Below are 56,018 nucleotides of genomic sequence, written 5' to 3' on the forward strand. Positions count from 1 at the left end.
CTCATCTCCACTCCTTGGCGGTTACGATGAGCCAGAAACCCTCTCTTATCAAATAAACCTAAACTGTCCCATTGGCTCTGACGTCAGACACTTGCAAGTTGAGGGGCGGTCTCTTCGGCTTGTCCTTGCAATAGCAGCCAAGCATTTCGATCAATCGGCCCTTGTAACAACGCCTCAGTAACTATGACCAAGGGAATTCCGACTTCAGCAAGAAGTGAAGGATAGTCTAGGTACTCTGGCTTCCTATTTATGTGAGCACTGTGTTTGGCGTCCAAATATAACACACGCCCGTCTACAAGTTCGATTTCCAGATCTGGTGTATAGAGCTGAGGCCTGTACTGACGCCCTTCATTAGCCTCTAGCGCCGCTTCTTTGTTTGCGAATGCTCTTCCGGTTCCCATGTCGATTGTGCAAGGCTGTGGCTTAAGCGAGATCACACGAGGGTCGACCTGCATGCAACGAACCAGTGCTGCTTCCATTTGGCTTTCGAGCTGAATGACGCCTGGGAACTTGACACCAGACATTTTGCCAGCGCGTTTTTTCATTCCGCGCTTGTGAACGCGTCGGGCCGTCGGGGGTGCGTGTCGATCTATCCTCATGTGAGCTCTATACATGCATCCATTCGCATTGGCAATGGGCTCAATGCGAATAAAATGATTGCGACTGATGATGACTGAAGACGAATTTCAAGATTTGGCCAAAACCGAAAACTGGATTGCCCTCGGAGCGTGGCTGAATCGCGTTGTCCAAGACAGCCAAGCCTTTGGGTTCGCGTTTCCGGACGATGCACTCCAAAGCGTTGCCGCGATCAGAGGCACAAAGCCTGCAAGCCTTCGCAATCCGATGTCCGCGGCGAAATGGTTAGAACAAAACCGACCCGATCTTTTTGAATCAAAGCCCGACTGGCTGGCCATGATGCAAGTTATTTTGCTTTCAAGGATAGATCGGTATGACCCCAAGAAATCCAAAGAGATAGCTGATGCCGTCCTTTCAGGGGAGTTGTCTCAAGCGGATACAAAATCTATTCTTGATGAAGCTCGATTGGCGGAGAAGCCCGCGGTCGTGATTGCCAGAGGTGGTTTTGGCGGCCAGCGAAGAGCCCGAGACTTCGAAGTAAGCGCAAAAATGCTTTTCAAACAGAACACTAATGACATCTTCAATGTGGAAAATTTGACTGTTCGAGAAGGCAGAACGTTCGAGCCTCTTGCCACAGACTTAATCGTATACGAAGGCTCCGAGCCTTTTGCAGCGATTGAGATCAAAGGCCCAAGGAATAGAATTGACCCTGGCTACTTGATTGACCAACTGGCAAGAGCAGCACTTCTTTTGAGAAAGGTTCCTCAAGTACTATACGTTGTTCCTGAGCAATCTGAGTACAAACTGAATGAACTTGTGGCGATACGCGACAAACTCGAAATCGAAGGAATTAAATTTGGGACATTGCCGGAGAAAAGTCGGCTCGCACCAAAAGATCTAAAAGTTCTGGGATGATCCACTCTCTAATGTTGGGTGGTATGCCGTTCGCGAAGGTCTGCAATGCGCAGAAACCGGACTTTGCAAAGTCTCGCTACGGCATCAAAACGGACGCTTATAGCTGTCTCGGATGTTGCGGGATAGATTCCCAAAAGCGGTCATTGATCTTTTGTACGGCCTCCCAAGCCGCCTTCGCGTTTGGATCGCAGAACGACAGCGTCTTCTCAACTTGTAGAGTTCTAAGCCAGGCAGGTTCGATTTCTCTGTTGCCCTCCACCGCATCAAGGCTTGTATCGTGCGTACTCGAAGTCCATATACACAAGGCTTACGTTTTTCTTTTTCGACCTGCTGTCTCCCCAATTCGGCGTTCAGTCTTTCGATTCAGACCGACCACGCCGAGTCGCCGCAATAATGCGGGCGGCAAGTATTTGGAGATTTCCACCATGGCAAATGGCACAGTAAAATGGTTCAACTCGACTAAAGGTTTTGGCTTTATCGAGCCTGAAGATGGCAAGCGCGATGTGTTCGTACATATCTCAGCAATCGAACGTTCCGGCCTTAGTGAATTAAAAGACGGTCAGAAGGTTACTTTTGACGTCGAAGCTGGCCGTGACGGACGCGAAAGCGCCGCCAATCTGGCACTCGCCTGACCTTTTTAAAGGGCACCCTTTTCGGGTGCCCTATTGAACAATGGGCTACAATAAGCCATTGGAGAACAAGTAACTTGCAACCTAAAGACTGGACGCGGGTGCTCGCGCAATACCGTGTTGCCGATGCGAAGCGCAGTGTTTTTGAACTTGCGATCACAGTTGCTCCCTTATTTGCGCTATGGGCCCTAGCGTGGTTTGCGTTATCTTTTAGTGTCTGGATCGCAATACTACTGGCCATCCTGAATGCCGCGTTTCTGGTCCGTATCTTCATCATTATGCATGATTGCGGTCATGGATCTTTCTTTAGAAGTCGCACTGTTTGCAATTGGACCGGTCGGGTTCTAGGTGTTCTTGCCCTGACACCCTATGACGTTTGGCGGCAAAGCCATGCGATTCACCACGCTTCAACCGGTAACCTTGATCGGCGTGGTATGGGTGACATCCCTACATTGACCACTGAAGAATACCTGAAGCGGAAGTGGTTCGGGCGTGCCGCTTATCGTCTGACCCGGAACCCCGTCTTCCTGTTCGGTGTTGCGCCGATCTATACGTTCTTTATTCAAAACCGTTTACCTCTTGGTTTCATGCGTTCGGGCTGGCTGTACTGGGCAAGTGCGATGGGAACAAACGCTGCAATTGCAGGGATATTGGCCCTAGTTTTTTGGGCCGGAGGCATTGAGGTATTATCGTATGTTTTCCTACCAACCATGATTGTCGCATCATCGATTGGTATTTGGCTTTTCTATATTCAACACCAGTTTGAACACACGACCTGGGAACGGGAAGAGGGGTGGAACCTGCAGAACGCCGCATTCTATGGAAGTTCTCACTATGCCCTACCAGGCATCCTGCGGTGGTTCTCTGCTAACATCGGCGTACACCATGTTCACCACCTTGCCAGCCGCATACCGTTTTACCGGCTAAACGAAGTTTTGCGTGACCATTCTGCGTTAGAAAATTGCCAGCGTATTACTCTATATGAGAGCTTTCATTGTGCACGATTGCATCTTTGGGATGAAAAAAGTCAACGTCTGCTGACATTTTCCGAGGCTTTGTCGAACGCCAATTCCAAAAGGCATTTAGTGTAGTCTGGCGCGTACCAGATAGGCTTCGACCGTATCACCGCCCAGGGCGCGAATGGCCTCTAATCGGTGAAGGCCTTCAATCAGCACGAACCTCTTGTTGTCCGAGCGTATTTGGATCGGGGTCTTCTGGCCGTTCTTCAGGATATCTTCGGCCAGCGTCAGAACTTTTTGTTGATCAAGCGTTTTCGCCCGTTTCACAGGTACATAGATCAGGTCGAGCGGATATGGTCTTTTCTCCAACATAAGCTACGTGAGCAACCTTTCGTGCAATTGTTCCGGTTCAGAGTTCGTTGCAAAAGCGGGGGTTGGAACGTGCGTCATAGAACCGAACGAACAGCGTCGCGCAGTTCCTGATGCATAACCCAAGTGGCTGGCTCATCGTCACTTTCGATGTGAGAAAACGCCAGGACCTGAGCGGCGCCATCATTCTGCACCGATCCGGCTTCGGGTAGGTCCAGTTCCAGATATTCTGCGATCAATAGTCCGATTTTCTTAAAAACCTTGATGGAGGCCTCGCGCGATTTGTAACCGGCCGCCTGAGACAAATGACCAATGGTCAGACCGTCCTTGCCTGCGATTGTAAGTGCTTTGAGCATAGTGACCTGCGCAGGGGTGAGCCTAATCTGTCGCAATGCCTCGGCATATTCTCTTTCACTGGGAACGAGGGTGCCGGAGTTTCTCTCCAAACGGCGTTGACCGCTACGTTTCCTGTCTCGTTCACCGAGAATTTCTTTTAATGCTTCGATGGCCAATGCTGGTGTTTCGCCGACTGCATCAGCAATCATTGTCTGCGTTTTAGCCGGTGGCTTGGGGAATGCGCGCGCAACGCTGTTACCGCTCAGGATGCCGGCCTTAATCAAGTACTTTCCAAATTCTTCTTCAATCACTCCTGCTACGTCAGCGTTCCGCGACTCACGAACACTGCGATCCTGAAATGCTCTTTGTTCCAGACCACGAGCTGACATCTTTGAACCGTGAAGGGTTACTTGAGGGGCATTTTTGCGCATCAGAGAAACACCACCACAATTATGGTCGCAACAAACACCAATAACGCGATAAACATCTTTACTCTGTGGGACCAGCGATGCGCCCTTTCGGCCTTGAGCATTTTGCCAAGGTTTTCGTCAATCGAGTTATGGTTCACGGCTTGGTCCTTCCGGATTTGTCAGGCGATATTGATTTCCAGCGAACCTATTTTCGCGGCATATTTTCGGCGCACTTATCGTTCTGTCTTGTGAACGGCCGATTACATTCCCAACCATCACCTCTTCGATTCAAATGAGCGTTGGAAGGGACTAGGATCGCAACGCAACTGTCCTGGTTTGCGCGAAAGCCACGTTCACATTTCCATCCAGAGTAGGTTTCAGGCGCAAGGTATGCATGCTGTGGAACGGCCACAGGCTCACAGCCGCTCTCCGCTGCCCTGTACCCTCTGAGGCATACCCACCCATCCGAGCTTCTTTTGTCGCTCAGACGACCGTTTTTTGGAACTTCTATTGCAACACATGTTTGGCTTTCCTTACGAAATCCCCAGTTGCAGTGTATTTCCTGTGCGCCAAACCGGGTTCCGACGTACCCATTTTGAGGCGCTATCAATTCTTCGCATCTTTCACCGACTTGTCGGAAGAGCCGATTGCACTCCCATCGATCTCCGGTCGATGCAAGATATGCGTTTTTAGGAACTTCTATTTCCTCACAAAAATCTCCAACACGCTTGAATCCATGGTTGCATACCCAACCTGGACCATAGGAACTGCCGGTCAAATGCGCATTTTCAGGTGCGTTTGCTCTTTGACACGATCCGTTCTTGTTTTCGAAGCCTTCGTCACAGACCGATCCATCAGCATTGCCTGCGACTTGGGCGGGAAGCTGCGTTCCGGAGAGCAACACCAAGAGTGTCGGGATCAAACAAAGAACGCGGCGCGAAAACACGATGAGTGACTGATTGGAACGGAGCCTGAGACCTGATCTATCCGGCATCGGGCACGCGATTTATAAGCCATGTTCTGTTCATACGGCGCCTTCATTGATGGGTCACGCGATAACTGGAGCATGTCAGGTGACAGTTGCGAATGCTTGCGAGGAACGAGCTCAACGCGAAGACCCCAGCGCGACCCGTTCCTATGCTGGGGCACATGCTACAGTTAGTCTGAAGGCCATTGGATCATCGAAGCCGGCAGCATCGCGACGACGAGTAATTTTCACCAATGCACGTTTGTGGTCCTTTGCCAGAATAGAGTCAAGGAAGTTTCCCTCGTCGCAACGCTAGTACTGCTAAGGCAGGTGTTTGTGAAACAAGCACGTGACCAAGTAGCCTGGTGAACCGCCGAAAGAAGTTACTTGGCATTAATCTGTTGTTGTAGGGATTTGGGGGCGGAGCAGCAGCGAATGGCAGCTTAAGTCCGCGTCTCTCTTGTCGAGCCTGAGTGCGGCGACAGAGCGGTACGTGATCAAGGTTTCCTCGTGGCTATGAATGACTGGCCTGACGTCATCAGCAGCAACGCATCGACATTCGTGCCGCTCCTGTGAACTGATGCTGCGCAAGCACTCGCGGCGCGAGCAAATGGTTGATCTGCTACGCTTCTCGGGAATTGCAAAGTCTAATTGCGAATGTCCGTTTTGGGCTGGAAACAGTCGTCGCCGATTGAAGCAATGAGCGATTGCTTAGAACCTTTCGAGGACATTGCGCTAAAATTGGATTGGCCCTTGGCACGATTTGTCTGCGATAGTTTCGAGCTTTGGCATCCTGACCAACTCTACGGCTTAACACCAGCTTTCTTCAAGCCTTCGACCAAAAGCGCATTGTGTTCGGGTAGACGGAAGAGGATCAAAGCTCCGGAGACAATGCTGTCTAGGAACGCTGGGGCGAAATCCGCCAGCGCCTACTCATGTGGCAGGCCTGCTTCGGCGCGCCCGAGGTGGGCGGCACTGGCGATCATAAGAGCCCGGCGGATCGGCGCACGCGGCGTCATCTGAATGGCGTGCTCACCCCAACGCATTGCGTCTTCAAAATCAGCGTCGGCGAAGGCAGCTTGGGCGAGCGCCAGATAGGCGTCTCCTACCCAGAGGTCAGTGTCGCGTGGGGAAAGCTGGAGGGCAAGGTGGGCATGTTCGCGCGCCTGTGTGGTTCGGCCGACCAAAGATTCATGCCAGGCCATGAAGAAGATGTTCCGGGCAAAGTTCGGGTTCAGTGTGAAGCCCAAACTGAAGTCGGCGTTGGCCCCGTCAAAATCTCCACGGAAATGACGAACCATACCGCGAACGCATAAGGCGCGCGGGTCGAGTTGACCACCAAGAAACAGAGGTTCAACGCTTTTATCAGCTAGGCCCAGGTTTTCGGTGGGGTCCTCATCGAACTGGTATAGATAACGCATCAGGTAGGCAAACGCTTTGATCCAATGGGCCTGGACGTTGCGCGGGTCGAGATCAATGGCGCGATCAGAGACCGATATGACCTCATCGAACTTATCCTGAGAGTAGAAGCCTCCCGCGTAGAAGATCGCCATTGCACGTAGCGAGAGGTCGTAGGAGTTGAAGTCGATATCTCGAGCCACAGACGCGCGATCTATTTCGGCAATGGATATCTGGGGGGCGATGGCGCCGACCACGCTGCGTGTAATCTCATCCTGTAACGCGAAGATGTCGTCTAGCGTGCGGTCGTAGCGCTCGGCCCAAACATGGGCTCCATTTGTGCAGTCGATGAGTTGGGCAGTAATGCGTACGCGGTTTTGGGCTCGACGGAGGCTACCCTCTAGCATGTAGCGAACACCGAGTTCTCGAGCGATATCTATATGGGTGACGGGGCGACCCCTGAACGAAAATGAGGAGTTGCGGGCGATGACGAAAAGCTCGGGAAAGCGCGAGAGCTCTGTGATGATGTCTTCGGAAACGCCGTCACAGAAGTATTCCTGTTCTGGATCATTGGACATGTTCTGGAAGGGCAAGACAGCGATGGAGGGTTTGTCAGTGGGTTGAGATTGGTTTTGCGTGGAATCTGATTTGCCCTCCATCGCCAATTTGTAGGCGCGAACTGGCTCGGAGATGTTTTTGAGCGCTACTTCGCCAAGGTCTATGATGTCGTGTTCGATTTTGCCTCGAACCTGCCGGCATGCGTCGTCAGACAGTATGACACCGCCTGGGTCAGCGATGCCTTCGAGTCTTGCGGCAAGATTAACACCCTCGCCATAAATGTCGCCCTCGTCCAAGATTACGTCTCCAATGTGCAACCCTATTCGGAAGCTGATCCGGCTTTCGGTGGGGCTCTCGGCTTCGGCGGCGTGCAGCGCCTTCTGGAGCGTCGCTGCGGCCTCAACGGCAGAAACGACCGAGCTAAAAAGTGCAAACAGGCCATCACCGGTAAGCTTGATAATCTCACCTCCGGCACTTTCGATACTTGGATTGATGATGTCCCGTCGTAGGTCTTTGAGACGAGCAAGTGTTCCCGCCTCGTTAGCCGCCATAAGCCGTGAGTAGCCGACCATATCGGCGGCAAGTATGGCGGCAAGTCGGCGTGTCATGCGCATTTCCCAATAGCAACCTTTTTTCGAATCTATCAAGTTCGGCAGTAGTGTGCCAACTTTCGAGAATGTCCGCTTCGGGCTGCCACCGGTCATTAATGTGAAAAGTAACGAAAGGCGACAACAAGCCCAATGCGGGCTTTGCCAACCTTTCAAATCAGCATCATCCCCGACCATTTCAGTTCGAGTTTCAATCCCTAGCGGGCAAGGCAACCTCGCCTTCCCAGTCAGAAATACGGTGCGGTAGCGCCAGGAATTTTGACGCCACACGTGTTTTGGTCATTCCACTTCCAGTCATCCCCGAATATTTGCCGGTGGAGGAAACAATCCGCCAGTTGTTGACGCCGAAGGCAACAACCTCCCATCTCATGGTGAACGTGTCCTCTTCTTCACCATAAACACAGACGCCACCGCCGCTGACACCGCTGGGTCCGCCGAAACCCGAGCCCACGCACCGGACAAAACCAGGATCGATTGGTCCCTCGTCAACGGTATAAGTCCCATAGTTGTCCTCTTTCCAGAACACGTCCTCGCCCGCGGAAATTTGCTCTTGGTTGACGACATAGAAGTTCGTTGCCGACACTTTCTCTGCAGCAGTCAGACAATGAGGCGCAAAGAGAACTGCGGGGATAAGCATTGAACGCAACATGTTGTTTCCTTCGACAGTGGGGCAAAACCAGCATGATAGAGACTACGAAATTTATTGCTAGGAAAGGAACGCATAGCCGGACCTGAAAAGTCAGCTTCGTCCCGCATCTCAGAGATTGCAAAGCTTAGTGATGAAGGTCCGCTTTGGGCTGGAAGCGGCCATCCGAAAACCTTCCCCGGCAATACGGCGATGGCGCGAAACAGGCAAAGAATGAGACCCGAAGATATGGAGCCTCGAACCAAGAAAGTTGAAGGTTAATGCGCCCAAAGCTTTGGGCCAAAAATGCAATTCTTTGGGCGAAATGCAAAGCTATGGGCGCACCTACACCGTCTAGAAGTCCAGATTCTCCACGCTCAGCGCATTTTGCTGGATGAACTCGCGTCGCGGTTCAACCACGTCTCCCATCAACTTGGTGAACAGGTCATCCGCTTCGACCATATCATCCACGCGCACTTGCAACAGGGTCCGCGCATCCGGGTCGAGTGTGGTCTCCCACAGCTGATCTGGGTTCATTTCTCCTAGCCCCTTGTAGCGTTGCAGTGACAGACCCTTTTCACCCTCTTCCAGAATGGCGCGCAGCAGATCAAGCGGGCCGTGTATGGACTGCATGCGGTCGCGGCGAACCAATGTTGCAGGGGTGTTGTAGATCTCTTGCAGGCTCTGCGTGAAGCTGCCGGTTTTGCGCGCCTCGCCCGAGCGCAGCATCGGGCCGTCCAGCGTACGAACCTCTTCAACACCGCGCAGGATACGGGCCAGTCGGATGCCGTGGTCCTGCGTAATCCGTCCTTGCCAACCGCGCTCGTATTCCAGCGCGATCAGGTCGAGACGGGCGGCAACCTTGTCGGCTACGCCTTGCAGATCGGCATCCACCGCGCCTGGAACAAAGGCACCTGCAACGGCGGCCTGCTCCAGAATGTGGCGTGGGTAGTGGGTTGGGAAGGCGTCCAGAACACGTTTCAGTTGACGCGCTTCGTCGACGACGCGGGTCAGGTCCTGACCGATGATTTCCTCGCCCGAGCCCAGTTTCAGCACGGCCCCTTCGACGCCCTGATTGATCAGGTAGTCATCCAGCGCGGCTTGGTCTTTGAGGTAAACCTCTGATTTACCGCGCGAAACCTTATAGAGTGGCGGCTGTGCGATATAGAGGTATCCACCTTCGATCAGTTCCGGCATCTGCCGGTAGAAGAAAGTCAGCAATAGAGTTCGGATATGCGCGCCGTCCACGTCGGCATCGGTCATGATGACGATCTTGTGGTAGCGCAGTTTCTCGATGTTGAACTCATCGCGGCCAATGCCGGTGCCCAGCGCCATCACCAAGTTACCGATTTCCTGGCTCGACAGCATCCGGTCAAATCGCGCCCGTTCGACGTTCAGGATCTTACCACGCAGGGGTAGTACGGCCTGAGTCAGCCGGTCCCGACCCGTCTGGGCGGAACCACCGGCCGAGTCACCCTCGACGAGGAAGACTTCGGTCTTGGACGGGTCTTTCTCGGAACAGTCTTTCAGCTTACCGGCCAAATAGTTTACATCCATCGCCGTCTTGCGGCGGGTCAGCTCACGCGCCTTGCGAGCGGCCTCACGGGCCAGCGCGGCCTCGATGATCTTGCCTACGATGCCTTTGGCCTCATTCGGGTTTTCCTCGAACCACTCGGCCAGCTTTTCGTTCATCAGACCTTCGACTGCAGGGCGGACTTCGGACGAGACCAGCTTGTCCTTGGTCTGGGATGAAAATTTCGGGTCCGGCACTTTGACCGACAGAACGCAAGTCAGACCTTCACGCGCGTCATCGCCGGTAAAGCTGACCTTTTCCTTCTTCGCGATCCCGCTGGATTGCGCATAGTTGTTGATGGTCCGGGTCAATGCACCCCGGAAACCGGCCACGTGTGTACCACCATCCCGCTGCGGGATGTTGTTGGTGAAGGGCAGAACCGTCTCGTGATAGCTGTCATTCCACCACATCGCGATTTCGACACCGATGTCGTCCCGCTCGCCCTTAATATAGATTGGTTCGGGCATCGCCGGAGACTTGGACCGGTCGAGGTATTTCACGAACTCCTTGACGCCGCCTTCATAGAACAGCTCGGTCTCAAGTCGTTCAGCGGGGCGTTCGTCGATCAGGATGATCCGCACACCCGAATTCAGGAAAGCCAGCTCACGCAGACGCTTTTCCAGCGTCTCGAACGAGTATTCGAGGTTCGAAAACGTGTCGGTCGACGCAAGGAACCTGACTTCGGTCCCGGTGCGATCACCGCAGTCGCCTACGACTTTCAGATGCTCCGCCGTCTCACCGCCTTCAAAGCGCGCCACATGTTCTTTACCCGAACGCCAGATGCGCAGTTCCAGCCAATCCGACAGCGCGTTCACCACGGACACGCCCACGCCGTGTAGACCACCGGACACTTTGTACGAGTTGCTGTCAAACTTACCGCCGGCGTGCAGCTGAGTCATGATGACCTCGGCCGCCGAGACCCCCTCTTCGGGGTGGATATCCACCGGAATCCCGCGTCCGTTGTCACTGACCGAGACGCTGGAATCGGCGTGAATTTTGACGGTCACATGGTCCGCATGTCCGGCCAGAGCCTCATCAATTCCGTTGTCCACGACCTCATACACCATGTGGTGCAGGCCCGAGCCATCGTCCGTATCCCCGATATACATACCGGGGCGCTTGCGAACTGCCTCTAACCCTTTGAGAACTTTGATGGAATCTGCACCATATTCCTGGGGTGCCTGTGCGTCTTCGGACATGCCGTGAGTACCTATATTATTTTGGTAACTTATACGTTTTCTGGGGGGGAATGTCACGCGCTGCCCCAACATTTTGTGTCAGAGAGGCATGTTTTTGGTCCTTTCGGCAGCGGGCTGCCGAAACCTTACAAACGGTCGATATCTGCGGCGATATCTGCAGCTATCTCGTGGGCGTCGACATCGCTGCGTTCTGCCGACAAACGCAGCCCCAAAAGGTCGGATTGGTACCGTGTCGCCAGCCTGTTCGGATCGTGGTCCGGACCGATATCCCCTGCCTCCTGGGCTTGACGGAAAAGATCCGCAAAACACGCCTTCATCTCGGCCATATGCCCACCTGCCTGTTCAGCCAAGTCGTGGTCCTTGGCCTGCAATTCGGCATAGGTTTTGGCCAGCATGCAGGATTTGGCCGGTGCTCCGCTGGCCTCAATCACCAATCGCGGCTGTGTCTTCAAGGCCTCCAGCGGACCCAGTCGATCCGCCAAGGCGCGCAGCCGCGCAACGCCTTCTTGCGCGTAACGCTCTAGCGCCAAGCCATACAGTGCATCCTTGGATCCAAACGCGGCGTAGAAACTGCCGGGCTTCAGCTTCAGCTCGCGTTCTAGGTCTTTCAACGACGTCCCCGCCCAGCCTTGGCGCCAGAAGATATCCCTGGCCCGGGCGATCAGGGCATCACGGTCATATTCGGGTTTGCGTGGCATCATCTTCACCAATTCTTGAACGATTGCTCAAATATATACTTGAGCGACCGCTCAAGAAAGACTATTTCTGCCCTATCGCGCCAGAAAAGGAGTTTTCACATGGCCAACTTCCCGTCTCATGACCTCGATTCCGCGCCCGAAGGGTCCAAACCGCTGCTGGAAAAGTCGCAAGCCGCTTTTGGCCGCCTGCCCGGCCTGCACAAAGTAATGGCCGAAAGCCCCCAGCATCTGGAAGGGTATCAGGTATTGCACGGCCTGTTCATGCAGACCGATTTCGACAATGACGAGAAAACCGTTGTCTGGCAGACCATCAACGTCGAGAACGAATGCCACTACTGCGTTCCCGCACACACCGGCATCGCCAAGATGATGAAGGTCTCGGATGAGATTACCGAGGCACTGCGCAACGAAACCCCGCTGCCGTCGGCCAAGCTTGAAGCCCTGCGCACCTTCACTCTGCAAGTGATGGAAACCCGCGGCAACCCGACCGAAGAACAGCTGCAGGCCTTCTTTGACGCCGGCTACTCGCACCGTGCGGTTCTGGATGTGGTGTTGGGTCTGGCCCAGAAGACTATGTCGAACTACGTCAACCACATGGCCAAAACGCCGGTCGACGAAGTGATGCGCGGCTTCCTTTGGGAGCGTAAGGTCAACGAACCTGCCTAAACGACCACCGAGCCCTCATCGCCTTCTGTCACAATCAGCGTTTGGGCACGGTCCCCCAATTCCGCAAACAGCTCAGGCCCGGTGCCCGTCATCCAGGCCTGAGCGCCCAGCGCACAAATCTCGTCATAGAGTGCTGCGCGCCGTTCCGCGTCCAGATGCGCGGCCACCTCATCCAACAGAACGATCGGCGGCGCACCGACCATCCCTGCCAGCGCCCGTGCATTCGACAGAATCAGGGACACCAACAGGGCTTTCTGCTCACCTGTCGAACAATCCTTGGCCGGAACGCCTTTGGCCGCAAAAACACCGTACAGATCCGACCGATGCGGCCCAACCAATGTGCGTCCGGCCGCCAGATCGCGGAAGCGGCTTTCATTCAACGCCTCGCGCAGATCCTCCGCAGTTGCAGGCATCGCGCCTTCGGTTTGGATCAGGTCTAACTCAGCGGAAGGGAATGCGGTTTCTGCCTGATCTTGCGCCGCGCGGAGATGGTCTAGTGCCGCAAGCCGCGCCGCATGGATACGATACCCGGTCTCAGCCATCTGCCCCTCGAGCGCGGCATACCAATGGGCATCGCGCACCTGTTCCTTCAACAGACGATTCCGCTCGCGCATAGATTTTTCATAAGTCAGGGACGCCTCGGCGTGGGTCGGATCAAAGCTCAATGCGATCCGGTCCAGAAACCGCCGCCGCCCTTCGGCCCCTTCGATCCACAGACGATCCATCGAGGGGATCAGCCAAACTACTCGGGCCAGCTTGCCCAGATCGATCTGGCTGGAGGCTTTGCCGTCGATCCGCACCTGCCGCGCAGCGCCGCCTTCGGACCAGGTTTCGATCTCGTAGTTTTGGCCCTGCACCTGCAGCAGACCGGACAGCTTCCAGCCCAGCGCCTCCGGCCGCCGCGTCATCTCGGCCGCACTGGCGCGGCGCATCCCACGACCAGGGGAAAACAATGACACTGCTTCCAGGATATTGGTCTTGCCCGCCCCGTTCGGCCCATGAATCGCAACAGGTCGACCGTCCAGAGACAGCCGCGCCAACTTGTGAGACCGAAAATGCGAGACCGTAAGCTCGGTCAGGGCCAAGGTCATGACCCCTCCGTTTTGTTAAGGATCACCCCGCAGGGTCGATCAGACGCGCATCGGCATGACAACATAGACCGCGCTTTGGTCATTGCCTTCGCGCATCAGGGTCGGATCGCCTGCCGAGTTGAACAGGAACACAGCGTTCTCACGATCTACTTGGCTGGCGATCTCAAGCAGGTATTTTGCGTTGAACCCGATTTCAAGCCGCTCGTCCCCGTAGGCCACAGCCAGCTCTTCTTCGGCGGCACCGCTGTCGGGCGCGTTCACCGAAAGAACCAGTTTGTCTGCATCCAGTTGCAGTTTAACCGCTCGCGAACGCTCCGAAGACACGGTCGCCACGCGGTCGACAGCCTGCGCAAACTCGGCTGCGTCCACTTCTAGCTGGCGCGTGTTTCCCTGCGGGATCACGCGGGTGTAGTCCGGGAAGGTCCCGTCGATCACTTTTGAGGTCAGAGTAATGTCAGGCGTCGCAAAGCGAACCTTGGTTTCGCTGACTGAAACCGCGATATCCATCTCGTCATCGTCCAGCAGCTTGCGCAGCTCGCCCACGGTTTTGCGCGGCACGATCACGCCCGGCATGTCAGCGGCCCCATCCGGCAGATCCGCGTCGATCCGCGCCAGTCGGTGACCATCGGTTGCCACGCAGCGCAGCACCTTGCCGCCCTCGGCCCCGTCAGCGACATGCATATAGACACCGTTCAGGTAGTACCGAGTCTCTTCGGTCGAGATCGCAAATTTCGATTTATCGAACAACCGACGCAGCAACGCAGCGGACGCCGTAAAGTTCGATTGGTATTCCGAGGACGCCATCACCGGGAAATCTTCTTTCGGAAGCGTCGCCAGCGAGAAATTCGACCGGCCGGCCTCGACCGTCAGACGGCCCGCGGCGCTGTCAGCGGTCAAGGTGACCAGCGCGCCATCGGGCAGTTTGCGCACAATCTCATGCAGGGTGGTCGCCGCAACCGTCGTCGCGCCGGCCTTTTCAACCTGCGCGGGCGCTTTGTCGACAACCTCGATATCCAGGTCGGTTGCCCGGAACATAGCCTGGTCGCCTTCGGCCTCGATCAAGACATTGGCAAGTATGGGAATAGTGTTGCGACGTTCGACAACAGATTGGGCCTGGGAAACGGCCTTGAGAAGGGTGCCGCGTTCGATGCTGATCTTCATACCCTCAATTCCTCTGACTTGCGTGCCGAAATGGGCGGGACTGGCACGTTAGCGGTTCCGCCCTGAGGCACAAGGATTTTTTACGGATTTCTCGGTTGGATTGCCCAATGCGTCAAGGGGCGCGTGGCCCGGCGGGCACAGTTCCTGTTCAACCGTGGATTATTGCGCACAAGAAAACGCCCCGGGCGTGAGGGTCCGGGGCGTTTCCTGAGTTATGGCAATTGACCTCAGGCTTCCAAGGCGCGGCGCAGCATTTCCACGTCTTCGGCGATCTGGCCGTCTGTCGTTTTCAGCTCTTCGATGCGCTTAACCCCATGCATGACCGTGGTGTGGTCACGTCCGCCAAACCGGCGGCCAATCTCGGGCAGGGACCGGCTGGTCAGTTGCTTGCACAGATACATCGCCACCTGACGCGGGCGGGCATAAGACCGCAGACGCTTAGGGCCAATGATGTCGCTGAGGCGGATATTGTAATAGTCCGAGACCTTGCGCTGAATTTCTTCGACGGTGATCTTACGCTCGGATGCGCGCAGCACGTCGGCCAAACAATCCTGCGTCAGCTCCATGTCGATCTCACGACCAACCAGAGAGGCAAAAGCGAACAGACGGGTCAGAGCGCCTTCAAGCACACGAACGTTGGTCGAGATACGATGGGCGAGAAATTCCAGAACGCCATCGGCGATGGTCAGGTCAGGATAGGTCGAGCTGTATTGCTGAACCTTGTTCTGCAGGATGCCCAGACGCAGTTCATAGTCAGTCGGGTGCAGATCCACGACCAGACCACATTGCAGGCGCGACTTTACGCGATCCTCCAGATCTTTGATCTCACCGGGCGCGCGGTCGGCGGAAATGATGATCTGCTTGTTCTGATCCACCAGAGCATTGAACGTGTGGAAGAACTCTTCCTGGGTCGAGTCTTTGCCAGCGATGAACTGCACGTCATCCACCATCAGCACGTCGACCGAACGGAACAGATGTTTGAAATCCATCATCCGACGTTCGCGCAGGGCCTGTACGAAACGGTACATGAACTGCTCCGCTGACAGGTACAGAACGTTCAGCTCGGGACGCTTGGTTTTCAGTTCCCAGGCGATGGCATGCATCAGGTGCGTTTTACCAAGACCCACCCCACCATACAGGACCAGCGGATTGAACGTCACCGGACCGCCTTCCGAAACCCGGCGCGCAGCGGCATGGGCCAGTTCGTTTGGTTTGCCGACAACAAAGCTGTCAAAGGTGAATCGGGAATCCAGCGGTGCGGCCTGCAGCGATTCCAAAGCGTCATTCCCAGCCTCAACCTGCGGCGCAGTCGGTGCTTCCGCCACAACGGCCGGTTCGGCCTGTGCCTCGACTGTCGGGCGGGCCGGTGAGTTTGCAGCCACGCGAAAAGCCAGTCGCTGAACAGATTCCCCTGCGGTGTTCATCTCATACAGGATGAGATCCGCAAAGTTCTGACTGACATAGTTGCCCATGAAATTTGTGGGAACGGAGAACACCGCCACGCCGTCCTGCAACTCTTGGAATTCAAGAGGCTCAATCCAGGTGGTGTAGTTGTTCTTTCCGATCGCCTTGAGCAACTTGTTACGTAGTAGTCCCCATTTCTCTTGTGTCATTAAGCGCCTCACGCATCCCATTCTTTATTGGCCTGTCGGCCTTATTACTAAGTTCCGGTCGCCCGGTTTGAGCAATCGCACGCATAGGGATACCCATCACCAAACCCCAAAAGTTTGGCGGGTGTTGTTCAGAAAGTCCGCACTACCCGCTTCGCCAGCGTTCCACCACAGAAACGCCCTGAAACAGGGTTGCGCATCGCAATCTCATTTTCGACAGGGCTTGGTTCCTTGGTCCCCCAAGGCCCACAGCAGATCAGCAAACTAGTTGCCAACATTCGTTCCGGACCATCCTGATGCCCGTCAGTTCGGTCGCTGGAACAGCCTGTCCCCCCAAGCGAGTGAATCGCTGACTTAGTGGTAACAAGAGGCCAAGGCGTCCGGCAACGAAACTCTGATGTTGACTCGGGTCTTTGGCCGAAAGAATCTCTCAGATTTGTGAAGGCGCGGCATTCCGGCAACAGCAAAAAAAAAGCGCCACTATTTGTGACGCTTTTTAAACAATCAGAAGCGCAATAGTTGACCCAGGGTCAACCTCAAGGCTTAGCCCAGCGCTTTGACGCGTGCCGACAGACGCGACATTTTACGCGATGCGGTGTTCTTGTGGAACACGCCTTTGGTGACGCCGCGCATCAGTTCAGGCTGAGCTGCGCGCAGAGCTGCGGTTGCAGCGTCTTTGTCACCGGATGCGATCGCTTCTTCTACTTTACGCAGGTAGGTGCGGATGCGCGAACGACGTGCTTTGTTGATTGCGAAACGCTTCTCGTTCTGACGAGCGCGTTTTTTGGCTTGGGGCGAATTTGCCATCTGTGTCTCTGACCTTTGGTTCGGTACGTTATCAAGGGTTGCGCGCCACGGATTAACCGCACCGGATCAGAAATCACGAGTGTGAGTCGGGCCAAGCGGGCCGCACGCGCATGTATAGCGGCGCTTACTATCCAAGTTGTCCCGGTTTGCCAAGCCGATTCTTTCAATGCGCATGGCAGGTATGAAAAAGGCGGGCCAAGACCCGCCTGTTCAATCCGATTTAGGCACCGCTTACTTGTCGCGGAACTGTGCGGCGCGCTTTTCAAGGAACGCAGCCATACCCTCTTTTTGGTCTTCGGTCGCGAACATCGAGTGGAAGACGCGGCGTTCAAACAACATCCCCTCGCTCAACGGCAACTCATAGCTGCGGTTCACGGCCTCTTTTGCCGCCATCGTGCTCAACTGAGATTTTTCAGCGATCTTCTGGGCCGCGCCCATCGTCTCTTCCATCAGCTTCTTGCCGGGAACAACGCGGCTGACAAGGCCCGAGCGCTCGGCTTCTTCAGCGTCCATGAAACGACCCGTCAGGTTCATGTCCATTGATTTGGACTTACCCACAAAACGCGTCAGACGTTGGCTGCCGCCCAGTCCTGCAATTACACCCAGGTTGATCTCGGGCTGTCCGAACTTGGCGGTATCGGCTGCAATGATAAAGTCGCACAGCATCGCCAATTCGCAACCACCGCCCAGCGCATAGCCCGCAACGGCCGCGATGATCGGTTTGCGGATCGCGCAGACACGGTCGTTCAAGGCACCAAAGAGGTTCGAGCTGTACACATCAACAAAGCTCATCTCGGACATCTCCTTGATGTCCGCACCAGCCGCAAAGGCCTTTTCCGATCCTGTGATGACGATGCAGCGCACCTTGTCATTGGTATCCGCGTCTTCCAACGCGGTGCACAATTCCTGGGCCAACTGTGAATTCAGCGCATTCAGCGCGTCGGGTCTGTCGAGCTTGATAAGTGCGACGTGGTCTTCGATTTCGACGATGATCGTCTCAAAAGCCATGAGGTGTAAGCTTCCGGTTGTTCCGTTCAGGTACGATTCCTTATCACGCGCATTCGCTGGATCAAGTTATCTTTGGCATTGCGCGCAATAGAAGGATGAGCGACCGGACTGGGTGATTCTTTTGATCAGCGCGCCGCATCCTTCCGTCCGGCATGGTTCACCCTCGCGCCCGTATACATCGAAACTGTGCTGAAAATATCCAAGTTCTCCATCGGCTTGGCGGAAATCGCGCAACGACGAACCGCCAGCTTCGATGGCGTCTTGCAGCACCTGACGGATGATCGGAACCAACGCCGCGACCCGCGATGCAGAAATCTGCCCGGCTTTACGACGTGGCGACACGCCCGCGCGATAAAGCGCCTCGCAGACGTAGATATTGCCCAATCCGGCAACGATTCCCTGATCCAGCAGCGCGGATTTGACCGGCGTTTTCTTGCCTTTGAAAGCATCGACCAGGTGCTGTTCGTGAAAATCGTTTCCCAAAGGCTCGGGTCCCAGAACCGACAACAGCTTATGGTCCTCAGCCGTTGCCGTCGGCAGCAAGTCCATCGCTCCGAACCGTCGCGGGTCATTGAAAGTCACCCGCGCGCCATTGGACATGTGAAAGACCACATGGTCATGTTTTTCCGGCATTGGATGGTCATGGACGAATTGCCCAAGCGGATCGCCGGATATGGTCATGCGCCCGGACATACCCAAATGAACCAGCAGCGTCTCACCACTGCTGAGGTCCGCCAGAATGTATTTCGACCGCCGCCGCAACCGATCAACCCGCTGCCCGGTCAGCCGTTCGGCCATCCGCTCGGGAAAAGGCCAGCGCAGATCTGGGCGGTTTACATCGGCGCGCTCGATCACCACGCCTTCCATCGCCGGGGACAAGCCGCGTCTTACTGTCTCGACCTCGGGCAATTCGGGCATTACAGGGCTCCTAATTCAAAGGGCCGCATTGTGCCCCGGTTCCAGAGCCCTATAACAGAGGCGAAATTCGACAAACGGCAAGGCAAATGTCCGACAACAGCGACAAGACCACTCATTTCGGGTTTGAAACCGTCCCCGAGGCTGAAAAAGCCGGGCGCGTGCAGGGCGTATTCAACTCGGTCGCCTCAAAGTACGACGTGATGAACGATGTCATGTCGATGGGCATCCATCGGGTCTGGAAAGACGCGATGATGGACTGGCTGGCCCCACGCCCCGGTCAGCGCCTACTGGATGTGGCGGGCGGTACAGGGGACATCTCTTTCCGATTCCTCAAGCGCGCAGGCTATGGCCATGCCACTGTGCTGGACCTGACCGAGCCGATGCTGGTCGAAGGTCGCCAACGCGCCGAGGCGGACCAGATGTCTGACAGTCTGAACTGGGTCGTTGGCGACGCAATGTCCCTGCCCTTTGATGACAACACCTTTGACGTCTACACGATCTCGTTCGGCATTCGGAACGTCACCCGTCCGCAAGAGGCTCTGAACGAGGCATTCCGTGTCCTCAAACCCGGCGGCCGCCTGATGGTGCTGGAGTTCAGCCAATTGCCGAATGACGGGTTGCAGAAGCTGTATGACCTCTACAGTTTCAACGTCATTCCGCGCATGGGGAAACTGATCGCCAATGACTACGACAGCTATCAGTACCTTGTGGAATCCATCCGCAAGTTCCCCGACCAGGAAACGTTTCTGGATATGGTTCGTACCGCCGGATTTGAAAACGCCAAGTATCGCAACCTGAGCATGGGCATCGCCGCGCTGCATTCCGGCTGGAAGATCTGATGCGCGGCCCTCACAACATCATTCGCCTGATCCGAACAGGCGCCACGCTTGAGCGTACTGGCGCCATGAACGTGGTTCTGGACGCTTTCGAGGCTCCGCGCGCCCTGCGCATTGTGGCGCATGCTTTGGGCAAACCGTTCCAGTGGCTGGGTTACAAAGGCGACCCGAACATGCCGCCGGCAACGCGCGCCTTAACGGCATTGGGGCCGGCCTACATCAAGTTCGGTCAGGTCCTGTCGACCCGCCCCGACGTGGTCGGCAATGAGCTCGCCGAACAATTACGCGTACTGCAGGACAAACTGCCGCCTTTCCCTAAGTCCGAAGCAATGGCCGAGGTGGAAAAAGAACTGGGCCAGCCGGTTTCCGAGATATTCAGCGAATTCAGCGAACCTATCGCCGCGGCATCGATTGCTCAGGTCCACAAGGCCAAGCTGGTCAGCACGGGCGAAGATGTGGCGGTCAAAGTCCTGCGCCCCGGGATCGAACGCGCCTTCCGCAAGGATGTCGACGCCTTCTATCTTGCCGCCCGAATCGTGCAACTCTTCGCCCCGGGCGCGCGTCGCTTGCGCCCAATGGAGGTGATCGAGCATTTCGACGGCGTCGTACGTGGCGAACTGGACCTGCGCCTGGAAAGCGCTGCAGCTTCGGAATACGCGGCCAACACCAAGAACGACGCCGGGTTCTGGCTGCCCCCCGTCGTCTGGTCCCTGTCCGCCCGGCGCGTCATGACGCTCAGCTGGGCGGATGGCATCCCGTTGGGTGACAATGCAGCCCTGGACGCTGCCGGGCACAATCGCCGCGATCTGGCGGAACGCGTCCTGCGCCTGTTCCTGCTGCACGCTCTGCGCGATGGCTATTTCCATGCCGACATGCACCAGGGCAACCTGAAGGTCGCCGCAAATGGCGACATCATTGCCTATGACTATGGCATCATGGGCCATATCGACGAATACACCCGTCGTGTTTACGCAGAAATTCTTTTTGGCTTTATCCGCCGTGACTATAAACGCGTAGCCGAAGTGCATTTCGAGGCCGGTTACGTCCCCGCCAACCAGGACGTCGATGAATTCGCCCGCGCCCTGCGCGCCGTGGGTGAGCCGATCTTCGGCATGGATGCCACCCACATCTCGATGGGTCGTCTGCTGAATTATCTGTTCGAGGTGACCGAACGGTTCGGCATGGAAACCCGCACAGAACTGATCCTCCTGCAACGCACAATGGTTGTGGTGGAAGGCGTGGCACGCTCACTCGACCCGCACATGAACATTTGGGAGGTCGCCCGACCTGTCGTCGAGGATTACATCAAACAATCCATCGGTCCCCGCGCCGCCCTACGAGATTTTGGCAAGACGGCAATGGTTCTGGCGCGCTTTGGTCCGCGCCTGCCAGCCTTGGTCGAAAACGCTCTGATCGCCCAGACACAAAAAGACGTCTCGCAGAACAAAGGCCTTTCTTCAGCCATCCTTCCCGCAACGATCGGCGCCGCCGCCGGTGCGGCGATCGTCCTGATCCTTACATCGCTCGGCTAGAATCAACCCGCCTGCTTCATCTGGCCAGAAATACTTTCGGGGGGAGTCGCGCCTTGGCGCGATGGGGGGCAGACAGCCCCCCCTGCGACCTATTGGATCAAAGCCGCTCAAAGGCTATGGCGATACCCTGTCCGCCGCCAATGCACATTGTGACCAGTGCTTTTGACCCGCCAGTGCGCTCAAGCTCATAAAGCGCCTTCAGGGTAATGATCGCGCCGGTTGCACCCACCGGATGCCCCAGAGCGATAGCGCCTCCATTCGGGTTCACCTTAGCCGCATCCAGACCCAATTCCTTGTTCACCGCCAAAGCCTGAGACGCAAAGGCCTCGTTGCTTTCAATCACGTCAAAGTCGTCAACGGACAAGCCGGTGCGGGCCATCAGGTTCTGCACAGCCGGAACCGGCCCGATCCCCATCACCTCGGGGCGTACGCCTGCGTGACCATATCCCAGAATGCGGGCCTTTGGTTTCAGACCCGCCCTTTCAGCCGCGTCCGCCGTGGCCAAAACCATCGCGGCAGCACCGTCATTGATACCCGACGCATTGCCCGCGGTCACACGACCCTCTTTCTGGAACGCCGGGCGCAACCCTGCCAGCGCCTCGGCCGAGGTCTGCTTGGGGTGTTCGTCGACCATGAAATCAACCATGTCGCGTTTGACTTTCACCTGCACGGGCGCGATCTGGCTTTCGAAATAGCCGGCCCCGATAGCCGCAGCAGCACGGCTCTGGCTGGTCAAGGCAAAGTTATCCATCTGCTCGCGCGTGATCTGATGCTCGTCCGCGACGTTTTCAGCCGTGACCCCCATATGGCCGGTGCCGAAGGGGCAGTTGAGCGCGCCCAACATCATATCAAGCGACCTTACATCTCCCATTTTCGCCCCCCAGCGCGCCTGCGGAACAATGTACGGGCTGCGCGACATGCTTTCGGCACCCCCAGCGACGGCAAATTCCGCATCACCCAGCATCAGAGACTGAACCGCCGACACAATCGCCTGCGCGCCGGACCCACACAGACGGTTAACGTTCATTGCCGGTGTTTCGTTCGGAATGCCCGCCTGTTTCGCGGCAGCACGCGACAGATACATGTCGCGCGGTTCGGTATTGATGACATGGCCAAAAACCACATTGCCGATCTGAGCGGCCTCAACACCGGACTTCTCCATCGCCGCTTCGGTCACGACAGTAGCAAGATCAATCGGTGCGGTTGAGGCCAACGCCCCGCCAAAAGTACCGATCGCGGTGCGGGCACCATCAAGAATCACGATGTCTTTCATGTCTCTTCTCCTCTGGGATTTGGCGGAACTATGCATCTGCGGCATCAGGCTGTCCCATGGAACGTACCGTCACAAGCAGAATTGACATCCCAAGCCCAAACGCGCATGAGATTCCGTCATGACGGACAATTCAGACGATATCCTGACACGCCTGCCCGCCCGCCTGAAAGAGGCGCGCCGGGCTAAAGGCCTGTCGCTGGAAGCCGTAGCGAACCTAAGCGGTGTTTCACGATCCATGGTCAGCCAGATCGAACGCGGCGAAAGCAGCCCAACTATCTCGACCCTTTGGAACCTGACCCGCGCGCTGCAGGTGGATTTCGCTGGACTGCTGGAGGATGCAAACAGCGCAGATCAGATCGAGGTCCTCAGAAACTCCGAAGTGCCCGGCATCGACAATATGGGCCAACACTGCCGTATTCGTATTCTGTCTCCGCCCGAAGAGGCGGGCGGGCATGAGGTCTATGACATTCAGTTCGACGCAGGTGGCGCCCTGAACAGCCAGCCCCACGCGCGCGGCGCGCGCGAGCAATTGACCGTCCTTGAGGGCGCTGTACGTGTCACGTCGGGATCTGCTGTCAGCAATCTGAAACAAGGCGATACCGCGCGCTATGCGGCAGATATCGCCCATTCGATTGCCGCGGACGGCCCTGCGCGGGTCTTTCTTATCGTTAAGAACGCCTGACTCTGGCGGATTTCCGCCTTCACGGATTTTTTTCCGCAATCATGCCATTCCCCTATTTGGGAAATGCGTCCGTTATGTTAGATACGCGACTCAGATGAAGGAGATCGCCATGGCAGATGCATTCCTGTCCCACATTTCGGACACCCTCGCGCAGATCGAAGCTGAAGGGCTTTATAAACGCGAACGAATGATCACCTCGCCTCAGGGCGGTGAGATCATGGTGGGCGACAAAAAGGTCATCAACCTGTGCGCCAACAACTATCTGGGTCTGGCCGACCACCCCGCGCTGATCGACGCTGCCAAGGGTGCAATGGAGCCCAAAGGGTTCGGCATGGCCTCGGTCCGGTTCATCTGCGGGACGCAGGACATCCATCGTGAGCTTGAACAGCGTCTGGCCAAGTTCCTGAACAAGGACGACGCAATCCTGTTCGCCGCCTGTTTCGATGCCAATGGCGGGCTGTTTGAGCCTTTGTTAGGGCCTGAAGACGCCATTATCTCGGACAGTCTGAACCACGCTTCGATCATCGATGGCGTCCGTCTGTGCAAGGCCAAGCGCTATCGCTATCTGAACAATGACATGAACGACCTCGAAGCCTGGCTGAAGCAGGCGCGCGAGGACGGGGCGCGGCATATCATGATCGCCACCGATGGCGTGTTCTCGATGGACGGCTACCTGGCCAACCTGCCGAAGATTCGCGAATTGGCTGACAAATACGATGCCATCGTCATGGTCGATGACTGCCACGCCACCGGTTTCATGGGGCCGAACGGCGCCGGAACGCCGGATCATTTCGGTGTCGATGTGGACATTCTGACGGGAACCTTGGGCAAAGCACTTGGTGGGGCAATCGGCGGTTACATCGCTGGGCCGCAGCCAGTGATCGACCTGCTGCGGCAGCGGGCGCGGCCCTATCTGTTCTCAAACTCGCTGCCGCCCTCCATCGTCGCCGCCGGTTTGGAAGCGATCCGTCTTGTCGAAGAAGGCGACATTTTGCGCGCGCAACTGTTTGGCAACGCGAAATACTGGCGCGCTGGGCTGGAAAAGCTGGGCTTTGACCTGCTGCCCGGCGAGCACCCAATCATCCCCGTAATGCTGGGAGAAGCGCAGTTGGCGCAGGACATGGCCGCGCGGCTGTTTGACGAAGGTATCTACGTCTCGGGCTTTTTCTTTCCGGTCGTCCCGCGCGGCCAAGCACGGATCAGAACGCAGATGAATGCGGCTCTGACCAAGGATGAATTGGACCGTGCGCTGGCTGCCTTTGGTAAGGTCGGCAAGGACCTGGGGGTGATCTGATGCGACCCAACACCATGAAAGCTCTGGAGAAGTCCAAGCCCGAAGAAGGTCTGTGGATGGTTCAGGCCCCAGTGCCCGATATCGGCCCCGAAGAGGTTCTGATCCGTATCAACAAGACCGGCATCTGTGGAACCGACATCCATATCTGGAACTGGGATGAATGGGCCGCACACACGGTCCCGGTGCCGATGATTACCGGCCACGAATTCGCTGGTGAGATTGTTGAAATCGGGCGCAACGTAACAGGTCTTGAGATTGGTCAGCGCTGCTCGGGCGAAGGGCATCTGATCACAAACGACAGCCGTCAAAGCCGCGCAGGCAAGTTCCATCTGGACCCTGGCACACGGGGGATCGGAGTGAACGAGCAAGGGGCGTTTGCCCAATACCTGAAACTGCCCGCATTCAATGTCGTTCCCCTGCCGGATGATGTACCCGATGAAATCGGCGCCATCCTCGATCCTCTGGGCAACGCAGTTCACACCGCGCTGAGTTTCGACTTGCTGGGCGAAGACGTTCTGATCACCGGCGCAGGACCCATCGGGATCATGGCAGCCGCCGTGGCTCGCCATGCGGGGGCGCGGCACGTGGTGATCACCGATATCAATCCCGACCGCCTGAAACTGGCCGAGCATGTCGTGCCAACCGTGCGCGCTGTGGATGTCAGCAAGGAAGACTTGCAGGACGTCATCACCGAACTTGGCATGCAGCAGGGCTTTGACGTTGGGCTGGAAATGTCAGGCTCTCAAGCCGCGCTGGATCAGATGGTCGAGGCGCTGGTGATGGGCGGCAAGATCGCCCTGCTGGGTATCCCGCCCGGAAAGTCTCCGGTCGACTGGTCCCGCATCGTCTTCAAGGCCATTACCATCAAGGGGGTCTACGGGCGCGAGATGTTCGAGACCTGGTACAAGATGATCGCCATGCTGCAGAACGGCCTTGATGTCAGCCGGGTGATTACGCATCGGTTCAACGTCGACGACTTTGCCCAAGGGTTTGAGGCCATGAAATCCGGCCAATCGGGGAAGGTAGTCCTCGACTGGACTTAACGCTCTGGAACTGCACAGAGTTAGACCCTAAACAGGGGTGACTCAGGCGTTTGGAGGAGCAAATGGGCGACAAGGATCACCGCTATCTTGAGCGCGGAATCGAGGACACTCTGGTCACCGATTTCGCGGAAACCCATCGCAAAAGCTATGGCGACTTTCTGCAGCTCAAGACTTTGCTGAACCTGCAAAAAACCTTTCAGGACCCCGCGCAACCCGATGAGATGCTGTTCATCATCATCCATCAGGTCAGCGAACTGTGGTTGAAACTGATGCATCACCAGCTGGTCGAGGTGCGGCGTTTCTTGCAGCAGGATGATTTTGGTCCGGCGATGAAGAACCTCGACCGGGTCAAGGCAATCCAACGGCAGTTGATCACCGCCTGGGAGACCCTGCTGACAATGACGCCCGCCGACTACATGACGTTCCGGCAGGCGCTTGGCAGTTCGTCGGGATTCCAAAGCTACGGTTACCGCCAGATCGAGTTCATTCTGGGCAACAAGGACGCTTCGACCCTCAAAGTGCACGCCCACGATCCTGAAGTGACAGAGATGCTGTATGCCGCGCTCACCAAACCCTCGCTCTATGACGAGGTGTTGCATATGCTGGCCCGCCAGGGTTTCGATGTGCCGGAGGACCTGCTGAACCGGGACTATGCACAGCCCTATTCAGGTGACCCCCGCATTGTTAAAATTTGGGTGCAGGTGTTCCGCGATACGGGGCGGTACTGGGACCTCTATGCGCTGGCGGAAAAGCTGATGGATGTGGAGTCACTGTTCCAGCGTTGGCGGTTCGATCACGTCACAGCCGTGGAGCGGGTGATTGGGAACCAACCCGGCACCGGAGGATCCAGCGGAGTGTCCTTCCTGCGCAAGGCCTTGGATTTGAGGTTCTTCCATGACCTCTACGATGTGCGCACCGAGTTGATGTACACCGAGCAGGAGTAGGCGATGCTGTACCGCGGATTCTCTCAGGAAGAGTTAGAGCGGGAGTATTCTCCCAGTTCGATGATCGGGGGCGACCTTACGCCATACTTGGACAGCTATGCCGCGCTCAGCGCCCAGAATCGGGCGCAGATGGAGGTTATCGGAAACGTCTCGTATGGCGAGCCCACGGCGCAGGTTTTGGATTTCTTTCCTGCGAAAGGAACGGGCGCACCGCTGCATGTCTTTATCCATGGCGGCTATTGGCAGGCTCTAAGTCAGGGGGAAGCAGCAATGATGGCCCCGGCGCTGGTTCAGGCCGAGCAGTCCTTTGCGACCCTCAATTACACGCTGGCCCCGGATGCAAGGATTGGCGACATGATCGCGGAATGCCGCGACGCCTTGCTGTGGTTGGCCGCCAACGCGCCTGATCTGGGATTTGATCCTTCCCGAGTCACCTTGTCGGGGCACAGCGCCGGAGCGCATCTGGCGGCGATGGTCATGGCGACCTCGGCGGATGCACTGGCCCGCTCTGGCTTACGCGTCCGCGATGTGATTCTGATCAGCGGGGTCTATGATCTGGAACCGATCAGCCTGACCTCGGTCAACGATCCGCTGCAACTGACGCCTGTTGAGGTTCACGACCTGTCCCCGATCCTGCACTTACCCATCCCTGGCCCGCGCTATCACGTGACAGTGGCTGAACGGGACACACCCGAATTCATCCGCCAAAGCCGGGACTATGCGGAGTTGCTTCGCAAGGGCGGGCATTCTGTGAGCTTTGATCTGCAAAAGGGCGTGCACCATTTCGACATCATTATGCATCCGGGCGCTTTTCTGCCCACGTTGCAGTGATCGCCGACCCAGTCCCTTCGCTCCAGGTTAAATGATGACCTAAACGGCCACGGCCCTTGTTACGACGGACGGGATTGGAACTTCCCAAATCGGCCCAGATCCGTGGTTTTTAAGCACCTGATCCACCACAGATTTTCGGATTGCAGAGGCGTTTTCTTCGGGTTGCGGGCGCAACAGAGCACCTCCGCGCGCGGTGCCTTCGAGAAAAAAGTCATAGGGCGCACCCGGGTCTTCCACGCGCCACATTGAAGCGACCGTGACGCAAGAGCAATCCTGAAACCCGGCGGAGGACAGGACCGGAAAGGACAACGCAGGGTCTGCGTAGTCGTTAGCCCCAGGTCCGGGTGGCAACGTGATGTCAGGGTGGCCATGTGCTTCAATTGAACCAAAGACGTACCCGAGCGCCGTATCTACCTCGGGTCCACACCAGACTGAGAAAGCCAGTTTTCCCCCGGGGCGCAAAACGCGACGGGCCTCTTTGAACACCGCTGGCGGATTCGGGACGTGCGGAATTCCGAATCCGATGGTCACGGTTTCAAACTCTTCGTCATCGAAATCCAGATCCATCACGTCGTCTTCGACGAATCGCGCCTCGGGCACTGCATTCCGCGCCATTTCAAGCATCGCTGGCGAGAAATCGACACCGGTCACGTTTGCCCCGGTATGAACAAGTCCAGCTGTCACATTGCCATGGCCACAGCAGAGGTCGAGCGCATTGGTGCCCGGTCCGGGTGCGACTGCCTCGATAAGATGGGGAACCACCATGTTGGCGGCCCGGGCGAAGGCCTGAGCGTAGGATTGCGCAACTTGCGCATCCGACCACTCGCGCTTTTCTAGCGCTGCGAAAGTGTTGGCATCCACCATCCGCTATCCTTTCTGGGGCCATTTGCAAGCTTAGCACATTTCTCGGCTATTCGTGCCTCTCGCAAACGAAGCGCCGCCCTTCGGTTCGACAACTTGATTGTTTCAAGGATTCGGACCGACAGGACATGCAGGCATCCAAAAAAAAAGCGGCCCCGAAGAGCCGCTGTTTTCTGTTTCAATGCTATACCGGATCAGTCCAGCGTGCGCGTAACCTCTTCGCGCTCGAAGATTTCGATCACGTCGCCGGCGCGGATATCGTCGTAGTTTTCGAACGCCATACCGCATTCCTGACCCGACTGAACCTCGGCGACTTCGTCCTTGAAGCGCTTCAACGTCTTCAGCGTGCCTTCGTGGATCACCACGTTGTCGCGCAGCAGGCGCACGCCAGCCGAACGACGGGCCACGCCTTCGGTGACCAGACAGCCAGCAACCTTGCCAACGCCTGTGACCTTGAAGACTTCGCGGATCTCGGCGTAGCCGATGAACTTCTCGCGGATCTCGGCGCTCAGCAGGCCGGATGCGGCAGCTTTCACGTCGTCCACGAGGTCATAGATCACCGAATAGTACCGGATCTCGACGCCCTTCTGGTTCGCAGTGTTCCGTGCCGATGCGTTGGCACGGACGTTAAAGCCCATGACAGGTGCGCCCGAGGCTTCGGCAAGGCCGATATCCGTCTCGGTGATGGCACCCACGCCCGAGTGGAGAACGCGAACGCGTACCTCGTCGTTGCCGATTTTCTCCATCGCCTGAACGATAGCTTCGGCAGAACCCTGTACGTCGGCTTTCACGAGGATCGGCAGCTCGGCCACGTTCTCGTCTTCCTTGGCTTTCTGCATCAGCTGCTCAAGGGTGGTCGCGGCACCAGCGGCGGCGCGTTTGTCCTTGGCGGCTTGTTCGCGGTATTCCGCGATCTCACGGGCCTGCGCTTCGGTCTCGGTCACGTTCAGAACGTCACCGGCCTCGGGCGTGCCGTTGAGACCCAGAACCTCGACCGGAACCGAGGGGCCAGCTTCCTTGACGCGTTCACCCTTGTCGTTGATCAGCGCACGAACCTTACCGTACTGCTCACCCACAACGAAGATGTCGCCTTGGTGCAGAGTACCGTTCTGAACCAAGACGGTGGCCACGGGGCCGCGGCCCACATCCAGCTGTGCTTCGATCACGGCACCTTGGGCTGCACGGTTCGGGTTGGCTTTCAGTTCCAGAATCTCGGCCTGCAGCGCGATGGCTTCCAGCAACTCGTCCAGACCCTGGCCGGTGATAGCGGACACTTCGACGTCCTGAACCTCACCCGACATTTTCTCGACGATGACTTCATGCTGCAGCAGATCGGTGCGGACCTTGTCCGGGTTTGCATCGGGCTTGTCGACCTTGTTGATCGCCACGATCATCGGCACTTCGGCCGCTTTCGCGTGGTTGATCGCTTCGATCGTCTGAGGCATCACCGCGTCATCCGCCGCAACCACCAGGACCACGATATCCGTGACCTGAGCACCGCGCGAACGCATCGAGGTAAAGGCCGCGTGGCCCGGTGTATCCAGGAAGGTCAGCGTCGTGCCGCCGTCGGTTTTCACCTGATAGGCACCGATATGCTGGGTGATGCCACCGGCCTCACCCGCCACAACGCGCGCGTCGCGGATCGCATCCAGCAACGAGGTCTTACCGTGGTCAACGTGACCCATGATGGTGATGACCGGCGGACGCGGCTGCAAGTCTTCGTCCTTGTCTTCGACCTCTTTGATGACGTCTTCAACATCCGAATCAGAAACGCGGGTGACCTTGTGGCCGAACTCTTCAATGATCAGCTCGGCAGTGTCGGCGTCGATGGTCTGGTTCTGCGTAACCATCATGCCCATCTGCATCAGCGATTTGACAACGTCAGCCACACGCTCGGCCATACGGTTGGCCAGCTCCGAAACCATGATGGCCTCGGGCAGCTGAACGTCGCGGATCACCTTTTCGCGCTCAACCGTGCCGCCCATAGCTTTCTGACGCGCACGCTCCTGCTTACGCTTCATCGCGGCCATCGAACGCTGGCGGTTGCCTTCGCCGCCGGTCGCCTGACCCAGAGTCAGCTTGCCCGAGCGGCGGTTGTCGTCACGTCCTTTGCCACGGCCACGCTGTTCGCGTTCGCGATCCTGCTTGCGCGGGGTTGCCGCAGGCGCAGGCTTGCTGGCCGGGCTGCGGGCAGCCTTGGGCTCTTCGGGTGCCGGGGCGGCGGCAGCGCGTTTGGCGGCTTCTTCCGCCTCTTTGCGCTTGCGCTCTTCCTCTTCGGCCTTGGCGCGGGCGCGCTCTTCGGCCTCACGCTGTTCTCGTTCCTTGGCCTCTTGCTCCGCACGGCGGCGGGCGCGTTCTTCTTCACGCGCCTTTTCAGCGGCTTCGCGGGCTGCGGCCTCTTCGGCCTCGCGGGCCTTGGCGGCCTGCAGCGCCTTCATCCGGCGTGCCATTTCCGCGTCAGAGATACCCGCAGGACGACGCGACGGATCACCCGACGGCGTTGCTCCGCCACCCGGTTTACCGGCACCCGGCTTGGGGACCACCACGCGTTTGCGTTTGGTTTCCACCACGACATTCTTGGTGCGTCCGTGGCTGAAACTCTGTTTCACATTTCCGGGGCGTGCCCCGCCACGAAGACCCAATGTCTTTTTGCCGTCATTATCGCTCATAAAGCTTCTTACCCTTCCGAGCGGCCCCTGCCGCCGTCATCCTTTTCGCGCAAGCCACGCAGGCGCTGCGCTTCCTCTACAACACGTTTGGCGAGTCCGCCAGAGGCGAGCGCCGCATGAATCACCGTTTGGCGCCCAAATGCCTGCCCTAACTCGTCCGCAGTGAGCCAACCGATGTATTTTCCGAAGTGCGGCGTGCTCAGTTTCGACTTGCCGCGCCCCGATCCATCAACGGCCTGAATCAGCACCTGGGCCTCTTCCCGGTCCAGCCACGTCTTGACCTTTTCATACCCGGCAACCGCGTCACCGGACTTGCGCGCAAGGCTCAGCAACTCGATCACACGGCGGGTGACCTGACGTTCCACTTCGTCCGTCAGGTCCTTGGGCACACTCACCTGCGCCTTGAAGCCACGCGCAAAAAGCTTTTTGCCCACGGCCTTGTCCAGAGCAGCACGATCCGCGGCCACGTAGACGCCTCGCCCCGGCAATTTTGCCGCGACATCCGGATAGACCTGACCGTCCGGCCCCGTCACAAAGCGGATCAGCCCAAACTTCGGCTGCACCTCACCCGTGGCGATGCACTTACGCTCAGGTCCCTCGGACCGATCTTTATGGACGCCACCGCGACCCATGCGCGTACCCCGAGGCCCGCGATCAGGCCTCGGCCTCCTCGTCGGCAGTTTCGCCGTCTACATCTTCTTCTGCCTGTTCCAGCTCGGCCGGATCAACCCAGCCCAGCATGATGCGGGCCGTCATGACCAGATCCTGCGCCTCTTCGAGCGAGACACCAAAGGGCTCCAGAACACCGTCATCCTTGATTCGCTGGCCGTCGACTGTGGTCCAGCCACCGGCCAGTTCCCAGTCCGCGCAGGTGGCGAAGTCTTCCAGTGTTTTCACGTCATCCTTGGCCAGTGCCTCAACCATCTGGGGTGTCAGGCCTTCGAATTCAATAAGGCTGTCTTCGGCACCCAGTGCGCGGGCGCTGTCCAGCGCGGCTTTGGCCTGTGCTTCCAGGAATTCGCGGGCGCGGGTCTGCAGCTCTTGCGCGGTGCCTTCGTCGACACCGTCGATGACCAGCAGTTCGTCAATCTCGACGTACGCGACTTCTTCGAGGTTGGTGAAGCCTTCGGAGACCAGCAGTTGCGCGAAGAACTCGTCCAGATCCAGGCTGTCCATGAACAGCTGGGTGCGGGCTTCGAATTCTTTCTGACGACGCGCCGATTCCTCGGCTTCGGTCATGATGTCGATGTCCAGACCGGTCAGCTGGCTGGCCAGACGCACGTTCTGACCGCGACGACCGATAGCCAGCGACAGCTGTTCTTCGGGCACTACAACTTCGATTTTGCCGGCTTCTTCGTCCAAAACCACCTTGGAAACCTCGGCCGGCTGCAGAGCGTTCACCAGGAAGGTCGGTTGGTCTTCGTTCCACGGAATGATGTCGATCTTTTCGCCCTGCAGCTCGTTCACAACGGCCTGCACGCGGCTGCCGCGCATACCAACACAGGCACCCACGGGGTCGATCGAGCCATCATACGAGATCACAGCAATCTTGGCGCGCGAACCGGGGTCACGGGCCACGGCTTTGACCTCGATGATGCCGTCATAGATTTCGGGCACTTCCATCTTGAACAGCTCAGCCATGAATTCCGGCGCGGTGCGCGACAGGAAGATCTGGTGGCCACGCACTTCGCGACGGACTTCCTTGATGTATGCGCGCACACGGTCATTCGGGCGATAGCTTTCGCGGCCGATCTTGTCATTGCGGCGCAGAACGGCCTCGGCACCGCCCAGATCGACGATGACATTGCCAAATTCTTCACGCTTGACCGCACCGTTGATGATGGTGCCTGCGCGATCTTTGAATTCTTCGTACTGACGGTCACGTTCCGCTTCGCGAACCTTCTGTAGGATGACCTGCTTGGCGGACTGAGCTGCAATACGGCCCATCTCAACCGGCGGAACCTCTTCAACGAAGACATCTCCAACCTCGGGCGCTTCCATGTACTGACGCGCCTGCTCGACGGTCATCTCGGCCTGATAGTTCTCAAGCTCCTCATCCTCGACCACGGTGCGAACGCGGGTAAAGGTCGCTTTGCCGGTCTTGCGGTCGATCGAGACACGAATGTCCATTTCCGCGCCGTAACGGCTCTTGGCGGCACGGGCGAGCGATTCTTCCATCGCTTCGACAACCAGACCGGGGTCGATCATCTTTTCGCGGGCCACGGCCTCGGCGGTCTGCAGCAGCTCCAGCTGGTTGGCTGAGGTGATTGCCATCAGTTCGTCTCCTCTTCGGACCCTTCGGTCTCAATCTCGTCGAAAGCGTTTTCGTTCAGGGCACCGGCGTCTTTGCGCTGGCGCAGCATTTCCTTGATCAGGTCATCAGTCAGGACCAGCTTGGCATCGCTCAGCCAATCGAATTGCAGACCGATGGTGATGGTCTCACCCCCCTCGGGGATGTTGATCAGAACCTCGTCCCCCTCGATCCCGGCCAACTCGCCCTTAAAGCGGCGGCGACCATCGATCAACTCGGCGGTTTCGATCTTGGCCTCATACCCTTCGAAGGTCTCAAAATCCTTGAGACGGGTCAGAGGTCGGTCGATGCCGGGGCTGGACACCTCAAGCGTATAGGCGTCGAGGATCGGGTCCTCGACGTCCAGCGTGGCGCTGACGGCGTTGGAAATCTCGGCGCAGTCGTCCACTTCGATGCCGCCATCAGGCTTGTCAGCCATGATCTGCAGCGTGGTCTGCTTGCCGCTCATCAAACGGATGCGGACAAGCTCATACCCCAGATCTTCGATCACAGGGGTGATGATCTCGGCCAGTCGCCGGTCGATGGCAGCTTTGGCTATCAGGTCGTTTGTCATTCGGGTCTCTACCCTTCAATCGGGCACAAAAAAACGGGCGCGCGGCCCGTCGATCTTTTCCGGTGGTGCCCCGGACCGAAGCCCGACACGCCGCTGTTAGGGGCGATATAGCCGTGCACATACAAGAATGCAAGCCCACAGCGCCCGAACAGCCGATCTGAGTTTCAATCCGAGAGAATCCACTCACCATCTGCACAGATATAGGGGCCGACGCGATCACCATCCTCATAGACCTGACCATCAAACAGGCATTGTCTGCCTTGAGCCATGGCGGCGCTGAACAGGGTAAGGTTCAGCAATGATACAACAGCAAGCAAAACAAGAAACATCTTCATTCAAATCTCCTAATCCGCCGATGACGCAAAAAGGGCAGGCTGCGTGTTGCGCGGATAAATTATCACCGACAACGTGCCTCGGCCCTGAAACTGTTCGGCATCAGCCAGTCGCGGCGGGAAAAGCTGATCAAAGGCTGCACGGTTCAGCCCCAGCTTCATCTGCGAGCCGGACAAGGTCTCGAACGGCGTGCGCGCAGCGCAGGAATGGAACATCGCGTTCTGCTGCACCGTGAACTGGCGCATGATGTTGGACGAACCGCCAACGGGCTTGATCAGTACGGTAATCCCCTGTTTCAGAAAGCTGTCTGGGCAAGTGAACACCATAGGCGTGTTGGTTTCATTGGTGTCATGCAGCAACTCACCTTCTGCCTTCACCTCGTGCTTAAACGGGCTGAACACAGTCTCTTGATCAATGAAGTTTGTGTAAAGCGTCGCGAAAAGCTGACTGTCACCCAGCGGTTCGGACTTTATCCCCTCATAAAGGTCCGCGATGGCCTGCCACATACGCGAATCTGCACCGCGCAATGTTCCCGGCAACGAAAACGGGCCTTCCAAATCGTAAAGCACATCGCGCAGCTGGACCGACAGGCTATGATCCTTTTCCAGCACCCGAATCCTATCCGCCAGCGCCGAATCGTTCAGCGCATAGTACCCATGAGACTGCAGGGTCCGCGTCAAAGCCCGCATATCCGAGTTTTTCCGCGCCTTTGTTTCGGGGCTGTCATCATCAGACGGCTTCACCGCCTCAAACCCGTTGTCCAGCAACTGTGTCAGCGACTGCCCCTCTCGGGCGTCCAGCTCTATGGTCCCGTTTTTGCTGACTTTTACCGTCACGTCCTTACCTGTTTTCAGGGCGGACACAGCGACATAGCCCAGAACGGCGGACAAAACGATTATTGTTATACTCTTTAGACCTTCAACCTTCATGGGACTTCTCCCATTTGCGAAACAATTAAGCTAATGCAGCGCATACAATAGCAAAATTTTGCATAAAGTAGAAGTCAGGCGAGTCTGACGTGGTTAGATCAACCACCACCGTTCGGCGAGCCTGCCGTCATCCAAGGGACGATTGGTTCCGACCTGGCGCGGCATGCCAACATGCCCGGCAACGGCCAGCGCCATGTCATTTTCACTTGGGAAAAAGCGCAGCCCGCGTTGACTACTTAGCCCCTCGGTCTGCGGCAGTGCCGCTATATCCACGTAGCCATCGCGCAATGCCTCGGCCCGGACCTGAGCGTCAGGGATCACGATGATCTCAAGCGTTTCTGCCCATCCTGCCAATCCGTTCTTGTAGTGCCCCGCAACGCGACGCCCCAAAAAATGCCGGTCATCTTCAGCCCGCTCGACGCGATAGCATCCGGTGCCATTCGCCGCGTGCAGAGGCGTAACGCCTTGCCCATCGCGCGTGATGACAAACCTGCTGTCGGCCAGCAAAAACGGAAGGCCTGGGTTGGCCTCGGCCAGTTCAAGTCGAACCTGCGCATCAGACAGGGCTTCGACCCGCCCGACCTCTGCCAAAACGGCCAACACGTCTTGCACATCCAGTGCGGACCCATCGTGAAACTGAACCGCCTCACGCAGATCAAAACTCCAGACCTTGGCTTGCGCGTCTGTCTGCCAGGCGGTTGCCAGCTCTCCGCGCAGGGTGCCGTCGGGCGCGATCTCGGTCAGCGTATCAAACACCGCACCACGGGCGACTTGTTCAAGACTGTCATCACGAGGCACAGCCAGACGCAGCGTTCCCCCAACCTTTGGCGTGTCGGCCAAGGATGCGCCCGTCGCCGCAAGCAAAGCTGCAGCGGCACCAGAGGCGAACAGGGCGCGGCGGTCAATCCGGGTCATGATGCCCCCTCCGCCACGCGGTCCATGATGCGCACAAGTTCGGCGCTGATACCGGGCTCTGACAGGGCGTGCCCGGCCTGCCGTACCATCTTTAGCTCAGCATTGGGCCATAGCTGTGCAAGGTTCCACGCGGCCTGAGGCGGGCAGATCATGTCATACCGCCCCTGCACGATATGGCCGGGGATATGCGCAATCCGGTCCATCTGATCCAGAATCTGCCCGTCCCGCTCAAGAAACGCGTTGTTGATGAAATAGTGATTCTCTAGCCGCGCAAATGCTCTGGCATACTCTCCGGGGCTTTCCCCTGTGGTCCCCTGCGAATGGATCGAGGCCAGCGCGTTTTCCCAACTAGACCAGGCGCGGGCATAAAGAATCTCGGTCGCGCGATCACCCGAGAACAGACGTTTGTTGTAAGCGCTGATGGTATCCTTCAGTTCGCTTTCCGAAAGCAGTGCCGTGAACTTGGCCCATTGCTCGGGCCAGAACTTGCCAGCACCACCGCCATAGAACCAATCCAGCTCGGACTGCGTGGCAAGAAATACACCGCGCAGCACCAGCCGGTTTACCCGGTCGGGATGGGACTGCGCATAGACCAGCGCAAGCGTCGCACCCCAGCTGCCGCCGAAAACAGTCCAGTCTTCGATGTCCAGCAAGGTCCGTAGCCGTTCGATATCGGCCACCAGATGCCATGTGGTGTTATCCGTGACAGACGCATGCGGACGCGAACGCCCACACCCGCGTTGATCAAACAGAATCACCCGATAGACATTCGGGTCAAAATAGCGCCGCATCGCGGGGCTGCAGCCGCCACCCGGGCCGCCATGCAGGACCACCACAGGCACACCGTTTGGATTGCCACATTGCTCCATATAGATGCGATGGCCTTCGCCCACATCCACCATGCGCTGATCGAACGGGTCGATCGGCGGGTACAGATATTGAACTGCGCGCTTTTGGTCCGGGTACTTGTCCATTATGGCCCTATATAGTCCTTAAGCGTAAAAGAGCATACGGAGACAGGAATGCAAGCGCATCCGAACACGGTTGACCCTTCCGAGATCGCAAAATTCGAAGCGATGGCCGCAGAATGGTGGGACCCGCATGGAAAATTCAAACCGCTGCACATGCTCAACCCCTGTCGGCTGGACTATATCACACAGCAGATTGCGGGTGAATTTGACCGTGATCTGACGTCAGGGAAACCGTTCGAGGGCCTGCGCCTGCTGGATATCGGCTGCGGTGGCGGACTGCTGAGCGAACCGATGGCGCGTTTGGGGGCCGAGGTCGTGGGGGCCGACGCCGCCGAAGGCAACCTGCCCGTCGCCCGCATTCACGCGGAACAATCGGGGCTGGAGATCGACTACCGACACACCACCGCCGAGGACATGGCCGCCGCGGGCGAACAATTCGACGTGGTGCTGAACATGGAAGTGGTCGAACACGTGGCCGACCCGTTGTCGTACCTGACTGCAACGCAGCAACTGCTGAAACCCGGCGGACTGGAGATTTGCTCGACCATCAACCGCAACCCGAAATCCTATGCCATGGCCATCTTCGGGGCCGAGGTCGTCATGCGCTGGCTGCCACGCGGCACGCATGAGTGGAACAAGTTCATCACCCCGGATGAGCTGTTCGACCTGCTGCGCCAGGCCGGGCTGGAGCCGGTGGACCGCAAGGGCTTCGTCTTCAACCCGATCCTATGGAGCTGGTCGATCTCGGACCGGGATCTGAGCGTGAATTATGTGACGGCGAGCGTGAAGCCGGGGTAGGATTGGTAGTCTTACCCATCAACCTACCCTAGAGATGGAATCAGGTACCTTCGCTGCGATTGATAAATTTTTCGTCCAAATCAGTTCCTTTGATGAAGTTTGACCCACCCAAAAGCACGCCGAAGTCACGCGAGAGTCTCGGTTCGATTCTGGCCTTTGCTTTTGTAATGTTTTGGCTGTTTGGGATGCTAGTTGCAGCACTGGGTCTGACGTGTCGCTCTGATCGCCTTGAAGGAAAGACTAAGCTGGGTTTTTGTAACGCCGCTCTGATAAGCAGCATCGGGTTTCGTCTGACGCCTGTGGGCCAAGCTCGAGGGTCATTGATGAACCTTGAACGCGGTATCGCACTTTCACAATTGGGCCGCGACGAACAAGCGCGAGCAGCTTTCGAACGGGCCCTTCAGTATGCGCGCGCAGTCCCAAAGAATTGGGATAGAAGGCTTGTAGAGAGAATGAGCACGCTCGAAGATAAGGGCGCAGTGGGTCTTTGCGAGTCGGTCGTCTCGACTTCCAAATAGTCGCGCTCTTTATTCTCCCTCAAGCTGCAACCGCAGATCCCGTAGCACAGGCAGCGTGCTGCGGACACGCTCCAGCCCTAGTTCTCCGACCACGCGGTTGATCAGCGGGGCAATCGACGAAATCGCCTGATCCCTTGCGCGGCGGCCGGCGGGGCTGATGGCGATCATCTTGCGGCGGGCATCGTCCCAGTCGGGGCGGATGTGAATGTATCCGGCCCATTCGAGCTTGGCCAACGTGTTGGTCATCGCGCCCCGGGTCACGTGGAAGGTGCTGGCAAGCTGTGCCGGGGAACGCTCGCCCCCGACAAAGACCAAGTGGTTCAGAACCGAGAAATGAGAAATCTCCATACCCTTGGGCAACACCCGGCTGAGCCGGTTGCGCAATAACTGATCGGCGGTCAGGATCTCGCTGAACAGCGTGACCGCAAGGGCATTGTGTTCGTCCGTCATGTGTCCGGTTCTGGGTCAGGGCCCTTGGAAAGGCCTCACGTGGGTCAGGGAAGGCACGCGGCGGCGCGCCTCTGTCACAGAACTATCATCCAAATCGAAAAAGTGAATGCCCGGATCGGTCCCTGCGTCGATGACGACCTCTCCCCACGGGGCGATCACCATGCTGTGGCCGTGGGTATGGCGCGTCTTGCCACGGGTTTTGGGATGCGTGCCAGTCTGCGCCGGAGCCAGAACCCAGCAGCCGGTCTCAATCGCGCGGGAGCGCAGCAGCGATTCCCAATGGGCGGCTCCCGTCACCGGCGAAAAAGCGGCCGGGATAGTCAGGATACGCGCGCCGGCCTGCGCCAAGGCGGCATAGAGATGCGGAAAGCGAATATCATAGCAGACGGTCATGCCGACCTTGCCGAAGTCGGTGCCTGCAACAACAGCCCTATCACCAGGGCGGTAATTCTTAGATTCACGAAACGTCTCGGTCTCAGTCACCTGCACGTCGAACATATGTATCTTGTCGTACCGCGCCACGATCTGCCCCAGCGGGTTGATCATGTAGGAGCGGTTCGCAAAACGACCATCCGCGTCATGGGTTTTGATCGCCAATGACCCGATCAGCAGCCAGACACCCAGAGCGGCGGCCTGATCGCACAGGCCAGCCAGCGTCTGGTCGTCTTCTTCATGCTGCAGAACGTCGCGCTGGCGTGTAGTGCTGGTGGATACACAATTCGTCACCTCGGGCGTCAAGATGAACTGCGCGCCCTGCCCCGCAGCCTCGGCCATCATGGCGCGGACCGTGTCCAGATTTTCGGCCGGATCGTCCGACGAGGTGATCTGCAGCAGCGCGGTTTTCATCAGGCCGCGAGCAGGCGATCCAGCTTGCCCTGACGCTCCAGCTCATACAGGTCGTCACAGCCGCCTACATGTTGCGTGCCGATAAAGATTTGCGGGACGGTTCGTTTGCCGCCGGCGCGTTTGATCATCTCGGGCTTGCGCTTGGGATGCATCAGCACATCGACTTCCTTGAACTCGACGCCTTTCTGCTTCAGCAGTCTTTTCGCCGCGTGACAAAAGCCGCAGAGCGGCGAGGTGTAGATTTCTACCGGTTTCATATTCCGTACCTTCGCGTTTCGCATAATCTTGGGCGAATTAGGCATCCTTGGCAACGCGCGCCAGTACCAACACGAAAATATGATTTGCTCTGGATGCAAGGCAGACACGCGCACAGGCCGCCAGCGTTGCACCCGAAGTCATAACATCATCCACCAGCAAGACGTCGCGACCCTGCATACGGTTCACCCGCTTGGGATGGGCAGAGATCGCATTTTCAAGCGTTTCGGCCCGCTGAGCCGCGGTTTTGCCATCCAATACCGGGGTCTGCACCCGCCGCAACAGAAGGTCCGGGCACACTTCCAGCCCAGCCTCTTTGCCGAGGTACTGCGCCAACAAAGCGGATTGATTGTATCGGCGTTTCAACAGCCGGGTCCAATGCAATGGCACGGGCGCAACCAGCATGTCGGGGTGAAACAGCTCTCGCCCGGCCTGCGCCATCCACCGCGCGGCAGGACGCGCCAGTTCGGGGCGATCCCCGTGTTTCAGCGCCAGCACAAGTGCCCGCGCCTTGCCTTGGTACATCAGGGCTGCACGTCCATCATGCCACGGACGAGTGGTTTTCATGCAGTCATCGCATTCAATCCGGTGCCCGTCTGCAATACCCGGCAAGGGCACCCCGCAGCTTTCGCATACCGTTCCGCCGATGAATGGCGTTTCGCGCCAGCAGGTGCCGCACAGGCCGAAATCCGTCTCGGTCAGCTCACCGCATCCCATGCACCGGGGGGGATAGATCAGCGCGACAGCGGTTTGAATTCGCTGCCACATGCGATAATTGCGCCCTATGAAGCTGCCTGACTCCACCGCACCCTCTTTGTTTGATCGCCGCATTCTGGCCCTGCATCGCGCCCGCGCACAGGATGAGGCACTGTTTCTGCACCGTGCTGCCGTGGACGAGGTGCAGGATCGGCTGTTGATGGTTAACAAAAGCTTTACGGCCCCAGCGATCGTGACGCCCTTTGCGCATATCTGGCAGGATGTGTTGCCCGAGGCACGACTGGTCCCGGATGAGGACGTCTTGGACCTGACCCCGGGCGCGCAGGATCTGGTGATCCACGCCATGTCCCTGCATTGGGCCAACGATCCGGTCGGGCAGCTCATTCAATGCCATCGCGCGCTACGCCCGGATGGATTGTTGTTGGTTGTATGCCTAGGCGGCGAAACCCTGCACGAACTGCGTGCCGCCCTGGGACAGGCCGAGATCGAAGTGACCGGAGGACTAAGCCCGCGCGTTGCCCCGATGGCAGAACTGCGCGATCTGGGCGGCCTCCTTCAACGCGCGGGGCTGGCGCTGCCTGTGGCAGACTCAGCGCGTCTGACAGCCGAATACCGCGACCTGCTGCATCTGATGCACGATCTGCGCGCCATGGGTGAGTCCAACTGCCTGAATGGTCGCGTCGCACATGTGACACGGCGGCAGGTCTTTGCTCGTGCGCAGCAGATTTACGCCGAAAGCTTCGCAACAGATAGCGACCGTCTCGCCGCGACCTTCGAGCTGATTTGCCTGACAGGCTGGTCACCGGACGAAAGCCAGCAAAAACCGTTGCGCCCCGGCTCGGCCAAGGCGCGTCTTGCCGACGCGTTGGGGACAAAAGAAGGCAAACTGCCCGATTGACGACTGAACAAATCCGGTTATCTCAGGCCGGTACAGAATAACCGCAGGAAGTTCGAAATGTTTGACGCCACCCGCCCATCGCATGCACCCGCCGACCACCCGAAGGTCAAAATGGGCCGTGTCGGCATCCTGTTGGCCAATCTGGGGACACCGGACGACTATTCGTATTGGCCGATGCGGCGCTATCTGAACGAATTTTTGTCAGATCAGCGGGTGATCGACTACCCGAAATGGAAATGGCAGCCGATCCTGCAAGGGATCATCCTGACCAAACGCCCGTTCAGCTCGGGTGAGGCGTACAAGTCGATCTGGAACCATGAAAAGGGCGAAAGCCCGCTGATGACGATCACCAAGGATCAAACCGCCAAGATGCGCGATGCGATGCACGCACGCTACGGCGACAAAGTGATGGTCGATTTCTGTATGCGCTACGGCAACCCGTCGACCAAATCCAAAGTGCGCGAGATGGTGTCCGCAGGGTGCAATCGCATCCTGTTCTTCCCGCTTTATCCGCAATACGCAGGCGCAACGACCGCCACTGCGAACGATCAGTTCTTCCGGGCGCTGATGGAGGAGGCGTGGCAACCCGCCGCGCGCACCGTTCCGGCCTATTTCGATGAACCCGCCTATATCGACGCGCTGGCTGGGTCGGTGGAAAAGGCCTATGAGGCGATGGAAACCAAACCGGATATTCTGGTCTGTTCTTATCACGGCATGCCCGACCGTTACTTGCAGCAGGGCGATCCGTATCACTGCCAATGTGCAAAGACGACACGCTTGCTGAAAGAGCGGCTGGGCTGGGCAGATGACCAGCTTGTTTCGACCTTCCAGTCGCGTTTCGGGCCTGAGGAATGGCTGAAACCCTATACAGTTGAGCATGTGGCGGAACTGGCCCGGCAGGGAAAGAAGAACATCGCCGTGATCGCTCCGGCGTTTTCCGCCGACTGCATCGAGACGCTGGAAGAGATCAACGAAGAGATTAAAGAAAGCTTTGAAGAGGCCGGTGGCGAGACCTTTACCTACATCCCCTGCCTCAATGACGATGATTCGCATATTGCGGCATTGGGCAAGGTGATCGAAGACAACCTTAAGGGCTGGCTGGACTGACCGGCCCCTTCAGTCGGACCCGATACAGCAGACGTGAAAAAAGGCGGTGGATTGCTCCACCGCCTTTTCTCTAGATAACGCTCGTCAAATTAGCTTGCTGCAACAGCTGCGGCAACAACGACCAGCAGGACCAGCGGCAGGATGATGCCCTGCGACGAACCCTGTGTTTCTTCAACAACAACCGGTGCTTCAACAACCGGCTCTTCCAGGTTGCCAGCATAAGCGGTCGAAGCAGCAGCAGTCAGTGCAGCGGCGAGAACGAGTTTCTTCATATTAACCTCCAGAATTTGCACGGTTCCATATAGCGAAACCGCACACTCAAGACTTACCTCGTGTTTTTTTCTAATCAGCTATCCGGCTGGAATGCAATTGGAACTTGCGCCGCAAGCGGGTTCGCGCGCGAAAATGTCGTCAAATAAGCAACACTTGCGTGCCGACCTTCGCCATTGAGAACAGTTCCGCGATATCCTCGTTGAACAAGCCAATGCACCCGTTCGACGACCGACGCCCGATTTTGCGCGTATCATGGGTACCGTGGATGCGGTAGTACTTCCAGCTCAGATATAATGCGTGCGTTCCCAATGGGTTATCCGGGCCAGGCGGGATATAGTCCGGCCATTCCGGATTCCGTTTTTTCATCGAAGGCGTCGGCGACCAGCTTGGGCCCTCGACTTTGCGGATTACACTGGTCCGCCCGCGCCGGGTCAATTCCTCGGTCAATGGCACCGATGACGGGTACAGTTTGTATACAGATTGATCATCTGACCAATAATGCAGCGCCCGCGAGACTGTATCGACCAGAATGGCCCCGTTTCTGGTGTTTGAGAAATAGGGCTGCCAATCCAGAGCACGGAAGCCCGAGATGTTGCGACGCACCTCTGGTTCTGGCTCGGGTGCGGGGCGCAACGGGTCTCCGGGGATGTACTGCGCGATCGCTGGCGATGCCAACAACGCAGAGGCACCGGCCAGAAATCCGCGACGACTGGAAGAAAGAACGGGTTTTTTGACCATCGCAAACGGTCCTTTGCTAAAGCTGTCCTGAAAATTTCACGTATTTTATTGCCAGAATGCGTCAATCGCAAATCAAACCGGCAGAATCATGCGAGAATCGGCCATTGCAGGTTTGCCCAAGGCCGCATGGCGCGCTATGCCGTATGTCGACACAATAATCAGGTCGATCATGACGCGTATTCTTACTCTACTGTTCCTTTGCTTTGTTGCGCTGGCTGCATGTACCCCAAGCAGCACCCCGACATATGGGTCGGATGGCCGCCCGCTGCCGACGGTCTACAAGATCCGAGGCAACCCGGAAAAGCTGCAATTCCGTATGCTGGATTCGGTGAATGCGCTGCGCCAGGCGCAGGGGCTTCAATCTGTTCAACTGAATTCTCAACTGAATGCCGCGGCGGCCACGCACTCCAAGGACATGGCGCGGCAAAACCGGCCCTGGCACTTTGGCTCGGACGGGTCGTCTCCAATCGATCGCGCACGTCGTGTGGGCTATTATGGAACCTTCCTGGGTGAGGCGATTTCAGAAACCTACGAAACCGAAACCGAAACACTTGCTGCCTGGATGCAAGAGCCAGGTCCCCGTGCCGTGATCATGGACCCGAAAGCCACCCAGATGGGATTTGCCTGGCACCAGGAAAACGGTGGCAAGATCTGGTGGACGCTTGAGATGGGGTCCGGCGGATAAACCGCTCCCTAAAACGAAAAAAGCCCCCGATATTCGGGGGCTTTTTTTGTGTGACTAAAGTTGTTACGCAGCCTGCATGGACTGCGCTTCGGTCAAAATCGCGTAGAGCTTGACCGGATCAGGATTGGCACGCAGCTTGGTGCAAACAGAAGTATCGCGCAGCGTACGGGACACCAATGCCAAGGCCTTAAGGTGATCGACACCGGCCTCTTCCGGTGCAAACAGCGCAAAGGCGATATCAACGGGCTGCCGGTCCACCGAACCAAAATCAATCGGCTTCTCGAGCATGACAAACACGCCCGCGACGGCTTCCAGATCTTCGAGCCGGGCGTGCGGCAGTGCAACGCCATGGCCAACGCCAGTCGGACCCAGGCTTTCACGTTCCAAAAGGGAATCGACGATAGTTTGCGCGTCCAGACCCAGAGTACCGGCAGCGACATCGCCAATTTCCTGAAACAGCCGCTTCTTGCTGGAAGCGGCTGACAAAACACGTACTGCTTCGGGCTTTAGAATGCTCGAAAGCTCCATGATCATGCTCCACGGCGAAACCCCTGCCAATCGCAGGGGCCCGCCTTGCTAATCTTGCCTGTTACGGATCGATCCAGCCGATATTTCCGTCATCCCGACGGTACACGACATTCAATCCGTCCTTGTTCTCATTTCGGAACACCAGCACCGGGGCACCAGCAAGTTCCATCTGCATGACGGCTTCACCAACACTCAGCGATGGGATCTTGGTTTCCATCTCAGCCACGATCATGGGCTGCAGAGATTCGGGTTCGTCAGCCGTCTCCGATTCGTCAGAGGCGAGGATATATGACGACGCCCCGAAGAGTTCAACAGGCTCAGACCGATCCTTGTGGTGGTCCTTCAGGCGACGCTTGTAGCGGCGCAGTTGTGTTTCCATCTTGTCGCAGCATCCCTCAAACGCCGCATAAATTTCGGTCGCATGTGCCTTGGCCTGAGCCGTCAGGCCAGTGGAAAGATGTACTGTGGTTTCGCATACATATTCATGCGCTGAACGGGAAAAGACGACGTTGGCGTCCGTAGGACGTTGGGCATATTTGCCCACGACCTCGCCCAGTTCGGTCTGCACATGGGTCTGCAGGGCCGCACCGATGTCGATCTGTTTTCCGCTGATTTGGTAACGCATGTGATCTCCTTCACAATTCACACCCATTTCTGACGTCACGTAACGCGACGCACTTGTTTTTATCGGGTGGGGGACATCGACAATTCCCGCGGTAACCGCACCGGTTCCCCTTCAAGGAAGGGGCGTCGTGATCCAGACGGAAACCGAAGAACTGCCATGTCCCAATTGAGGCAAGAGACGGCGGAAGAGTCAATCAAAACAGGCGTGTATATACGTGATTTCCGCCATGCGCCGGGCGCAATTCCGCTTATCCTTATGAAATACGGAAGTTTTCGCCCAGATAGACGCGGCGCACGTTTTCGTTTTCGACGACTTCGTCGGGTGTGCCGGACATCAGAACCTGACCATCATGCAGGATGTAAGCGCGGTCGACGATTTCCAGCGTTTCGCGCACGTTGTGGTCGGTGATCAGCACGCCGATGCCACGTTTCTTGAGGTCCGCGACCAAGTGGCGGATATCGCCGACGCTGATCGGGTCAACGCCCGCAAAGGGTTCATCCAAAAGCAGATATTTCGGATCAGCGGCCAGACAGCGCGCAATCTCGACCCGCCGACGCTCTCCGCCTGACAAGGCCAAGGCCGGTGCACGGCGCAAATGTTCGATCGAGAAGTCGGACAACAGCTCTTCCAACCGCTCTTTGCGGCGATGGGCGTGTTTGACGGTGATATCGAGAACAGCGGCGATGTTGTCCTCGACGCTCATACCCCGAAAAATCGACATCTCCTGGGGCAGATAGCCAATTCCCAAACGTGCGCGACGATACATGGGCAACGTCGTTACGTTCTGCCCATCAATTGTAACGATGCCGGCCTCGGGGAACACCAAACCTGCAACCGAGTAGAAGGTCGTAGTCTTGCCCGAGCCGTTTGGACCCAGCAACGCCACCACCTCGGATCGGTCCAGCGTCATCGACACGTCACGGATCACCGTCTTTTTGCGGTACGATTTGCGGAGTTTTTCGATTTTCAGGCCGGAAGCACCTTCCGCCACCGTCAACTCAGGCTGGGCCATCAGTTGGCCCCCTGTTGCAGGATGGTCTTTACGTTCCCGGTCATCGTCGCCAGCCCGGTGTTCAGGTTCGCGTTCATCTGATCACCGCTGATCGTGCTGGGACCCTGCAGCAGCAGGACATTGCCCTTCATGACGATCTGACCGGAATCGATTGTGTATTCCGCCCAGTCGCCTTCGGCCGCATCCGGCGGGCTGACCAAGACAACGTCTTCGGTCGCTTCCATCCGTTCGATACCCGAACGTTCTTCGTTGTAGATCACAAGCACGCGCTCAGCCGTCAGGCGCATTTCGCCCTGAATGACAATCACATTGCCCAGAAACTCGGCGGAGCCGTCTTCCTGATTTACGTTCAGCCGTTCCGACGTCACCTCGACCGGCAGGCTTGGGTCGGCCTGGGGCGAACCAAATGCAACTTGCGCTTCCTGCGCTGCCGCAGAGATCGCACCGGTTACCAGAGCACAGCTTACAAGGGCTAAACGAAAATAGAACACAGGTTATCTTTCTGCTTTTTGAGGCTCATACACCAACTTCACGCCGTCTGTAAAAATAATATGGACCGGCCCGTCTTTTTTTTCCGTTCCAAATGTCATTCGGCCAGCGGTGAAGTCACCGATAATTCCAGTTCCGTCGACCTGACCGGGCGTGTCGCCACGAATTTCGTCCAGCGCAGTGTTCAACAGATCGGTCGTAACAACGATCCCGTCCGTTGTTGTGATCACGACGTCGCCCACAAACGTCGCGGTGTTCTCATCCGGGCGGATCATGCCAGAGTTTGAATCCAACGTGATCACACCACCACTCAACAAACCCAAACGACCGCGGAATTCGGCAGCCGTGGGTGCTTCGCCTTCGGTCCCCTGAGTGGCTCGAATGGCTTCGATCTGAACGTCTTCGCCCTTACGGGTGGTACCGCGATAGTCGGGCTGGGTCACGACCTGATCGGCCAAGCGCTCGTCGATATCCTGTTGCGAGAAAGGCACGCTCACGTTGGTCTCGATACTGCGCGACAGCAGAAAAACGGTCGACAGCATTCCGATGGCCACCAATGGCAGCACCACCTTGAGGAATTGGACCATGCGAGAGTGTCCGTCCACCGGGCTGCCCTCCGCTTAACCCAGCCCGACGCGCAGGCAGTCGTGGATGTGCAACAACCCTTCGGCGGGTCCTTGCGTGTCCGGATCGACGACAAACAACGATGTGATCTTGCGATCATTCATGATCGCCACGGCCTCCTCCGCCATCGCGTTGGGCGCAATGGTCATCGGGTTGGTGGTCATCACTTCTTCGGTGGTCTTGTCCAGCAGCCCGTCCATGTTGCGACGCAGGTCGCCATCGGTCACGATTCCGACCAGGCGGCCTTCTGTGTCGGTGACCCCGACAACGCCAAAGCTCTTTTGGCTCATGACCAACAGCGCCTCGCCCATCGGGGTTCCTGCTGGCACCAGCGGCAGATCGGAATGCATCAGATCGCGCACCGTAGACAGCTGCGCACCCAGCTTGCCACCAGGATGGTAAGCGCGGAAATCCTCGGGTTTGAAATCGCGGTACTTCATCAGCGCAATCGCAAGCGCATCACCCATCGCCAGGGTCAGCGTGGTCGAAATCGACGGCACCATGCCAAAACCACAAGCCTCACCCATGGATGGAATCAGCAAATGCACGTCTGCCTGTTTCATCAGCGTGCTTTCCGGCTTGCTGGACAGGCCGATCAGCGGAATTCCGAACCGGCGCGTAAAGGCCAGCAGATTGACCAATTCCGGAGCCTCGCCCGAGTTTGAAATAGCCAAAACAACATCGCCTTTGGACACCATACCCAGATCGCCGTGGCTGGCCTCGGCCGGGTGTACGAAATAGGCGGGCGTTCCGGTGCTGGCCAGCGTGGCAGCAATCTTGTGGCCAATATGGCCCGACTTGCCGATACCGCTGACAATGATGCGACCCGGAGCCTGCAGGATCAGCTGCACGGCTTCGGCGAAACGCTCGTCCAGGCTGTCGGCCAGAACGTCCAGCGCGCGGGCTTCGTCGGTGACGACCTGTCGCGCGGTTCTCAGGAATGCTTCGGTATCGGTCATGAGTGCGCAAAGATATCCGTTTCGGGCCAGCCTGCGAGGTCGAGTTTCGCACGCATCGGCAAGAAGTCAAAACAGGCCTGCGCCATTTCGGTGCGGCCTTCGCGGGCCAAACGCCCGTCCAGCGCGTCGCGCAGCTGGTGCAGGTACAAAACATCCGAGGCTGCATAGTCCAGTTGGGCGTCAGTCAGGGTCTCAGCACCCCAATCGCTCATCTGCTGCTGTTTTGAGATATCGACGCCGATCAGCTCCTGACACAGGTTCTTCAGGCCATGGCGGTCGGTATAGGTGCGGACCAGACGGCTGGCGATCTTGGTGCAATAGACCGGTGCGGCCAGCGCCCCAAACGTATGGTACATGGCGGCGATGTCGAAACGGCCAAAGTGGAACAGCTTTAGCACATCGGGGTTTTCCAGCATCGCACATAGGTTCGGGGCCTCGGTCTGCCCCTTTTCGACCTGAACGATGTGGCTGTTGCCGTCGCCGCCCGACATTTGGATCACACAGAGGCGATCCCGATGCGGGTTCAGACCCATGGTTTCACAATCGATGGCCACAACAGGGCCCAGATCCAACCCGTCCGGCAGGTCATTTTTGTAGAGATGGTTCGCCACGAGGCTTGTCCTTTGTCCGGTATCGCCCATCAGATAGGAGGTTTGGGCCCTAAACTCAACGCCATCCCGACCTGGCCGGCGCTGACCTGCGGGTCGCATTGACTACATCCCTATGGGGGGGATAGGGTTATACGATGACACAGCATACGCACGAATCCCACCCTCAGATCTACGCCCGCCTCAAACGCGCGCATGGCCACTTGGCCAAAGTCATAGACATGCTTAACGATCAGGCCCCTTGTACAGATATCGCGCAGCAGCTTTTTGCGGTGGAAAAAGCGATCACCAACGCAAAGCGCGCCTTGATCCACGATCATATCGACCACTGCCTGTCCCCTGCCAATGAGGCCACCGAAAACGACGTCGACGACTTCAAAGCCATAACAAAGTATCTTTGAAAGATGCTGAGCGTCCTTGGAAACCGCGTCTATCGCCATCTGTTGGCTGCGCAGGTTGTAGCGCTTGCTGGAACCGGCCTGGCGACGGTTGCATTGGGTCTGCTTGCCTTTGACCTAGCCGGAGAGGCCGCGGGCATGGTTTTGGGAACCGCCCTGACCATCAAGATGGCCGCCTATGTGACTGTCGCCCCACTGGCCGCGGCCTTTGCCGAACGGTTGGATCGACGCAAAATGCTGGTTGTTCTGGACATTGTACGCGCAGCCGTGGCGGTCTGTCTGCCGTTCGTAACCGAGATTTGGCAGATCTACGTTCTGATCTTTGTACTGCAATCAGCCTCGGCCGGTTTCACTCCAGCGTTTCAGGCCACCATCCCGGACGTTCTGACCGATGAGGAGGACTATACCAAGGCCCTGTCGCTGTCTCGGTTGGCCTATGACCTGGAAAGCCTGCTCAGCCCTGCTTTGGCTGCGGCGCTCTTGCTGGTCATGAGCTTTGACAGCCTGTTTTGGGGCACAAGCTTTGGGTTCTTGGCCTCGGCACTTTTGGTGGTGTCAGTTGCCCTGCCCTCACCCAAACCAACGAAACGCCGGGGGATCTATGACCGCACTACTCGGGGCATTCGGATATATTTGGGCACAGCACGTCTGCGCGGGCTGCTGACCCTGACCTGGAGCGCCGCCGCGCTCAGCGCGATGGTCATTGTTAACACCGTCGTCATCGTCCGCGCCAACCTTGGCCTGCCTGACAGTGCGGTGGGCATCGCGTTGGCAGGATTCGGTGGCGGGTCTATGCTGGCGGCCTTTGCCCTGCCTTCCCTTCTGGACAGGTTCGGGGACCGCAGCGTCATGCTGGCCGGGGCGGCAATTGGGACGGCTACGATGGCGATTTCGGCAGCGCTGTTCGCTGCGCTTCCGATGCCGCTATGGGGGCTGACCGCGCTGTGGGCCGTCGTCGGCTTTGGATACTCGTCCACACTGACCCCTTCGGGCCGGTTGCTGACGCGTACAGCCAAACCAGAGGATAGACCGGCCGTTTTTGCGGCACAATTCACGCTGTCTCATGCCTGCTGGCTGGTGCTGTATCCGCTGGCGGGATGGCTTATGACCACCAAGGGAACCGAACAGGCGTTGTTCTGGATGTCTCTCGCCGCGCTTTTGGGTTTGTGCGCCGCGCCAATAATCTGGCCGCGTGGCGAACACGAAACTGCACCTGGCGAACGTATTGACAAAGCTTGAGTATCCCGGTGGCTTTGCACTAAACTTTGGCCTCATGGATCAACTCGACCGCAACATTATCTCGGCTTTGCAGCACAACGCACGTGAATCCACGACCAAGATCGCGGCGAAGCTGGGTGTGGCCCGGACCACCGTGCATGAGCGTATTCAGCGGATGGAAGAGCGTGGCGTGATCGCCGGGTACTCGGTGGTGCTGAACGCCCCCGAAGATGCCCCGCGCGTTCAGGTCGTCGTATTGCTGGAAGTTCAGCAAAAAGAGACCACGCGGATCATCAAGCGGCTTGAGGCCTACCCGGAGGTTAAACTCTGCCTGTCGATCAACGGCGAGTTCGATCTGCTGCTGTCCGCCGAGGCCCCCCGGATCGAGGATCTGGATATTCTGGTCGACGAACTGGCCAAAATACCAGGTGTCTTGCGCACCAATACCAGCGTCGTCTTCGGTCGGCGGATTGACCGAATCTGAATGCCCAATAACCCTCTGTAAACCTTGGCGCGGCTAGCTTGGCCCGGACTGATCAGAATCCCGGACCGGCAGAATGCCCAATCGAACGATCTTAGGACTGGCCCTGGTGGCGCTGTTTGACGCGCCGCAGAGTTTTGCCATGCCCGACACCCGCGTTGCCCAAATCTGCGACGCCGCCGCCCAGCGCGCAGCCCGATCCGAAGGCGTGCCGCTGGACATCATGCGTGCGATAACACGCGTGGAAACCGGCCGCGCGCTGGACGGCACTCTGCTCCCCTGGCCCTGGACGATCAATGTCGAAGGAAAAGGCTTTTGGTTTCCTTCCGAGTCGGAGGCGAAGTCCTATCTGTTCAACATCTTCAAAGCAGGCAAGCGCAGCTTTGACGTCGGGTGTTTCCAGATCAACTATCGCTGGCATGGCAAAGCATTCCGGTCGATCGACGCCATGTTTGACCCTGATGAAAATGCCACCTATGCGGCGCGTTTCCTGAAAGATCTTCATGCCGAGCTGGGTTCGTGGTCCGCAGTTGCCGGGGCCTATCATTCACGCACACCTGAATTGGCCAACGCCTATATTGGGCGGTTTCAGACCATTCTGGCACAGTTGGACGGGTCGACCGCTACCGAGCTTGCCGCGCGCGATCCCTTTACCGGTGCCGCCAGCCCGCTGATCCCGCTTCAGACCCCAGCCGACCATGGCGCGATGGGCTCTTTGGTGCCAGTGGCCGGAGCCGCCAGCGCTTTCATCCAGTTCAACTAGGAGCCCCCGCGTGCCCAAGATCGACGCCCGTTCCCTGTTCTCGCCCACCGTGCTGCTGGCGCTGGCGCTTATGACGGTGATCGTGATGATGATCCTGCCGATGCCCGCCTGGGTTCTGGATGTGGGCTTGTCCGCCTCATTCGCGCTGGCGATCCTGATTTTCACCCTGACGCTGTTCATTGAACGACCGCTGGATTTTTCGTCCTTCCCAACGATCCTGCTGGCTTCGCTGATGCTGCGGCTGTCGCTGAATGTGTCCTCGACCAAGCTGATCATTGGTCAGGGACATACCGGCCCCAATGCCGCCGGTGACGTGATCGAAGGCTTTGCGAATTTTGTCATGGGCGGCAGTATCTTTCTGGGGCTTGTGGTCTTTGGCGTGTTGCTGATCGTGAACTTCATGGTCATCACCAAAGGTGCCGCGCGCATGGCCGAAGTTGGCGCGCGCTTTGCACTGGACGGGATGCCGGGCAAGCAGCTTGCCATCGACAGCGATATGTCCGCCGGGGCCATCGACCACCAGCAGGCCAAGGAACGCCGCGAACGCGAACAGCAAGAGACCACGTTTTTCGGTTCGCTCGACGGGGCGTCGAAATTCGTCAAAGGCGACGCGGTTGCCGGGTTGCTGATCACTCTGCTGAACCTTGTGATGGGTCTGATCATGGGCGTGATCGTGCACGGAATGCCGGTCTCTTCTGCGTTTGAGACCTATGCCATTCTGACCGTGGGCGACGGGCTGGTATCTCAGATACCCGCTGTGATCATCTCAATCGCCTCTGCGCTTCTGCTGGCCAGGGGCGGCACTCAGGGCGCGACCGACAGTGCGATTTTCTCACAGCTGGGTCGACATCCTGCGGCACTTGGTACGGTTGCTGTTTTGATGGTGCTGTTTGCCCTGGTGCCCGGTCTGCCGTTTTTACCCTTTATCCTTGGGGCGGCAGTTCTGGGGTATGCCGCCTTTTCGGTTCAGCGCAAACAAAAGGCCGAAGCCGAGGCCGAGCTGACACCCTCAAATGAAGACCAAACGCCCGTGTCCCAGGCCATCGGGGACATTCTTGATCTGGATGATGTGCATCTGGAGTTCGCGCCCGATCTCGTCAGCATGGTGCTGAACCCTGGCACTGGGCTGGACGCGCGCATTGCCAATATGCGCACCTATGTCGCCTCGAGCTTCGGTCTGATCCTGCCGGATATCCGCCTGACCGATCGGGCCGAACTGCCGTTAGGAACTTACGTGATCAAGGTGCAAGGGGTCGAACAGGCGCGCGGCGTGCTCAACCCGGATCTGGTGCTGGCGCTGGTGCAGGACGGCCAAGACATGCTGCCCGAGGGCAATGATGTGACCGAGCCTGTCTATGGTGCGCCCGCCCGCTGGATACTGCCCAAGGATCAAGAGGCCGCGGCGCTCAGCGGGGCTACGATCGTCTCACCACCCGAGATTCTGGCGACCCACTTGTTGGAGATCATCAAACAAAACTTCGCCCGCCTGCTGACGCTGAAGTCCCTTCGCCGTCTGCTGTCCGAGATGACACGGCTGAGCGATCCGGTACGGGCCGAGGCCAACCGCAAGCTGCTGGACGAGTTGATCCCCGACAAAGTGCCGATCGACACCCTGCACGCGGTGCTGCGGCTGTTGCTCGAAGAAAAGGTCTCGATCCGTAACATGGCCCTGATCCTGGAAAGCGTGGCCGAGGCGCGACTGACCACCACCCAGCCCGAGGGGATATGTGAACTGGTTCGCCAAAAACTGGGTTTTCAGCTGGTCGCCGACATGAAACGGGGGGACGGGTCCATTCCACTGATCCAGCTTGCGCCGGAATGGGAGGACACCTTTGCCTCATACCAGATCGATGCGCCCAACGCCGGGCTGGATGTGGCGCTGCCGCCAAACCTGTTCAACAAGCTGGCGGACGGTGTTGTGGAGACCGTGTCGCAATCCGCCGATCACGGGTTGTTCCCCGCAGTCGTAACCTCGACGCGCCGCAGACGGCTGTTGCGTACAATTCTACAGGCGCGCGGTATAGCGAACCCGGTTCTTTCGTTTGAGGAAATCGGGCTCGAAGCGCGACCTTCTTTGGTCGGGACGGTGCCCGCGTGATCGCCCTGCCCCCTGCCCTTCTGCCAGAACTGGCCGGAGGGCTGTGGCACCTCTTCGCCGTTTTCCTGCGCGTCTCGGCCATGGTATCCCTACTGCCCGCGTTCGGAGAGCGCAGCATCCCCACCCGCGTCAAACTGGGGATCGCCGCGGCTTTCACTTTGATCGTCACGCCTGCTGTACCAGCACCCAGCCCGGACCCCGAGTTTTTGCCATTGGTGCGGATGATCGGCATAGAGACACTGGTCGGCCTGACACTAGGCATCGGATTACGTTTGTTTGTTCTGGCCTTGCAAACTGCGGGTTCCATCGCTGCGCAATCAACATCCCTGTCGCAAATCTTGGGCGGTGCGGCTGTCTATCCTGTTCCGGCGATGGGGTATCTCCTGACACTGGCCGGGCTGACGCTGGCTGTTCTACTGGGCCTGCATATCCGCGTGGCGCAGTTTCTGATCCACAGCTACACCTTGTTTCCCATGGGTATCCCCCCACTGGCGTCAGATTTGTCTCAGTGGGGAGTACAGCAGATTGCACACAGCTTCGGTTTGGCCTTCGGGTTGGCCATGCCCTTCGTCATTGCCTCTTTGATCTACAATCTGGCGCTTGGGGTCATCAACCGTGCGATGCCACAGCTGATGGTGGCCTTTGTGGGTGCCCCGGCCATCACCTTCGCCGGTTTGTTCCTGCTGTTTGCCGGTGCGCAATTGATCCTGTCTGTGTGGTCCGACGCCTTGTTCGCGTTCATGATGAACCCGCTTGAGGGCACCAGATGAGTGGGCAGGACGACGACAGCGACAAGTCCTTTGAGGCGACTCCGCAAAAACTTCAGAAGGCGCGCGAAAAGGGTGAGGTCGCAAAATCCAACGACCTGTCGGTTGTCGCGGCCTATGTCGGTCTGCTGGTCGCCATGCTTGCCGCCGGGCAGTTCGCAGTGCAGAGCGCGGGCACTTTGCTTGTCGTGCTGATTGATCAGGCCGATGATTTCGGCCAGTTGCTGACGTCTGGTCCGGCAGTCAGCCCGGTGGGCGGGATGGTTAGAACTGTTGCTGTGTCCGTTTCAATCCTATTTGGCCTTCCTGCGACCGCCGTACTTCTCAGTCTGATTGCCCAGCGCGCGCTAGTGTTTGCGCCCAGCAAACTGAAACCCAAGCTGTCACGCATTTCGATCCCTTCCAACGCCAAGAACAAATTCGGACGCAGCGGCCTGTTCGAGTTTGCCAAGAGCTTCGCGAAGCTGGTGATTTACTGCGCGTGTCTGGCGCTGTTTCTGCGCACCAACCTCAGCGATATCTTGTCCGCAAGTGCGGCCGAGGCGCGCTCGTCCGTCATGCTGATGATGAACCTGCTGTTTCAGTTCATGTTTATCGTGATTTCCGTTGCGCTAGCGATCGGTGTGATCGATTATGCCTGGCAATATGCCGAGCACATGCGCAAGAACCGCATGTCACGCAAGGAAATCCAGGATGAGACGAAGGATGCCGAAGGCGATCCGCATGTAAAACAGCAGCGCCGCCAGCGTGCCCAGGACATCGCTACCAATCAGATGATGGCCGATGTCCCGAAGGCGGATGTGGTGATCGTCAACCCAACTCATTTCGCAGTTGCGCTCACGTGGTCGCGCACGGCCGGATCGGCTCCGATATGTGTTGCCAAAGGCGTGGACGCCGTGGCGGCCGCCATCCGCGAAGCCGCTGGTCAAGCAGGCGTTCCGATCCATTCTGACCCGCCGACAGCGCGTGCCCTGCACGCAACAATCGAGATCGGGCAGGAGATTTCCGAGGAACACTACCGTCCCGTCGCAGCCGCGATCCGGTTTGCCGAAGCCATGCGCAAACGGGCAAAGGAGAAAGTCTGATGAAGCGTAAGCAGTTGCAA

At 57.7% G+C, this 56,018-nt stretch carries 59 protein-coding genes (1 of these 59 running past the window's edge); 23 read left to right on the plus strand and 36 right to left on the minus strand.

Translation table 11 applies throughout. The features are described from left to right. Window positions 1–83: 83 nt before the first annotated feature. On the minus strand, window positions 84–545 hold the full coding sequence (locus tag ACR0MV_RS05470; RefSeq protein ID WP_480701258.1) for a hypothetical protein: 462 nt from the start codon (window positions 543–545) through the stop codon (window positions 84–86). A gap of 121 nt (window positions 546–666) precedes the next feature. Here ACR0MV_RS05470 and ACR0MV_RS05475 point away from each other — a divergent pair, with 121 nt between their 5' ends. From ACR0MV_RS05475 to ACR0MV_RS05485, 3 genes are all read left to right on the plus strand, one after another. Further along, window positions 667–1,491, plus strand: a complete 825-nt coding sequence (locus ACR0MV_RS05475; RefSeq protein WP_480701260.1) for a hypothetical protein — start codon at window positions 667–669, stop codon at window positions 1,489–1,491. Between the two features lie 425 nt (window positions 1,492–1,916). After that, window positions 1,917–2,123 (plus strand): cold-shock protein, encoded by a 207-nt coding sequence (locus ACR0MV_RS05480; RefSeq protein ID WP_170382448.1) that lies wholly within the window; start codon window positions 1,917–1,919, stop codon window positions 2,121–2,123. 74 nt (window positions 2,124–2,197) lie between these two features. Further along, window positions 2,198–3,211: a fatty acid desaturase gene (locus tag ACR0MV_RS05485; RefSeq protein WP_170452345.1), complete on the plus strand. Its 1,014-nt coding sequence runs from the start codon at window positions 2,198–2,200 to the stop codon at window positions 3,209–3,211. Here ACR0MV_RS05485 and ACR0MV_RS05490 read toward each other — a convergent pair. The 6 genes from ACR0MV_RS05490 to ACR0MV_RS05515 form a co-directional block, all read right to left on the minus strand. Continuing rightward, window positions 3,203–3,451 (minus strand): ParB N-terminal domain-containing protein, encoded by a 249-nt coding sequence (locus tag ACR0MV_RS05490; protein WP_039524390.1) that lies wholly within the window; start codon window positions 3,449–3,451, stop codon window positions 3,203–3,205. The two genes, ACR0MV_RS05485 and ACR0MV_RS05490, sit on opposite strands and share 9 nt — an antisense overlap. A 74-nt stretch (window positions 3,452–3,525) precedes the next feature. Next, window positions 3,526–4,215 carry a hypothetical protein gene (locus ACR0MV_RS05495; RefSeq protein ID WP_170382452.1) on the minus strand — a complete coding sequence of 230 codons (690 nt, stop codon included), beginning with the start codon at window positions 4,213–4,215 and terminating at the stop codon, window positions 3,526–3,528. Between the two features lie 1,875 nt (window positions 4,216–6,090). Continuing rightward, window positions 6,091–7,725 (minus strand): adenylate/guanylate cyclase domain-containing protein, encoded by a 1,635-nt coding sequence (locus tag ACR0MV_RS05500; protein WP_480701262.1) that lies wholly within the window; start codon window positions 7,723–7,725, stop codon window positions 6,091–6,093. Window positions 7,726–7,915: 190 nt separating this feature from the next. Further along, window positions 7,916–8,374, minus strand: a complete 459-nt coding sequence (locus ACR0MV_RS05505; RefSeq protein ID WP_480701264.1) for a hypothetical protein — start codon at window positions 8,372–8,374, stop codon at window positions 7,916–7,918. A gap of 330 nt (window positions 8,375–8,704) precedes the next feature. Further along, entirely contained in the window at window positions 8,705–11,122 is a 2,418-nt protein-coding gene (gene gyrB / locus ACR0MV_RS05510; protein ID WP_170469680.1) for a DNA topoisomerase (ATP-hydrolyzing) subunit B, read from the minus strand. Window positions 11,123–11,247: 125 nt separating this feature from the next. Further along, window positions 11,248–11,820 (minus strand): TetR/AcrR family transcriptional regulator, encoded by a 573-nt coding sequence (locus tag ACR0MV_RS05515; RefSeq protein ID WP_170428363.1) that lies wholly within the window; start codon window positions 11,818–11,820, stop codon window positions 11,248–11,250. 99 nt (window positions 11,821–11,919) lie between these two features. On the opposite strand from ACR0MV_RS05515, the gene ACR0MV_RS05520 reads away from it, so the two are divergent. Further along, a complete protein-coding gene (locus tag ACR0MV_RS05520; protein WP_170469686.1) occupies window positions 11,920–12,486 on the plus strand; it encodes a carboxymuconolactone decarboxylase family protein in 567 nt (188 codons plus the stop codon). On the opposite strand, the gene recF is transcribed toward ACR0MV_RS05520, so the two are convergent. The 6 genes from recF to mutM all read right to left on the minus strand — a co-directional run bounded on the left by recF (window position 12,483) and on the right by mutM (window position 19,081). Further along, window positions 12,483–13,577: a DNA replication/repair protein RecF gene (recF, locus tag ACR0MV_RS05525; RefSeq protein ID WP_480701266.1), complete on the minus strand. Its 1,095-nt coding sequence runs from the start codon at window positions 13,575–13,577 to the stop codon at window positions 12,483–12,485. The two genes, ACR0MV_RS05520 and recF, sit on opposite strands and share 4 nt — an antisense overlap. A 39-nt stretch (window positions 13,578–13,616) precedes the next feature. Continuing rightward, a complete protein-coding gene (gene dnaN, locus ACR0MV_RS05530; RefSeq protein ID WP_170428371.1) occupies window positions 13,617–14,738 on the minus strand; it encodes a DNA polymerase III subunit beta in 1,122 nt (373 codons plus the stop codon). Between the two features lie 227 nt (window positions 14,739–14,965). Beyond that, window positions 14,966–16,351 carry a chromosomal replication initiator protein DnaA gene (dnaA, locus tag ACR0MV_RS05535; protein ID WP_170428374.1) on the minus strand — a complete coding sequence of 462 codons (1,386 nt, stop codon included), beginning with the start codon at window positions 16,349–16,351 and terminating at the stop codon, window positions 14,966–14,968. Window positions 16,352–16,891: 540 nt separating this feature from the next. Continuing rightward, window positions 16,892–17,155, minus strand: coding sequence for a 30S ribosomal protein S20 (gene rpsT, locus ACR0MV_RS05540; RefSeq protein ID WP_170351928.1), 264 nt, complete (start codon window positions 17,153–17,155; stop codon window positions 16,892–16,894). 231 nt (window positions 17,156–17,386) lie between these two features. Beyond that, entirely contained in the window at window positions 17,387–18,163 is a 777-nt protein-coding gene (locus ACR0MV_RS05545) for an enoyl-CoA hydratase (protein ID WP_170428378.1), read from the minus strand. A 66-nt stretch (window positions 18,164–18,229) separates the two neighbouring features. Next, window positions 18,230–19,081 carry a bifunctional DNA-formamidopyrimidine glycosylase/DNA-(apurinic or apyrimidinic site) lyase gene (gene mutM, locus ACR0MV_RS05550; protein ID WP_480701269.1) on the minus strand — a complete coding sequence of 284 codons (852 nt, stop codon included), beginning with the start codon at window positions 19,079–19,081 and terminating at the stop codon, window positions 18,230–18,232. Window positions 19,082–19,167: 86 nt separating this feature from the next. Between mutM and ubiE the strand changes: the two genes are divergently transcribed. Continuing rightward, window positions 19,168–19,920: a bifunctional demethylmenaquinone methyltransferase/2-methoxy-6-polyprenyl-1,4-benzoquinol methylase UbiE gene (ubiE, locus tag ACR0MV_RS05555; protein ID WP_170428384.1), complete on the plus strand. Its 753-nt coding sequence runs from the start codon at window positions 19,168–19,170 to the stop codon at window positions 19,918–19,920. After that, window positions 19,920–21,449 (plus strand): 2-polyprenylphenol 6-hydroxylase, encoded by a 1,530-nt coding sequence (ubiB, locus tag ACR0MV_RS05560; RefSeq protein ID WP_170428387.1) that lies wholly within the window; start codon window positions 19,920–19,922, stop codon window positions 21,447–21,449. Before ubiE ends, ubiB begins: the two co-directional genes overlap by 1 nt. A gap of 97 nt (window positions 21,450–21,546) precedes the next feature. On the opposite strand, the gene ACR0MV_RS05565 is transcribed toward ubiB, so the two are convergent. After that, window positions 21,547–22,722 carry an acetyl-CoA C-acyltransferase family protein gene (locus ACR0MV_RS05565; protein ID WP_480701270.1) on the minus strand — a complete coding sequence of 392 codons (1,176 nt, stop codon included), beginning with the start codon at window positions 22,720–22,722 and terminating at the stop codon, window positions 21,547–21,549. Window positions 22,723–22,840: 118 nt separating this feature from the next. Here ACR0MV_RS05565 and ACR0MV_RS05570 point away from each other — a divergent pair, with 118 nt between their 5' ends. The 5 genes from ACR0MV_RS05570 to ACR0MV_RS05590 all read left to right on the plus strand — a co-directional run bounded on the left by ACR0MV_RS05570 (window position 22,841) and on the right by ACR0MV_RS05590 (window position 27,516). After that, on the plus strand, window positions 22,841–23,404 hold the full coding sequence (locus ACR0MV_RS05570; RefSeq protein WP_480701271.1) for a helix-turn-helix domain-containing protein: 564 nt from the start codon (window positions 22,841–22,843) through the stop codon (window positions 23,402–23,404). 109 nt (window positions 23,405–23,513) lie between these two features. Beyond that, entirely contained in the window at window positions 23,514–24,698 is a 1,185-nt protein-coding gene (locus ACR0MV_RS05575) for a glycine C-acetyltransferase (protein ID WP_480701273.1), read from the plus strand. A gap of 14 nt (window positions 24,699–24,712) precedes the next feature. After that, complete coding sequence (tdh, locus tag ACR0MV_RS05580; RefSeq protein WP_480701866.1) at window positions 24,713–25,741, plus strand: L-threonine 3-dehydrogenase; 1,029 nt, start codon at window positions 24,713–24,715, stop codon at window positions 25,739–25,741. Window positions 25,742–25,803: 62 nt separating this feature from the next. Then, complete coding sequence (locus ACR0MV_RS05585) at window positions 25,804–26,685, plus strand: tryptophan 2,3-dioxygenase (RefSeq protein WP_480701275.1); 882 nt, start codon at window positions 25,804–25,806, stop codon at window positions 26,683–26,685. A gap of 3 nt (window positions 26,686–26,688) precedes the next feature. Beyond that, complete coding sequence (locus ACR0MV_RS05590) at window positions 26,689–27,516, plus strand: alpha/beta hydrolase (protein ID WP_170428402.1); 828 nt, start codon at window positions 26,689–26,691, stop codon at window positions 27,514–27,516. A 39-nt stretch (window positions 27,517–27,555) separates the two neighbouring features. Here the strand turns inward: ACR0MV_RS05590 and ACR0MV_RS05595 are convergent, their stop codons facing one another. From ACR0MV_RS05595 to pip, 9 genes are all read right to left on the minus strand, one after another. Beyond that, window positions 27,556–28,380, minus strand: coding sequence for a class I SAM-dependent methyltransferase (locus ACR0MV_RS05595; protein WP_170428405.1), 825 nt, complete (start codon window positions 28,378–28,380; stop codon window positions 27,556–27,558). Between the two features lie 191 nt (window positions 28,381–28,571). Then, window positions 28,572–31,046, minus strand: coding sequence for a translation initiation factor IF-2 (infB, locus tag ACR0MV_RS05600; RefSeq protein ID WP_170428407.1), 2,475 nt, complete (start codon window positions 31,044–31,046; stop codon window positions 28,572–28,574). Window positions 31,047–31,054: 8 nt separating this feature from the next. Next, window positions 31,055–31,678, minus strand: coding sequence for an RNA-binding protein (locus tag ACR0MV_RS05605; RefSeq protein ID WP_480701277.1), 624 nt, complete (start codon window positions 31,676–31,678; stop codon window positions 31,055–31,057). Between the two features lie 22 nt (window positions 31,679–31,700). Next, a complete protein-coding gene (gene nusA / locus ACR0MV_RS05610; protein ID WP_170428412.1) occupies window positions 31,701–33,320 on the minus strand; it encodes a transcription termination factor NusA in 1,620 nt (539 codons plus the stop codon). Beyond that, on the minus strand, window positions 33,320–33,910 hold the full coding sequence (rimP, locus tag ACR0MV_RS05615; RefSeq protein ID WP_170469736.1) for a ribosome maturation factor RimP: 591 nt from the start codon (window positions 33,908–33,910) through the stop codon (window positions 33,320–33,322). Before rimP ends, nusA begins: the two co-directional genes overlap by 1 nt. A 164-nt stretch (window positions 33,911–34,074) precedes the next feature. After that, window positions 34,075–34,245, minus strand: a complete 171-nt coding sequence (locus tag ACR0MV_RS05620) for a hypothetical protein (protein ID WP_170428414.1) — start codon at window positions 34,243–34,245, stop codon at window positions 34,075–34,077. 9 nt (window positions 34,246–34,254) lie between these two features. Then, window positions 34,255–35,172 (minus strand): hypothetical protein, encoded by a 918-nt coding sequence (locus ACR0MV_RS05625; protein ID WP_170428417.1) that lies wholly within the window; start codon window positions 35,170–35,172, stop codon window positions 34,255–34,257. A 93-nt stretch (window positions 35,173–35,265) separates the two neighbouring features. Beyond that, window positions 35,266–36,087 (minus strand): ABC transporter substrate-binding protein, encoded by an 822-nt coding sequence (locus tag ACR0MV_RS05630; protein ID WP_170428420.1) that lies wholly within the window; start codon window positions 36,085–36,087, stop codon window positions 35,266–35,268. Further along, on the minus strand, window positions 36,084–37,061 hold the full coding sequence (gene pip / locus ACR0MV_RS05635; protein ID WP_170428423.1) for a prolyl aminopeptidase: 978 nt from the start codon (window positions 37,059–37,061) through the stop codon (window positions 36,084–36,086). Before pip ends, ACR0MV_RS05630 begins: the two co-directional genes overlap by 4 nt. Before the next feature lie 48 nt (window positions 37,062–37,109). Between pip and ubiG the strand changes: the two genes are divergently transcribed. Then, a complete protein-coding gene (gene ubiG / locus ACR0MV_RS05640) occupies window positions 37,110–37,856 on the plus strand; it encodes a bifunctional 2-polyprenyl-6-hydroxyphenol methylase/3-demethylubiquinol 3-O-methyltransferase UbiG (RefSeq protein ID WP_480701278.1) in 747 nt (248 codons plus the stop codon). 527 nt (window positions 37,857–38,383) lie between these two features. On the opposite strand, the gene ACR0MV_RS05645 is transcribed toward ubiG, so the two are convergent. The 4 genes from ACR0MV_RS05645 to ACR0MV_RS05660 are packed head-to-tail and all read right to left on the minus strand — an operon-like array spanning window position 38,384 to window position 40,693. Then, window positions 38,384–38,824, minus strand: coding sequence for a MarR family winged helix-turn-helix transcriptional regulator (locus ACR0MV_RS05645; protein WP_170428429.1), 441 nt, complete (start codon window positions 38,822–38,824; stop codon window positions 38,384–38,386). 15 nt (window positions 38,825–38,839) lie between these two features. Next, complete coding sequence (locus ACR0MV_RS05650) at window positions 38,840–39,670, minus strand: carbon-nitrogen hydrolase family protein (RefSeq protein WP_480701280.1); 831 nt, start codon at window positions 39,668–39,670, stop codon at window positions 38,840–38,842. After that, entirely contained in the window at window positions 39,670–39,927 is a 258-nt protein-coding gene (gene grxC, locus ACR0MV_RS05655) for a glutaredoxin 3 (protein WP_171181132.1), read from the minus strand. Before grxC ends, ACR0MV_RS05650 begins: the two co-directional genes overlap by 1 nt. Before the next feature lie 37 nt (window positions 39,928–39,964). After that, complete coding sequence (locus tag ACR0MV_RS05660) at window positions 39,965–40,693, minus strand: double zinc ribbon domain-containing protein (protein ID WP_480701282.1); 729 nt, start codon at window positions 40,691–40,693, stop codon at window positions 39,965–39,967. 16 nt (window positions 40,694–40,709) lie between these two features. Here ACR0MV_RS05660 and ACR0MV_RS05665 point away from each other — a divergent pair, with 16 nt between their 5' ends. Together ACR0MV_RS05665 and hemH are read left to right on the plus strand one after the other, a co-directional pair. Beyond that, window positions 40,710–41,540 carry a methyltransferase domain-containing protein gene (locus ACR0MV_RS05665; protein WP_170428441.1) on the plus strand — a complete coding sequence of 277 codons (831 nt, stop codon included), beginning with the start codon at window positions 40,710–40,712 and terminating at the stop codon, window positions 41,538–41,540. 57 nt (window positions 41,541–41,597) lie between these two features. Then, window positions 41,598–42,647: a ferrochelatase gene (hemH, locus tag ACR0MV_RS05670; protein WP_170428444.1), complete on the plus strand. Its 1,050-nt coding sequence runs from the start codon at window positions 41,598–41,600 to the stop codon at window positions 42,645–42,647. 89 nt (window positions 42,648–42,736) lie between these two features. On the opposite strand, the gene ACR0MV_RS05675 is transcribed toward hemH, so the two are convergent. Next, window positions 42,737–42,919 (minus strand): hypothetical protein, encoded by a 183-nt coding sequence (locus ACR0MV_RS05675; RefSeq protein WP_108861641.1) that lies wholly within the window; start codon window positions 42,917–42,919, stop codon window positions 42,737–42,739. 139 nt (window positions 42,920–43,058) lie between these two features. Continuing rightward, window positions 43,059–43,658 carry a L,D-transpeptidase gene (locus ACR0MV_RS05680; RefSeq protein WP_170428447.1) on the minus strand — a complete coding sequence of 200 codons (600 nt, stop codon included), beginning with the start codon at window positions 43,656–43,658 and terminating at the stop codon, window positions 43,059–43,061. Window positions 43,659–43,827: 169 nt separating this feature from the next. On the opposite strand from ACR0MV_RS05680, the gene dalA reads away from it, so the two are divergent. Then, window positions 43,828–44,343 carry a divisome-associated lipoprotein DalA gene (dalA, locus tag ACR0MV_RS05685; protein WP_170428450.1) on the plus strand — a complete coding sequence of 172 codons (516 nt, stop codon included), beginning with the start codon at window positions 43,828–43,830 and terminating at the stop codon, window positions 44,341–44,343. Window positions 44,344–44,406: 63 nt separating this feature from the next. Here dalA and ACR0MV_RS05690 read toward each other — a convergent pair whose 3' ends face one another. The 7 genes from ACR0MV_RS05690 to ACR0MV_RS05720 all read right to left on the minus strand — a co-directional run bounded on the left by ACR0MV_RS05690 (window position 44,407) and on the right by ACR0MV_RS05720 (window position 49,191). After that, window positions 44,407–44,871, minus strand: coding sequence for a PTS sugar transporter subunit IIA (locus ACR0MV_RS05690; protein WP_170428453.1), 465 nt, complete (start codon window positions 44,869–44,871; stop codon window positions 44,407–44,409). Between the two features lie 61 nt (window positions 44,872–44,932). After that, entirely contained in the window at window positions 44,933–45,496 is a 564-nt protein-coding gene (hpf, locus tag ACR0MV_RS05695) for a ribosome hibernation-promoting factor, HPF/YfiA family (RefSeq protein ID WP_170428456.1), read from the minus strand. A 253-nt stretch (window positions 45,497–45,749) separates the two neighbouring features. Further along, entirely contained in the window at window positions 45,750–46,508 is a 759-nt protein-coding gene (gene lptB / locus ACR0MV_RS05700; protein WP_170428459.1) for an LPS export ABC transporter ATP-binding protein, read from the minus strand. Beyond that, a complete protein-coding gene (locus ACR0MV_RS05705; RefSeq protein ID WP_170428462.1) occupies window positions 46,508–46,999 on the minus strand; it encodes an LptA/OstA family protein in 492 nt (163 codons plus the stop codon). Before ACR0MV_RS05705 ends, lptB begins: the two co-directional genes overlap by 1 nt. 3 nt (window positions 47,000–47,002) lie before the next feature. Continuing rightward, the gene (locus ACR0MV_RS05710) at window positions 47,003–47,584 is read right to left on the minus strand and encodes an LPS export ABC transporter periplasmic protein LptC (RefSeq protein ID WP_217359168.1); all 582 of its coding nucleotides are present in this window, start codon (window positions 47,582–47,584) and stop codon (window positions 47,003–47,005) included. 33 nt (window positions 47,585–47,617) lie between these two features. After that, window positions 47,618–48,580, minus strand: coding sequence for a KpsF/GutQ family sugar-phosphate isomerase (locus tag ACR0MV_RS05715; RefSeq protein ID WP_170428468.1), 963 nt, complete (start codon window positions 48,578–48,580; stop codon window positions 47,618–47,620). After that, window positions 48,577–49,191, minus strand: a complete 615-nt coding sequence (locus ACR0MV_RS05720; protein WP_480701285.1) for a ribonuclease D — start codon at window positions 49,189–49,191, stop codon at window positions 48,577–48,579. The genes ACR0MV_RS05715 and ACR0MV_RS05720 overlap by 4 nt, the downstream gene beginning before the upstream one ends. A 134-nt stretch (window positions 49,192–49,325) precedes the next feature. Between ACR0MV_RS05720 and ACR0MV_RS05725 the strand changes: the two genes are divergently transcribed. From ACR0MV_RS05725 to ACR0MV_RS05760, 8 genes are all read left to right on the plus strand, one after another. Beyond that, the gene (locus tag ACR0MV_RS05725; RefSeq protein WP_170428474.1) at window positions 49,326–49,589 is read left to right on the plus strand and encodes a metal-sensing transcriptional repressor; all 264 of its coding nucleotides are present in this window, start codon (window positions 49,326–49,328) and stop codon (window positions 49,587–49,589) included. Window positions 49,590–49,592: 3 nt separating this feature from the next. Next, window positions 49,593–50,825 (plus strand): MFS transporter, encoded by a 1,233-nt coding sequence (locus tag ACR0MV_RS05730; protein WP_480701287.1) that lies wholly within the window; start codon window positions 49,593–49,595, stop codon window positions 50,823–50,825. Next, window positions 50,812–51,288: an Lrp/AsnC family transcriptional regulator gene (locus ACR0MV_RS05735; protein ID WP_480701288.1), complete on the plus strand. Its 477-nt coding sequence runs from the start codon at window positions 50,812–50,814 to the stop codon at window positions 51,286–51,288. The genes ACR0MV_RS05730 and ACR0MV_RS05735 overlap by 14 nt, the downstream gene beginning before the upstream one ends. Before the next feature lie 73 nt (window positions 51,289–51,361). Next, a complete protein-coding gene (locus ACR0MV_RS05740) occupies window positions 51,362–52,048 on the plus strand; it encodes a transglycosylase SLT domain-containing protein (RefSeq protein ID WP_170428480.1) in 687 nt (228 codons plus the stop codon). Between the two features lie 70 nt (window positions 52,049–52,118). Next, on the plus strand, window positions 52,119–54,146 hold the full coding sequence (gene flhA, locus ACR0MV_RS05745; protein ID WP_217359170.1) for a flagellar biosynthesis protein FlhA: 2,028 nt from the start codon (window positions 52,119–52,121) through the stop codon (window positions 54,144–54,146). After that, window positions 54,143–54,916: a flagellar biosynthetic protein FliR gene (locus tag ACR0MV_RS05750; RefSeq protein ID WP_480701290.1), complete on the plus strand. Its 774-nt coding sequence runs from the start codon at window positions 54,143–54,145 to the stop codon at window positions 54,914–54,916. The genes flhA and ACR0MV_RS05750 overlap by 4 nt, the downstream gene beginning before the upstream one ends. Further along, the gene (locus ACR0MV_RS05755) at window positions 54,913–55,998 is read left to right on the plus strand and encodes an EscU/YscU/HrcU family type III secretion system export apparatus switch protein (protein WP_480701292.1); all 1,086 of its coding nucleotides are present in this window, start codon (window positions 54,913–54,915) and stop codon (window positions 55,996–55,998) included. The genes ACR0MV_RS05750 and ACR0MV_RS05755 overlap by 4 nt, the downstream gene beginning before the upstream one ends. Further along, window positions 55,998–56,018, plus strand: partial view of a hypothetical protein gene (locus ACR0MV_RS05760; protein ID WP_480701294.1) — the 5' portion only. 336 nt of this gene lie beyond the right edge of the window; only the first 21 of its 357 coding nucleotides appear in the window; the start codon lies at window positions 55,998–56,000; its stop codon lies beyond the right edge, outside the window. Before ACR0MV_RS05755 ends, ACR0MV_RS05760 begins: the two co-directional genes overlap by 1 nt.

Source organism: Ruegeria sp. BC3, assembly GCF_056539265.1.

Coding starts and splice junctions, on each gene's coding strand:
- ACR0MV_RS05470 (WP_480701258.1), bottom strand. CDS start 545: ATGAAAAAACGCGCTGGCAAAATGTCTGGTGTCAAGTTCCCAGGCGTC.
- ACR0MV_RS05475 (WP_480701260.1), top strand. CDS start 667: ATGATGACTGAAGACGAATTTCAAGATTTGGCCAAAACCGAAAACTGG.
- ACR0MV_RS05480 (WP_170382448.1), top strand. CDS start 1,917: ATGGCAAATGGCACAGTAAAATGGTTCAACTCGACTAAAGGTTTTGGC.
- ACR0MV_RS05490 (WP_039524390.1), bottom strand. CDS start 3,451: ATGTTGGAGAAAAGACCATATCCGCTCGACCTGATCTATGTACCTGTG.
- ACR0MV_RS05495 (WP_170382452.1), bottom strand. CDS start 4,215: ATGCGCAAAAATGCCCCTCAAGTAACCCTTCACGGTTCAAAGATGTCA.
- ACR0MV_RS05500 (WP_480701262.1), bottom strand. CDS start 7,725: ATGACACGCCGACTTGCCGCCATACTTGCCGCCGATATGGTCGGCTAC.
- ACR0MV_RS05505 (WP_480701264.1), bottom strand. CDS start 8,374: ATGTTGCGTTCAATGCTTATCCCCGCAGTTCTCTTTGCGCCTCATTGT.
- gyrB (WP_170469680.1), bottom strand. CDS start 11,122: ATGTCCGAAGACGCACAGGCACCCCAGGAATATGGTGCAGATTCCATC.
- ACR0MV_RS05515 (WP_170428363.1), bottom strand. CDS start 11,820: ATGCCACGCAAACCCGAATATGACCGTGATGCCCTGATCGCCCGGGCC.
- ACR0MV_RS05520 (WP_170469686.1), top strand. CDS start 11,920: ATGGCCAACTTCCCGTCTCATGACCTCGATTCCGCGCCCGAAGGGTCC.
- recF (WP_480701266.1), bottom strand. CDS start 13,577: ATGACCTTGGCCCTGACCGAGCTTACGGTCTCGCATTTTCGGTCTCAC.
- dnaN (WP_170428371.1), bottom strand. CDS start 14,738: ATGAAGATCAGCATCGAACGCGGCACCCTTCTCAAGGCCGTTTCCCAG.
- dnaA (WP_170428374.1), bottom strand. CDS start 16,351: ATGACACAAGAGAAATGGGGACTACTACGTAACAAGTTGCTCAAGGCG.
- rpsT (WP_170351928.1), bottom strand. CDS start 17,155: ATGGCAAATTCGCCCCAAGCCAAAAAACGCGCTCGTCAGAACGAGAAG.
- ACR0MV_RS05545 (WP_170428378.1), bottom strand. CDS start 18,163: ATGGCTTTTGAGACGATCATCGTCGAAATCGAAGACCACGTCGCACTT.
- mutM (WP_480701269.1), bottom strand. CDS start 19,081: ATGCCCGAATTGCCCGAGGTCGAGACAGTAAGACGCGGCTTGTCCCCG.
- ubiE (WP_170428384.1), top strand. CDS start 19,168: ATGTCCGACAACAGCGACAAGACCACTCATTTCGGGTTTGAAACCGTC.
- ubiB (WP_170428387.1), top strand. CDS start 19,920: ATGCGCGGCCCTCACAACATCATTCGCCTGATCCGAACAGGCGCCACG.
- ACR0MV_RS05565 (WP_480701270.1), bottom strand. CDS start 22,722: ATGAAAGACATCGTGATTCTTGATGGTGCCCGCACCGCGATCGGTACT.
- ACR0MV_RS05570 (WP_480701271.1), top strand. CDS start 22,841: ATGACGGACAATTCAGACGATATCCTGACACGCCTGCCCGCCCGCCTG.
- ACR0MV_RS05575 (WP_480701273.1), top strand. CDS start 23,514: ATGGCAGATGCATTCCTGTCCCACATTTCGGACACCCTCGCGCAGATC.
- tdh (WP_480701866.1), top strand. CDS start 24,713: ATGAAAGCTCTGGAGAAGTCCAAGCCCGAAGAAGGTCTGTGGATGGTT.
- ACR0MV_RS05585 (WP_480701275.1), top strand. CDS start 25,804: ATGGGCGACAAGGATCACCGCTATCTTGAGCGCGGAATCGAGGACACT.
- ACR0MV_RS05590 (WP_170428402.1), top strand. CDS start 26,689: ATGCTGTACCGCGGATTCTCTCAGGAAGAGTTAGAGCGGGAGTATTCT.
- ACR0MV_RS05595 (WP_170428405.1), bottom strand. CDS start 28,380: ATGGTGGATGCCAACACTTTCGCAGCGCTAGAAAAGCGCGAGTGGTCG.
- infB (WP_170428407.1), bottom strand. CDS start 31,046: ATGAGCGATAATGACGGCAAAAAGACATTGGGTCTTCGTGGCGGGGCA.
- ACR0MV_RS05605 (WP_480701277.1), bottom strand. CDS start 31,678: ATGGGTCGCGGTGGCGTCCATAAAGATCGGTCCGAGGGACCTGAGCGT.
- nusA (WP_170428412.1), bottom strand. CDS start 33,320: ATGGCAATCACCTCAGCCAACCAGCTGGAGCTGCTGCAGACCGCCGAG.
- rimP (WP_170469736.1), bottom strand. CDS start 33,910: ATGACAAACGACCTGATAGCCAAAGCTGCCATCGACCGGCGACTGGCC.
- ACR0MV_RS05620 (WP_170428414.1), bottom strand. CDS start 34,245: ATGAAGATGTTTCTTGTTTTGCTTGCTGTTGTATCATTGCTGAACCTT.
- ACR0MV_RS05625 (WP_170428417.1), bottom strand. CDS start 35,172: ATGAAGGTTGAAGGTCTAAAGAGTATAACAATAATCGTTTTGTCCGCC.
- ACR0MV_RS05630 (WP_170428420.1), bottom strand. CDS start 36,087: ATGACCCGGATTGACCGCCGCGCCCTGTTCGCCTCTGGTGCCGCTGCA.
- pip (WP_170428423.1), bottom strand. CDS start 37,061: ATGGACAAGTACCCGGACCAAAAGCGCGCAGTTCAATATCTGTACCCG.
- ubiG (WP_480701278.1), top strand. CDS start 37,110: ATGCAAGCGCATCCGAACACGGTTGACCCTTCCGAGATCGCAAAATTC.
- ACR0MV_RS05645 (WP_170428429.1), bottom strand. CDS start 38,824: ATGACGGACGAACACAATGCCCTTGCGGTCACGCTGTTCAGCGAGATC.
- ACR0MV_RS05650 (WP_480701280.1), bottom strand. CDS start 39,670: ATGAAAACCGCGCTGCTGCAGATCACCTCGTCGGACGATCCGGCCGAA.
- grxC (WP_171181132.1), bottom strand. CDS start 39,927: ATGAAACCGGTAGAAATCTACACCTCGCCGCTCTGCGGCTTTTGTCAC.
- ACR0MV_RS05660 (WP_480701282.1), bottom strand. CDS start 40,693: ATGTGGCAGCGAATTCAAACCGCTGTCGCGCTGATCTATCCCCCCCGG.
- ACR0MV_RS05665 (WP_170428441.1), top strand. CDS start 40,710: ATGAAGCTGCCTGACTCCACCGCACCCTCTTTGTTTGATCGCCGCATT.
- hemH (WP_170428444.1), top strand. CDS start 41,598: ATGTTTGACGCCACCCGCCCATCGCATGCACCCGCCGACCACCCGAAG.
- ACR0MV_RS05675 (WP_108861641.1), bottom strand. CDS start 42,919: ATGAAGAAACTCGTTCTCGCCGCTGCACTGACTGCTGCTGCTTCGACC.
- ACR0MV_RS05680 (WP_170428447.1), bottom strand. CDS start 43,658: ATGGTCAAAAAACCCGTTCTTTCTTCCAGTCGTCGCGGATTTCTGGCC.
- dalA (WP_170428450.1), top strand. CDS start 43,828: ATGACGCGTATTCTTACTCTACTGTTCCTTTGCTTTGTTGCGCTGGCT.
- ACR0MV_RS05690 (WP_170428453.1), bottom strand. CDS start 44,871: ATGGAGCTTTCGAGCATTCTAAAGCCCGAAGCAGTACGTGTTTTGTCA.
- hpf (WP_170428456.1), bottom strand. CDS start 45,496: ATGCGTTACCAAATCAGCGGAAAACAGATCGACATCGGTGCGGCCCTG.
- lptB (WP_170428459.1), bottom strand. CDS start 46,508: ATGGCCCAGCCTGAGTTGACGGTGGCGGAAGGTGCTTCCGGCCTGAAA.
- ACR0MV_RS05710 (WP_217359168.1), bottom strand. CDS start 47,584: ATGGTCCAATTCCTCAAGGTGGTGCTGCCATTGGTGGCCATCGGAATG.
- ACR0MV_RS05715 (WP_170428468.1), bottom strand. CDS start 48,580: ATGACCGATACCGAAGCATTCCTGAGAACCGCGCGACAGGTCGTCACC.
- ACR0MV_RS05725 (WP_170428474.1), top strand. CDS start 49,326: ATGACACAGCATACGCACGAATCCCACCCTCAGATCTACGCCCGCCTC.
- ACR0MV_RS05730 (WP_480701287.1), top strand. CDS start 49,593: ATGCTGAGCGTCCTTGGAAACCGCGTCTATCGCCATCTGTTGGCTGCG.
- ACR0MV_RS05740 (WP_170428480.1), top strand. CDS start 51,362: ATGCCCAATCGAACGATCTTAGGACTGGCCCTGGTGGCGCTGTTTGAC.
- flhA (WP_217359170.1), top strand. CDS start 52,119: ATGACGGTGATCGTGATGATGATCCTGCCGATGCCCGCCTGGGTTCTG.
- ACR0MV_RS05755 (WP_480701292.1), top strand. CDS start 54,913: ATGAGTGGGCAGGACGACGACAGCGACAAGTCCTTTGAGGCGACTCCG.